General features: G+C 36.2%; 40 protein-coding genes, 2 tRNA genes, 2 pseudogenes and 1 CRISPR repeat array (2 of these 45 cut by a window edge). Of the genes and pseudogenes, 8 read left to right on the top strand and 36 right to left on the bottom strand.

Annotated elements, in window-relative coordinates; all coding sequences use genetic code 11:
- Together HMPREF1135_RS13015 and HMPREF1135_RS13010 are read left to right on the top strand one after the other, a co-directional pair.
- Positions 1 to 152: the 3' end of a carbohydrate ABC transporter permease gene (locus tag HMPREF1135_RS13015; protein ID WP_007595944.1), read on the top strand. It extends 763 nt beyond the left edge of the window; the window shows 152 of its 915 coding nt (coding positions 764-915); its start codon lies off the left edge, out of view; the stop codon is at positions 150 to 152.
- Position 153: 1 nt separating this feature from the next.
- On the top strand, positions 154 to 990 hold the full coding sequence (locus HMPREF1135_RS13010; RefSeq protein WP_007595942.1) for a carbohydrate ABC transporter permease: 837 nt from the start codon (positions 154 to 156) through the stop codon (positions 988 to 990).
- A 41-nt stretch (positions 991 to 1,031) separates the two neighbouring features.
- On the opposite strand, the gene HMPREF1135_RS13005 is transcribed toward HMPREF1135_RS13010, so the two are convergent.
- The 15 genes from HMPREF1135_RS13005 to cas6 form a co-directional block, all read right to left on the bottom strand.
- Positions 1,032 to 2,741 (bottom strand): alpha-amylase family glycosyl hydrolase, encoded by a 1,710-nt coding sequence (locus HMPREF1135_RS13005; RefSeq protein WP_007595940.1) that lies wholly within the window; start codon positions 2,739 to 2,741, stop codon positions 1,032 to 1,034.
- A 9-nt stretch (positions 2,742 to 2,750) separates the two neighbouring features.
- Complete coding sequence (locus HMPREF1135_RS13000) at positions 2,751 to 3,674, bottom strand: hypothetical protein (protein ID WP_007595938.1); 924 nt, start codon at positions 3,672 to 3,674, stop codon at positions 2,751 to 2,753.
- A gap of 137 nt (positions 3,675 to 3,811) precedes the next feature.
- Positions 3,812 to 4,711, bottom strand: coding sequence for an Rpn family recombination-promoting nuclease/putative transposase (locus HMPREF1135_RS12995; RefSeq protein ID WP_007595936.1), 900 nt, complete (start codon positions 4,709 to 4,711; stop codon positions 3,812 to 3,814).
- A gap of 145 nt (positions 4,712 to 4,856) precedes the next feature.
- Positions 4,857 to 6,242: a CRISPR direct-repeat array (repeat unit 36 nt; unit sequence GTTTCCGTCCCCTTATCGGGGTTAGTTTCTGTAAAC).
- A 288-nt stretch (positions 6,243 to 6,530) separates the two neighbouring features.
- Positions 6,531 to 8,687 carry an anaerobic ribonucleoside-triphosphate reductase gene (gene nrdD, locus HMPREF1135_RS12990; RefSeq protein WP_007595934.1) on the bottom strand — a complete coding sequence of 719 codons (2,157 nt, stop codon included), beginning with the start codon at positions 8,685 to 8,687 and terminating at the stop codon, positions 6,531 to 6,533.
- Between the two features lie 35 nt (positions 8,688 to 8,722).
- Positions 8,723 to 9,013 carry a CRISPR-associated endonuclease Cas2 gene (cas2, locus tag HMPREF1135_RS12985; RefSeq protein ID WP_156804112.1) on the bottom strand — a complete coding sequence of 97 codons (291 nt, stop codon included), beginning with the start codon at positions 9,011 to 9,013 and terminating at the stop codon, positions 8,723 to 8,725.
- A 5-nt stretch (positions 9,014 to 9,018) separates the two neighbouring features.
- Complete coding sequence (gene cas1 / locus HMPREF1135_RS12980) at positions 9,019 to 10,023, bottom strand: CRISPR-associated endonuclease Cas1 (protein ID WP_007595930.1); 1,005 nt, start codon at positions 10,021 to 10,023, stop codon at positions 9,019 to 9,021.
- Positions 10,024 to 10,040: 17 nt separating this feature from the next.
- Positions 10,041 to 11,384 carry a TIGR02221 family CRISPR-associated protein gene (csx2, locus tag HMPREF1135_RS12975; protein ID WP_007595929.1) on the bottom strand — a complete coding sequence of 448 codons (1,344 nt, stop codon included), beginning with the start codon at positions 11,382 to 11,384 and terminating at the stop codon, positions 10,041 to 10,043.
- Between the two features lies 1 nt (position 11,385).
- Positions 11,386 to 13,416: a TIGR03986 family type III CRISPR-associated RAMP protein gene (locus HMPREF1135_RS12970; protein WP_007595928.1), complete on the bottom strand. Its 2,031-nt coding sequence runs from the start codon at positions 13,414 to 13,416 to the stop codon at positions 11,386 to 11,388.
- A 1-nt stretch (position 13,417) separates the two neighbouring features.
- Complete coding sequence (gene csx19 / locus HMPREF1135_RS12965; RefSeq protein ID WP_007595927.1) at positions 13,418 to 13,933, bottom strand: type III-D CRISPR-associated protein Csx19; 516 nt, start codon at positions 13,931 to 13,933, stop codon at positions 13,418 to 13,420.
- 2 nt (positions 13,934 to 13,935) lie between these two features.
- Positions 13,936 to 15,159 carry an RAMP superfamily CRISPR-associated protein gene (locus tag HMPREF1135_RS12960; protein WP_007595926.1) on the bottom strand — a complete coding sequence of 408 codons (1,224 nt, stop codon included), beginning with the start codon at positions 15,157 to 15,159 and terminating at the stop codon, positions 13,936 to 13,938.
- Positions 15,156 to 17,165 (bottom strand): RAMP superfamily CRISPR-associated protein, encoded by a 2,010-nt coding sequence (locus tag HMPREF1135_RS12955; RefSeq protein ID WP_007595925.1) that lies wholly within the window; start codon positions 17,163 to 17,165, stop codon positions 15,156 to 15,158. Before HMPREF1135_RS12955 ends, HMPREF1135_RS12960 begins: the two co-directional genes overlap by 4 nt.
- Positions 17,158 to 18,738, bottom strand: a complete 1,581-nt coding sequence (locus HMPREF1135_RS12950; RefSeq protein ID WP_007595923.1) for a Cas10/Cmr2 second palm domain-containing protein — start codon at positions 18,736 to 18,738, stop codon at positions 17,158 to 17,160. Before HMPREF1135_RS12950 ends, HMPREF1135_RS12955 begins: the two co-directional genes overlap by 8 nt.
- Before the next feature lie 11 nt (positions 18,739 to 18,749).
- The gene (locus HMPREF1135_RS12945) at positions 18,750 to 20,048 is read right to left on the bottom strand and encodes a hypothetical protein (RefSeq protein ID WP_007595921.1); all 1,299 of its coding nucleotides are present in this window, start codon (positions 20,046 to 20,048) and stop codon (positions 18,750 to 18,752) included.
- Between the two features lie 17 nt (positions 20,049 to 20,065).
- The gene (locus tag HMPREF1135_RS12940; RefSeq protein ID WP_007595919.1) at positions 20,066 to 20,710 is read right to left on the bottom strand and encodes a TM1812 family CRISPR-associated protein; all 645 of its coding nucleotides are present in this window, start codon (positions 20,708 to 20,710) and stop codon (positions 20,066 to 20,068) included.
- A 423-nt stretch (positions 20,711 to 21,133) separates the two neighbouring features.
- On the bottom strand, positions 21,134 to 21,868 hold the full coding sequence (gene cas6, locus HMPREF1135_RS12935; protein ID WP_007595914.1) for a CRISPR-associated endoribonuclease Cas6: 735 nt from the start codon (positions 21,866 to 21,868) through the stop codon (positions 21,134 to 21,136).
- A 923-nt stretch (positions 21,869 to 22,791) separates the two neighbouring features.
- Here cas6 and HMPREF1135_RS14575 point away from each other — a divergent pair.
- A complete protein-coding gene (locus HMPREF1135_RS14575; protein ID WP_156804126.1) occupies positions 22,792 to 23,022 on the top strand; it encodes a WYL domain-containing protein in 231 nt (76 codons plus the stop codon).
- Between the two features lie 381 nt (positions 23,023 to 23,403).
- On the opposite strand, the pseudogene HMPREF1135_RS14570 reads toward HMPREF1135_RS14575, so the two are convergent.
- The 8 genes and pseudogenes from HMPREF1135_RS14570 to adhE form a co-directional block, all read right to left on the bottom strand.
- Positions 23,404 to 23,567, bottom strand: a pseudogene (locus HMPREF1135_RS14570) (transposase); the annotation flags it as partial.
- 167 nt (positions 23,568 to 23,734) lie between these two features.
- Positions 23,735 to 24,655: an Rpn family recombination-promoting nuclease/putative transposase gene (locus HMPREF1135_RS12930; protein WP_007595913.1), complete on the bottom strand. Its 921-nt coding sequence runs from the start codon at positions 24,653 to 24,655 to the stop codon at positions 23,735 to 23,737.
- Between the two features lie 218 nt (positions 24,656 to 24,873).
- Positions 24,874 to 28,614, bottom strand: a complete 3,741-nt coding sequence (gene rpoC / locus HMPREF1135_RS12925) for a DNA-directed RNA polymerase subunit beta' (protein WP_007595911.1) — start codon at positions 28,612 to 28,614, stop codon at positions 24,874 to 24,876.
- A gap of 102 nt (positions 28,615 to 28,716) precedes the next feature.
- Positions 28,717 to 32,619, bottom strand: coding sequence for a DNA-directed RNA polymerase subunit beta (gene rpoB / locus HMPREF1135_RS12920; protein ID WP_034243225.1), 3,903 nt, complete (start codon positions 32,617 to 32,619; stop codon positions 28,717 to 28,719).
- A gap of 329 nt (positions 32,620 to 32,948) precedes the next feature.
- Positions 32,949 to 37,397, bottom strand: a complete 4,449-nt coding sequence (locus HMPREF1135_RS12915; protein ID WP_007595909.1) for a hemoblobin-interacting domain-containing protein — start codon at positions 37,395 to 37,397, stop codon at positions 32,949 to 32,951.
- 346 nt (positions 37,398 to 37,743) lie between these two features.
- On the bottom strand, positions 37,744 to 38,910 hold the full coding sequence (locus HMPREF1135_RS12910; protein WP_007595908.1) for a cation diffusion facilitator family transporter: 1,167 nt from the start codon (positions 38,908 to 38,910) through the stop codon (positions 37,744 to 37,746).
- A 139-nt stretch (positions 38,911 to 39,049) separates the two neighbouring features.
- Positions 39,050 to 39,805, bottom strand: coding sequence for an aminoglycoside phosphotransferase family protein (locus tag HMPREF1135_RS12905; protein WP_007595907.1), 756 nt, complete (start codon positions 39,803 to 39,805; stop codon positions 39,050 to 39,052).
- A 73-nt stretch (positions 39,806 to 39,878) separates the two neighbouring features.
- The gene (adhE, locus tag HMPREF1135_RS12900; RefSeq protein ID WP_007595906.1) at positions 39,879 to 42,479 is read right to left on the bottom strand and encodes a bifunctional acetaldehyde-CoA/alcohol dehydrogenase; all 2,601 of its coding nucleotides are present in this window, start codon (positions 42,477 to 42,479) and stop codon (positions 39,879 to 39,881) included.
- Positions 42,480 to 42,641: 162 nt separating this feature from the next.
- Between adhE and HMPREF1135_RS12895 the strand changes: the two genes are divergently transcribed.
- Both HMPREF1135_RS12895 and HMPREF1135_RS12890 read left to right on the top strand, forming a co-directional pair.
- A complete protein-coding gene (locus HMPREF1135_RS12895; protein WP_007595904.1) occupies positions 42,642 to 42,914 on the top strand; it encodes a type II toxin-antitoxin system prevent-host-death family antitoxin in 273 nt (90 codons plus the stop codon).
- The gene (locus tag HMPREF1135_RS12890; RefSeq protein ID WP_007595902.1) at positions 42,898 to 43,215 is read left to right on the top strand and encodes a type II toxin-antitoxin system RelE/ParE family toxin; all 318 of its coding nucleotides are present in this window, start codon (positions 42,898 to 42,900) and stop codon (positions 43,213 to 43,215) included. The genes HMPREF1135_RS12895 and HMPREF1135_RS12890 overlap by 17 nt, the downstream gene beginning before the upstream one ends.
- 85 nt (positions 43,216 to 43,300) lie before the next feature.
- Here HMPREF1135_RS12890 and HMPREF1135_RS12885 read toward each other — a convergent pair whose 3' ends face one another.
- From HMPREF1135_RS12885 to tnpA, 7 genes and pseudogenes are all read right to left on the bottom strand, one after another.
- Positions 43,301 to 43,843 carry a ClbS/DfsB family four-helix bundle protein gene (locus HMPREF1135_RS12885; RefSeq protein ID WP_007595900.1) on the bottom strand — a complete coding sequence of 181 codons (543 nt, stop codon included), beginning with the start codon at positions 43,841 to 43,843 and terminating at the stop codon, positions 43,301 to 43,303.
- Between the two features lie 12 nt (positions 43,844 to 43,855).
- Positions 43,856 to 44,470: a GyrI-like domain-containing protein gene (locus HMPREF1135_RS12880; RefSeq protein WP_007595898.1), complete on the bottom strand. Its 615-nt coding sequence runs from the start codon at positions 44,468 to 44,470 to the stop codon at positions 43,856 to 43,858.
- Positions 44,471 to 44,533: 63 nt separating this feature from the next.
- The gene (locus HMPREF1135_RS12875) at positions 44,534 to 45,433 is read right to left on the bottom strand and encodes a helix-turn-helix transcriptional regulator (RefSeq protein ID WP_007595891.1); all 900 of its coding nucleotides are present in this window, start codon (positions 45,431 to 45,433) and stop codon (positions 44,534 to 44,536) included.
- 271 nt (positions 45,434 to 45,704) lie between these two features.
- Complete coding sequence (locus HMPREF1135_RS12870; RefSeq protein ID WP_007595890.1) at positions 45,705 to 46,736, bottom strand: sugar kinase; 1,032 nt, start codon at positions 46,734 to 46,736, stop codon at positions 45,705 to 45,707.
- A gap of 24 nt (positions 46,737 to 46,760) precedes the next feature.
- The gene (locus HMPREF1135_RS12865) at positions 46,761 to 47,411 is read right to left on the bottom strand and encodes a bifunctional 2-keto-4-hydroxyglutarate aldolase/2-keto-3-deoxy-6-phosphogluconate aldolase (protein WP_007595889.1); all 651 of its coding nucleotides are present in this window, start codon (positions 47,409 to 47,411) and stop codon (positions 46,761 to 46,763) included.
- 93 nt (positions 47,412 to 47,504) lie between these two features.
- Complete coding sequence (locus HMPREF1135_RS12860; RefSeq protein WP_007595888.1) at positions 47,505 to 48,260, bottom strand: IclR family transcriptional regulator; 756 nt, start codon at positions 48,258 to 48,260, stop codon at positions 47,505 to 47,507.
- 79 nt (positions 48,261 to 48,339) lie between these two features.
- Positions 48,340 to 48,743, bottom strand: a pseudogene (gene tnpA / locus HMPREF1135_RS14490) (IS200/IS605 family transposase).
- A gap of 78 nt (positions 48,744 to 48,821) precedes the next feature.
- Between tnpA and HMPREF1135_RS12850 the strand changes: the two are divergent.
- Complete coding sequence (locus HMPREF1135_RS12850; protein ID WP_007595887.1) at positions 48,822 to 49,961, top strand: RNA-guided endonuclease TnpB family protein; 1,140 nt, start codon at positions 48,822 to 48,824, stop codon at positions 49,959 to 49,961.
- A 149-nt stretch (positions 49,962 to 50,110) separates the two neighbouring features.
- Here HMPREF1135_RS12850 and HMPREF1135_RS12845 read toward each other — a convergent pair whose 3' ends face one another.
- A complete protein-coding gene (locus tag HMPREF1135_RS12845; protein ID WP_007595885.1) occupies positions 50,111 to 51,589 on the bottom strand; it encodes a UxaA family hydrolase in 1,479 nt (492 codons plus the stop codon).
- A gap of 158 nt (positions 51,590 to 51,747) precedes the next feature.
- Here HMPREF1135_RS12845 and HMPREF1135_RS12840 point away from each other — a divergent pair, with 158 nt between their 5' ends.
- Together HMPREF1135_RS12840 and uxaC are read left to right on the top strand one after the other, a co-directional pair.
- Entirely contained in the window at positions 51,748 to 52,755 is a 1,008-nt protein-coding gene (locus tag HMPREF1135_RS12840) for a LacI family DNA-binding transcriptional regulator (RefSeq protein WP_007595883.1), read from the top strand.
- An 89-nt stretch (positions 52,756 to 52,844) separates the two neighbouring features.
- A complete protein-coding gene (gene uxaC, locus HMPREF1135_RS12835; RefSeq protein WP_007595882.1) occupies positions 52,845 to 54,248 on the top strand; it encodes a glucuronate isomerase in 1,404 nt (467 codons plus the stop codon).
- 139 nt (positions 54,249 to 54,387) lie between these two features.
- Here the strand turns inward: uxaC and HMPREF1135_RS12830 are convergent.
- From HMPREF1135_RS12830 to HMPREF1135_RS12810, 5 genes are all read right to left on the bottom strand, one after another.
- A tRNA-Met gene (locus HMPREF1135_RS12830) sits at positions 54,388 to 54,461 on the bottom strand.
- A 31-nt stretch (positions 54,462 to 54,492) separates the two neighbouring features.
- A tRNA-Val gene (locus HMPREF1135_RS12825) sits at positions 54,493 to 54,565 on the bottom strand.
- Between the two features lie 122 nt (positions 54,566 to 54,687).
- Complete coding sequence (locus HMPREF1135_RS12820) at positions 54,688 to 55,707, bottom strand: glycosyltransferase family 2 protein (RefSeq protein ID WP_007595881.1); 1,020 nt, start codon at positions 55,705 to 55,707, stop codon at positions 54,688 to 54,690.
- Positions 55,704 to 56,495, bottom strand: a complete 792-nt coding sequence (locus tag HMPREF1135_RS12815; RefSeq protein ID WP_007595872.1) for a CPBP family intramembrane glutamic endopeptidase — start codon at positions 56,493 to 56,495, stop codon at positions 55,704 to 55,706. The genes HMPREF1135_RS12820 and HMPREF1135_RS12815 overlap by 4 nt, the downstream gene beginning before the upstream one ends.
- A gap of 105 nt (positions 56,496 to 56,600) precedes the next feature.
- Positions 56,601 to 57,671, bottom strand: the 3' portion of a protein-coding gene (locus HMPREF1135_RS12810) for an ABC transporter permease (protein ID WP_007595870.1). It continues 108 nt past the right edge of the window; the window shows 1,071 of its 1,179 coding nt (coding positions 109-1,179); its start codon lies off the right edge, out of view; its stop codon occupies positions 56,601 to 56,603.

Here is a 57,671-nt window from a genome sequence, read left to right as displayed (position 1 = left end):
TGAGAAGTACTGAAACTCTAATGCTGAAAATATATGAGCAGGCTTTCTCAAAGTTTAATCTTGGAGCTGCATATGCACTCTCCTCTGTAGTAGTTATAATACTATTTATCTTTACAATGCTTTATTATAAGCTTGAAGTGGAGGAGGATTGATATGATTTTAAGAAGAAAAATATTCAAAGCCATAAGAACATTATTTTACTCTGTGTTTGTTTTTATATTTATCAGTCCCATATTTATTATGTTAAATACCTCTTTGAAAAAATATGAGGATATAACAAAATGGCCACCTACATGGTTTAGGGCTCCACTTGAATGGGTTAATTATAAGACTGTTTTAATAGGTGAAAAAAGCATATTGCCTGCACTTTTGACAAGCTTCTATGTTTCCACAGCTTCGGCAATCATTTGTCTTTTGATAGGAATTTTAGCCGCATATGCTGTGGCAAGGTATAAATTTAAACTTAGAAAAACCGTGCTTTTGATTATAATACTGACTCAGATGTTTTCAGAGGTAATACTTGCCTCACCGATATATATTGTATTTAAAAATCTTGGACTGCTTGATACCAAACTTGCACTTATTATTGCAAATGTAGCTGTATGCCTACCTATGAGTCTCTGGCTTTTGTACTCTTATATAAAGGATATACCTATAACTCTTGAGGAAGCCGCATGGATGGACGGTGCTACAAGGCTTGAAGGTGTAAGATTTATTCTTGCCCCTTTGATACTTCCGGGTCTGCTTACAACAGGGCTTTTTGCCTTTATCAGAGCTTATGGAGATCTGCTTTTTGCCCGAACATTTATATTGTCACCGGAAAACAGAACTGTAGCTATGGCACTTACAGACTATCAGTCACTTTATAAGACCACATGGGAAACTCAGATGGCTGCAAGTGTCATCACAATGATTCCAACACTTATAATATTTATTTTCATTCAAAAATTTCTTATAAAAGGGCTGCTTGGAGACAGTATCAAGGGCTAAAAAAGAGTAAAACCTTAATATGGGGTTTTACTCTTTTTATATTATTTATATTGATAAATTTTCTCACCGTTTTTTTCCGCAAGAATATCAAAATTAAAGTCTGAGAGATCGGCTTTTAGTACCGCTCTTTCCTCTTTATTCTTCCATTCCATAAAAATCTTACTTTCGCTGCATTTCATAGTAAATTCACTCTCATTTGAAAATACAGGGAATGTATGGCGGAATCTAAGCATTTCAAGCTGCTTCAAAACGATATCCCTTTGCAATCCGGCTTCCATCTCCTTAGCAGTCAGATTTGTACGATTAATTTCCTTATGTCCTCCGGCTCCTGCTCTCTTTACCGCTTCGTGATCATTCTTTCCTGCAAAAAGATCCAAATACCACACTTGTGGCTTTCCGGGCATAAAGATTTGAATAGCTCTGGCAAGAAGCATTCTCTTATCCTCTTCACCCAATGCACTGTAGTAAGTTGCATTTACCTGATAATATACATTCTTTTGGCCGTGCAGATCCTTTACATATCCGCCTCGCTTTACCACAGTATCTATGACGGATTGAATCCTTTCCTCACTGATAAGTCCCTTTAAATCAAGTAGAGGTATACCGTCATGGCAGCCGAGCATATTTACGACTTGTATCTTCTTTTCCACAAGTTCATCAGCCCATTTTTTTAAGACTTCGCCTGATTGCTGTTCAAAGGCATCTATAATAAGTCCCGGAAGGAAGAAATCATAAGTCATATAACCCTTATTTGCTATCTTCTCATAGATTTTTTCCTCATAGCTTGCGTGAATCTCAGGTAGTAGTCTCACATTGTATTTATCAGCCAATTCTCTCACCTTTGTAAGTACATCCCAGGTGGCAGGCTCATTTAAGAAATTCTTCTCACCTACCTCTTTCGGAGCATAGGCAAAAGCATCCAGTCTGACTATCTTGGCACCGTAATCTGCCAATGTCTTTAAAGTATTATCATAAAACTCCCAAACAAGAGGTGATTTGATATTCAGATCCATCTGTCCAAGATATTTTCTCTCTGACTCCAGCTTATCACAAAGTTTTTTCTTTTGATCATCACTAAGTTTATTGCTGTAGATATTTGACTCGTTTAAAATCTTTTCAGGTGATTTACCCTCTATCAGACTCTCATTTAATAAACTTGCCAGCCCCTCTGCAATACTGTACTGTACTCCTGTAATATTTCTGATATCCACAGCATCCAAAGAAGGATATCTTACTTCCTGATAAAATGTATTCCAATAAGGAACTTCCTTTCCGTCAGGAAATCTAACCATCAGTATAGGCAGACCCGGCTTTCTAAAAAACATATCCTTTATAAGCTCAGGTTTTGGCTGTATATAGCCTTCCTCAGTCATCTCGCCACATCCGGCCCAAAATTTATTCCAATCAATAAAAAAATCTCTGTACTTTGACTTCTCACCGTTTTTTATAATATCCTGAAACTGCTTTGAAAGCACCGAAGCATGATTCAGTATGAAATCAAGCTTTAAATCAATTCCAAGCTCATCAAGCTTTTTCAAATCCTCTTTTTTTGCAAAAAGCTCATTTAAAGAATAATCAATTACTGAAAAGCCTCTGTCGAGATCTGTATGGAAGAGACTTGGGAGTATGTAAAATGATGAAAATACATCCTTTAACTCGTTTTTACTGAGGAAATTTGCAATATCACTTAAGTTCCCACCAAGACTGTCAGGATAGGCATTTAGCATCGGACCGTTATTATTTTTATTCACACTACCCACCTACATTCCTATATATTTACAATATTCTTCATAGCTTAGTCTGTCACCGCTTGGAGTAATAATTATCTTTGCCTTATGTGCCTGATTTATCAGTGATTCCTGCTCTATATCAAGTACCATGGTTGTAAACGGACTGTCAATTCCGCAGTCACGATTTCTTAAAAGTCTGTATTTCAAAGTTTCTGCCGGAGTATTGTGTATAAGTATCGGTATATCGACTCCATTGAAGCAATCACTGTTTCCATGTGTCCATTCAATTAAAAGAACTCCTACATCCTTAAAATCCACATCATCATACCATATCTGTGTATTGCTTCTTCCCATTCTCTTTAACCAGATTTTTTCCGCTCCTGATTTAAATTGGTCAACAACATCCTCAACTTCCTTAAATGCAAGCTCATTGCCTGTACCGAGATACTCCTTAAGTGCATTACGTCCACCGTTTATATATGACTTGTACCATGGATATTTTTTTATATTTTCAGGGTCTGCATCATTACCCTCTTCTTGCAGCTTATGAACTGTTTGAAAACGTTCTTTATTGTACTCTCCGTCCTTTACCAGACCTTTTAATCCACCTTCTCTAAAAATATGTAAGCGCTCTGCATCATTGTACTCAGGGATTCTTCGTGGATAATTGTCTCCACCCAAAATATAGCTTCCTATTCCTATATCATTTAAATAATACGAAAGCACTGCGGCTATTCCTGATTTTCCCACACCTGAACAACCTGATACGGATACGACAACCTTTCCGTTACCGTTTTTACTCTTAACTTTTTCAATCTCCTCAAGCAAATCAGGGAAAATCCTGCCTGCTCTGTCAATATGATACTCTGTTATAACAACCTTGCTTCCAGGTACATCAGCCTGCTCTATCTCCTTAGGCAGTACCGGCGGCTTCCAATTTTTAAATTCTTGCATAAGTATTCACCTCATATAAATAACCGTACTTATTTTTGATTTTTATACTAATCTTTTCCCAAAAACAAGCACTCCATATGAAAACTGTTTCATATGGAGTGTAACATAATATTGAGTTATTTTCTATGTATTTATTTTTACATGTTTGTATACTTTTTAAATTCTGCAACGCTCATACCTGCTCTTTTTGCCGCATCCGAAATACTTAGAATTCCGTCCTTAACAAGAGAAATAAGCACATTTACAGTTCCTTCTTTAATGCCTTCTTCTCTTCCTTTTGCTATCCCCTTTTCCATTCCTTTTGCTATTCCCCTTGCTTCTACTCTGTCAAGTACCTCACACATAGTTAAATTCTCCTTTCCTTTCACCTCGTTTATAGTCTCTTCAAATCTGTAATCATTCGTCATCGCAGACATCAGCATTAAAAGTTCATCCACATGTTCAATTACTGTATCACCGGCCACATAGTTTTTATTTACACGCATCTGATACAAATAGTCCGCCAGTATATGAAAATCACTTTTGAACATATCTATCTTTTCTCTGTCAAGATATGCTATTTCAAAGAGATTAATTTTGAAATCATTAACATATGGTTTGATCATTTCATCTATCTCCAACAGTTCAAATAAGCTCTTTGGCTGATTCCATCTACTATTATACCCGAAATATAGTACTAATGTAATCACAGGATAAATTACTTCTTTACTGTTCTCCTTTTTGGCCTGCTTGACATACTCCTCTCCGTCATATCCAAATACCCTCAGCGGCATTCTCTTTTCCGGCTTTGTCTGATTCTCCAATCCGAACATTGATAATTTTATCTTACTGTTATGCCAATATTTTGCTATATCCCTATACTGTGTCCTTATCCTGCCATCCATCTTTAAAGTACTTCCCGTCAGTGCATCTGTCAAGCTGTCTTCCTTTACTATTTTCTCGCCGTTAAACAGTAAAACATTTATAATATCTGCGAATACATCATTATACCTTTCAAGTGTCTTTTGTGTAATATCTTTTTCTTTGTTGCCCTTCATACGACCTCCCTTAATGCGACTGATTAGATTTAAAAGAAATTGTTTTAAGAAATAATATTTGTAAATGAAAATAGAAATAAAATAAGTACCATTCACTTGGCTTTATTTTATGATGAATATAAATATTTTTCAATAACAATATTCTTAGATCGTCCCCTTATCGGGGTTAATTTCTGTAAACTGTTTTAGTAGCAGTGCGACTTGATATATTTATGCAGACAACGTTTCCGTCCCCTTATCGGGGTTGATTTCTGTAAACGAGATATGCTCATAGCTGTATACCTTGCAGCGTTTGGCAGTTTCCGTCCCCTTATCGGGGTTAGTTTCTGTAAACTTTATTCTACCCCATTTACCCTTTTCATCTAACTTGGTTTCCGTCCACTTATCGGGGTTAGTTTCTGTAAACAATTTTTCATGACAGCTGTAAACGAGTACCTTAGTGTGTTTCCGTCCCCTTATCGGGGTTAGTTTCTGTAAACAAGAACTTCTCTTATTGATTGGATAAGGTTTGTATTACAACCGTTTCCGTCCCCTTATCGGGGTTAGTTTCTGTAAACTCACTATATTGACGGTGAAACAGAGTTTATAAGAGAAAAAGTTTCCGTCCCCTTATCAGGGTTAGTTTCTGTAAACAAAACCCTACCTTATCTTTCGAATTATCTATCTGTGTTTCCGTCCCCTTATCGGGGTTAGTTTCTGTAAACTAGAATTTATCTGTAGTTCGATGGAACAGGGTAAAAGTTTCCGTCCCCTTATCGGGGTTAGTTTCTGTAAACTAATGTATCAGGTAAGTGGTATTTTCTAAGAGCTGATGGTTCTATGTTTCCGTCCCCTTATCGGGGTTAGTTTCTGTAAACACCGCTGTAGCAGGATCCGGAAAAACAACAACGATTGTCGGCAGGTTTCCGTCCCCTTATCGGGGTTAGTTTCTGTAAACTCGGCTTTGACGAAGGATGGATAACTAGTATTCAGAGTTTCCGTCCCCTTATCGGGGTTAGTTTCTGTAAACGATAATCAAAAATTCGATGACTATAACCCTTTCAGTGGTTTCCGTCCCCTTATCGGGGTTAGTTTCTGTAAACGGTATACGTTTAAAGAAGCTTTTGGTATATTTAATCAATGGTTTCCGTCCCCTTATCGGGGTTAGTTTCTGTAAACTCGGCTTTGACGAAGGATGGATAACTAGTATTCAGAGTTTCCGTCCCCTTATCGGGGTTAGTTTCTGTAAACGGTGATACCATAGAGTATGAAGCAGGCTTTATGACAGGTTTCCGTCCCCTTATCGGGGTTAGTTTCTGTAAACCAGGAACCGGTGTATCATATAGCAAAAATGTACCGGTTTCCGTCCCCTTATCGGGGTTAGTTTCTGTAAACCATTATTACTTTCTTGAATTGTACTGTATATATCAATTAGAGTTTCCGTCCCCTTATCGGGGTTAGTTTCTGTAAACTAAGAGCGAAAAGGAAAGAGTATACAGAACTATTCAGCTGGCAAGTTTCCGTCCCCTTATCGGGGTTAGTTTCTGTAAACCCTACCCCCTCCAATCCCTTATAAATAAAGGCCTCTGAGGGGCTTTAGCGTGCCTAAAATTTAACAAGCGATTTTAGCCAAAATTTTCGTAATTTATGTTACTCGAAGTGCTACAAACCCTTATTTTATGCGGGCCGTCTAAAAATCACTATATTTAAAAGAATTATACAACAAAATGTATGAATATATGGCACATCATAAAGTGTCTACAAACTGTCTTAAAAATTCAAGACTATATCATTCTAACACATATCATAACTTTATCCAAGCAATATCTAATTAAATGTTCTACATCGAAATGCGATCATGTACCTCTGCCATCTTAGCATCATTCAGTCTGGACTTACCATGGATTTTTGTAAAAGCTATATATCCGCACATTCTGTCTATCATGGTCATTTCCTTTTTGCCACATTTGGGGCAAGTATCCGGTCTCTCAAAGCCTATATTGTTCCATTGATATCCACAATTATCACAATAAGCCAGAGAAATATTTATTCCCTCATACAGTCCAAGCTTCATGGCGTGAGTTACATAAGCTTCCAAACCCTCTATATTGTAAGGTACATCCACACGCACATATTGGATTTTTCCACCATTAAAAAGATCCCAAAACCTGGCTTCATAGTTTTGCTTTTCTATCTGAGTAATATCCTCAGATACATGACAATGAAATGAATTTGAAAAATAATCTCTATCACTTACATTTTCTATAATTCCAAACTTGTCCCTGAATGACTTCACCTGCTTACCACAAAGACTTTCTGCCGGTGTACCATATACAGAATACTGAATATGATCCAAACCTTGAAATTCAAGCACTTTATTATTTATATACTTAGATACTTCAAGTGCAAACTCACCGTCTTCTACAATAGACTTTCCATTGTAGAGATACTGTAACTCATTCATTGCAGTAATACCATACGAAGCTGTCGCACTTTTTAGCAAAGGTTCTATCTTATCATCCCTATTTAGATGTCCACCATACAAACCTCCCTGCATAAATGCTAAAGGATTGGTATATGCTTTTTTCTGTGCCAAAAACTTATAGGTGCTCTTATGTATCTTTCTAATGATTTCAAGATAATAATCAAGCACCTCATAGAAATCCTTGTTTTCTTCTCTTGATTTAGCCAGAATCATAGGCAAATTTAAAGATACTACACCTATGTTAAACCTGCCTATAAATACAGGAAAATCACTCTCATCAGCTGGATTTTCTCCACCCCTTTCAAACCACTTTGTAAGGAATGCCCTACAGCACATAGGACTTATTACTTTTCCGTACTTTTTATATACCTCGGAAACAATACCGCTATCTCCTGTAAGACTAAGATATTCCGGATACATCACCTTGCTTGAGCATTCTATGGATTCTTTAAAAAGATGATATAGCTCCATTCCTTTTCCATGAAGATTTTTATCATACAAAAATACAAGCTTTGGAAATAATACCGGTCTTTTAAAACCGTCCTTTCCATGCCCTTCTTTTCTCACCTTTAATGCGGCTACTGTTGCCACCTGAGAATATTTATCCCTGCCGATTCCAAATGTTACAGTGATAAAAGGATAATCACCTCTTGGCGAAATCTGCGAATTAAACTTAGCCTCAAGTGAGAAAAAACCGTTTTCAAAGTCCTTTTTTACCTTGGCATTTGCAAGACTGTCAGCCTTTAATTCATCCACTCCAACATCTATATACTCCTGAAAATATATATCATAACTTTTCTTGGCGTATTTTGAAAGCAATTCATCTATCTGTGGAATTGTAAATCCGCCATAAATCTGTGCCACTGCATTCATTGATATACTTGCAATTACGTCAAATGCTTCATTTAGTGTTGACGGTTCATCATACCACATTTCACCCATCTCAAAACCGTCGTCAAGTACCGCCTCAATATCAAAAAGACAGCAATTTATAGTATCTCTTCTAAAACCCATATCATGAATATAGATATATCCGTCATTTAAAGCTTCTCTTTCATCCGGAGCCAGATGATAATTACTGTAAGTTATCTTTTCTACCGCATCCACTATCAATGCACGCTTGCTTGAAACCAGACTACTGTCCATACTTCCGTTACTTCTGTCACAGTCATAGGTGATTTTGCTCATCTGCTTACATATCTGCTCATATATACCGGCATTAACTTCCTTTGTAGCATATAAAAAAACATCCGCCACTTCAGGATATTCATGTAAAGCCTCTTTTATACAGCTATGCCACTCTTTACTCTGAAATTCTCTTCTTCCAAGCTTTTTACTTAAATCTACAAGTGCTTTATAAAAGTCATCATTTATCTTTTCAATAGCGGAATCATCAATAGGTGCAAGAGCAGTTTCTCCATCTGTTCGTATCAGCCCTTTTATCCAAATATCATCCCTTCCATAAGACAATCCTTTTCCGTCTCGTCTAAACAATATAAATTTATCTTCCATAATCCGCTCACAATCTCTATGTCCCATTTCGGGGATTATACTATGATAACATCATCAAATTTAGCCACATCTACCTTACCATATGTTATCACTTCGCTATCTTCATATAACTTATACACCCTTATGCTGTCTTCTCTACCTACATACCTGTCCAACTCAAATACAAGTTTTTCATATTGCTTCTTATTCAGGCTGGCCTCAAAGGCTGACTTTTGCACCCTGATACCATATGATGATAGCAACTTTGACAGCTTAATTCTAGGCTTGTCCTCTGTTATATCATATATTATAAGTACTTTGTACTTAAGTTCTTCACTGTTTCCCATACTCATTACTTTATTTTTAAAGGTTGATAACTTTCAAAACTACCACTGTCAATACAGCTTGCTAATGACTTTACCTGCCACCATATAGCATGTCTGAAACTTACAGGAGCATCCAAATATTCCAGATAATTGATTTCCTTTCTCATCTTATCCTCAAGCTTTTTTACACATACTCTCACTGCATTATCGGATAAGTAGACTGCACCGCTTTCCTCATCATATTTAAACTCATCTATACCTATCTCATTACCCTGTACCAAACTAAGTATAGTAGAATCTACAAGTAGTGCCCTCCACTCTTCAAGCATATCGCTTGCCAGTGCCGGATGGTTTCTCTTTATCTTGTGTATAAAACCGATATAAGGACTTAAATCTCTACTCTCAAGTTCAGCATATATTTCATAATATATTATCGTGTAGCAAAAGCTGATCATTGAATTAAAAGGGTCAAGGGGCGGCTGCCTGCTCCTTCCATTAAAAGAGAATTCTTCTTTTATAAGCTTTGACAACGCCTTAAAATACTCTCTGGCAGCCATTCCTTCATATCCTAATACCTCATCTAAAGTATTACATTTAGATATTTCATTCTCATATATACTAATCCTACATAGTTCTTCACTGATATCCTTCTCTGAATGCTTTTCATATCTCTTTAAGATAATACGCTGATTATGTATCTTAGCCGACTGGATTTTCTTTGAAAACTCCAAACAGCTGCTGTCACAGTCACTAAGATACACTTGTTTTTTCAGTCTTTCGGCGTTGAAATGAGCTGTACTATGTAGCCTGCCGAAATATTTGCCTTTTGTAGAGAGATAAATTACCTTTATACCTTTTTCAAGGCAAAATTTCTGCACAGGTAAAGTCATAGAAATATTTCCAAAGATCATTATAGATTCCAGCGTTTCCTTAGGGAAACTACGCTTTGATCCATCATTGCAATCCACAATTATCTTACCGTTTTCTGTGGATACCTTCGCTCCTTGCTCTGTAATATAAAGGCAGGACATATATTCTCCTTTAAAAGCTATTTTTCTGAAAAACTATTAACGGTCACACGTAAATCATTCTGTATATCTTTTTTATTAGCATACTTTTTCTTATATAATTCAAAGAAATCCTCTATACATTTCTTTAGTTTCTTTAAATCCGCATCCCTATTCCAATCTCCTGCATGGCATAGCTTGTTTCTAAGCACTCTAAGCTCATTATAATACTTTATAAAATCCTCATGCTCCCCGGAATATCTCTTTATCGCAGTATTACTCCTTAGTTTTGCTCTGACAGTATCGGTATTACCTGAATTTTCATTAGAACAAAGCTTTATCATTGTTTCAATCATTGTAATAGCCGCTGCAATATATCTGTTCTTTTCAATATGCCAATATGCAAACTCTACATACAATGCAATATTGTTTTCATCCTGGTCCAAATACTTACCGAATCTATCATAAATCTCATCAAATATAAAATCTATAACATGATTTCCTGTTGAACCCTTCTCTTTAACTTTTTTACAATTAGCTACCATATTTCTTAGTTCAGATAAATTATTGGTATCTACAGCGCTACATAGTCTTTCCAATGCATTCTTTACATCCTTTATTACCGCACGTGAAATATTACTGTCATCAATCTCACCCTCTTTTCGAAGTTGATCCAGTAAATGTGTTGTCCCAAACCTTTTGAACTCATCAGCCGCCTTTGTCCAATCCAATAATTTTAACAGAGGTTCCTGGTTTACAATAGGAGTAATACCATCTTCTCCCTGCCCTTCAAACATACCGTAGGATACAAAGTCTAATCTATCTCCTTCACGCATTGACAGTTTAAAGAAATTTACCGCCAATAATTCATAGAATGCAAGTGATCTGAATGAATGTGTGATATCAAAGGATAAAACATCATCCTTTCCTATGTATTTTTTCGCCTTTGCAAGTCTATCAAAGTTTTCATTCATTTCTTCTATGCTTAAGCCATAGTGTAATATAATTATATCCGAGCAAACACCTCCCATTGTATCAACCAATGTTTGTAATTTTTCTCTACACTTATCCAAGTCTTTTTCTTTACTCTCTTTAAGTTCATATAACTCAAGTGCATAATCTTCACTTCTTGGCTTTAATGGAGTTATCCTGCTGTTTTCATAGAACAGATGCTCATACAAGGCATGCCAATCACTTCCTGTTGTTCCGATAAAAATTATTTTATCTATTTTTTTCAACTCAATCATAGCATCATAAATGTATGCACTTTCTACCACATTAGCTCTATCCTCATTTACAGCATATCGTGTATTAGAATACCCAATTTCTTTCGTTTTTGCATCATACTTTCCTGTACCGATTGATGTTAATAATATATTGCTCATATTATATTAAGTCCTTTCCTTTGTTTTTAGAATTTTTCAATAAGCACTTATCTTTATCTTTAATATCCGGTAAGCATTGATCAATTTTAGGTGCCTGTACATTTCCCCTGTTATTGGCAAACCACTTAAATATCTCTTTACCATCTGCCGGTGTCGGATACCCTACAAGTTCTTCTTCACCTTCTGCCAGCGGAACGCTGTATAACTCAATATACCTTTTATTTTCTTCCCATAGATTTTTCATTTTATAGTTTTCGGGATCAGCTTCATTTTCTGTAATTGATAATTTCCCCTCATCAAAGCTATAATTTCTTAAATTCAGTTTTTCTACATTTACCTTTACTGCACCCATACCGTAGGGCTTGCCTCTACCAATTCTATGATTACAGTCATTCCCCAAAGTCAATGAATACAATAATGCTGCAAGTTCTTCTTCACTAATATCTTCAAAGTAGACTTTGAATCTTGTTTTAGCTCCCGGCATCAAAGCTCTGCCTGCTGAACGAATCTTTATATTATTCTCACCGGTTTTACTTTGATTATCTTTCTCGAACAGTTTTTGTGCATCTAAGCTTCTTTCATTTTTCAGCTTATCACTACCCTGCCAATATACCTTTCTTCCTTTTAGTTTTGCTTTATATGTAGCCAGTTTTTTAATTCCTTTATCACCTTCTTTATTTACAGTGTAGTAATCATAATTCCACATAGCCGCTTGACTATCTTTAGGCTTTTTAAGATAGAACTCTGTGGATGAATATTTCGGAGTACCCAGTACCGGTATAAGCCTCGGCACATCAAATTCTGCATTTTCAAAAACTTCTGTATCTGTAAAGCGAAGTCTTGATGCCAATGACTTTTTATCTGCAATAGTTCCAAACAGTCTACAAGCCGGACAAAATCCTGTATTACTGTTACATGCATGATGTTTAAAATGATTATGTTCTAATATTTCTGAAATAGTATTTTCAAAAACTTCCTTTGTCATCATAGCCGGAGCTAAATACAGTTTATCTTCCACCTTTTCATAAAATACAGGCAAGTATCTGATATCTGAATTGTAGTATGCGTTTTTATAATCATCATATTCATTACCATCTTTAGTCTTTTTATCATATCTATCTAATACAGCTTGAAATCTGTCCTTGTCCTGCTGTGTTAATTTGTCTTTTACTATATCCTCTTTTTCAGGAAATATTAAAACCGACTCATTTTTTTTATTAGTAAACTTTTCTCCTTTAATTACAATACCTTTTGTGGCACCTTTTAAGAATTTAAAATCTACATCTATCACATAATCATCTTCATTGCAAGTTATATATATCTCACTTCCTGTAATATAGTTCTTACCTTTTTCATACCCCAATTCTTTAAGTTTATAAAAGCTGATCTTTTTTCTTTTAGCTTTATAGAGTATATCATTCTCTCTATCCCATATTCCGGCTTCTTTTGGCTTCGCACTTCTCTTTACAGCAAGGTTCTTATCATCAATTACCGATAAACAAGAGTCTGTAAGTTGTTCATATATATTTCTTATCATACCCCTTATTTCACTTCCGGGAATTCTGGGATACTTAGGATTTTCCTTAGGAATATCTTTTTTATTCCTACCTGATAGATCATCATATGAGAAAAACTCATTAAAACCATATTCAAAGGTTCTTGTGGTATTCGGTACAAAAACCGAACTCTTAGTTTCTAAAGTACATTCTATACAGCCATCCAGCTTATCGCTAATATCCAAGTCCAAGTCTTCAAACTTTATCCTTTGAGGTTCTTTATCTGAAATCGGAACAAATGTATATGGATTAATAAACTTTTGCTTACTGACATTTTTACTTCCGGTATTCTTACTTTCATTTTTATTTCCCTTTGTACAATCATTTGAAGGCTTACTTTTCTTAGGTTCCGGTTTTTCTATACCTTTGCTTGGTTCCATACCTGCAGCTACTAACTGATCAAACATGCTACTTCCAGATGATTTTTTCTTAACTTTATCTTCCCCTGATGCACCCTTTTTATAGTTTTTTGCCATATCAGCTCACCTCCTTAAATATTCTCTCATCTTTTTCTTCAAATCCAACCAAACGCCAGTCCAGATTTTTCAGTTCTCCCTTTGCACTGAAATAATGCCTTACCTTTGCAAACAGAAGTTTCCCCTTTTCCATCTCAAATGGCAGCATGATTCTTATTCCTCTATCCTCCGAGAGTATGGTTTTATCATTTGAGTTTAACTGTCCCCAAACTTTATACAAATCATCAATAATCTCATAGCCCTCACCTGTGTTATCCTCAATAATTCTACCTATATATTTTAAGCCTTTTTTTAACAGATGTAATTCTCCCAAAGCATTAAATGCTCTAATTTCCAGTACTGAAGAGTCAAGTACAAAATCTTCTTTCTTTTTTATCTGCACTCCGTCCCTGTAATAAATCAGCTTATAATCATAGCTTTTAATCTTATCCGCCATTTCTTCTAATGAATCTTCATTTATAGGAGTAAGCACTGTTCTTGATGCAAGTATATTTTTAAATTCTCTGTATTGCTCCATAACTATTCCCTCCATGATGTAAATATTCCTGCACCTATTGAAGTATTACCTCCTGTTGCAAGATAACCGTTTTTCAGATCTTCAAAACAACCAAGCACAAGACTTTTTGCAAGTTCCAATTCTTCAAAGTCTTTTTTGATCTGGACTTTTAAATAAATAGCTGTATTGCTTTCCTCTTTCTTATATGCCACACGGCCTGTAAATAATGCACCTGTCTGTAGTGCCGAACCGCTGAATCTATCTACGGCAGTCCTGGTTCTGTTAAGTAAGGTTATATTATCCTTGCTGATTGTTATTTCAGGGAAAAATATTTTTGATTTACTTTTTATTGCATCCTTACCGTCTCCATCTTTTGTCTGATATCCGAATAGAGCATCTAAAAATTCTACTTTATTCCTATACTTAACCTTATCTAAAATCCTCTCAATATGATGCCTGAATACACCTGCCCATGCAGTTCCCGGTATTACAACATCACCATGCTTGTTTGTCAATGTCTTGGCATCTACAAATTTACTGTCAGTATCAGGTTCTACTCTGTCCAATGTTGCATAATCTCTTATAAATATAAAACTGTCTAATGCAAGTTTGTCTTCTAATGATATATAAAGTTCACTTTCATTATCTTGAAATGTAAAATCCTCTTTAAGATCTTCCCAAGTGAAATTTATATACCTTTCCATATCTTTTTTATCATTTAAGTTTAGATATAGATGTTTTACATTATCAATATCAAATAACCCAAATCCTCTTGTGGTTTTTGCCCCTATTCTTATGCTTTCTTTCTTAAAACCTGATACTATATCCTCGCAAATTTTTCTTTCTATATCCGGATCATGATAATTTATTTCCATTCTAAAATCAAAATCAGATTTTGATTCGGCAATTTCAAAGTCAAATTTACATCCTGTTTTAGAAACTTTTCTCTCAAGCCTTACAGCATCTCTGACAGATGTATATACATTACCTATTGAAAAGGCATCATAAAATATTATGCTGCTCTCTTTTTCATCACTGCTTTCTTTAGTGGCTCCATATCCGAATACATATTTTGTCTCTGTACCAATATCTTCAAGATAATCCCTGCAAACACCGGCAAGTGAAGTCCCGGGTATAAACACCTCTCCTGATTTATTTCTTAAAATATCCACATCACTGCCTTCACTCTCGCCACTGCCGATCATAAAGGGAGTCTTTGCCGTCAATACACCCCTAAGTGCAATCATACTGCCTCCATTTCTCTAAAATACATTTTTGTAGCAAAAATATACTTTCTGATATAAGCTTTAAATATCATATCTACACAATTATCCAATATATCTTTATAGGAATTCTGATCTCTAAACTCTTCAAAGCTCTTATTCACATCTTCTGCAAATTCAAATATTGCCATATTGCTCTGACCTTTAAAATTCTCTTTTCTATACTCATTGAATTTAGCATAAATTTTTTCATCCATTTCACATGCCTTATATGCTACATTGAGCCTCATGGCATTTGAAGATGTCATATTTTTATGATTTTTCAGGTAATCCTCCGCCGACTTTATTGCTGCATTTTCCGCCTCTTTTATAATATTTTCACGAAGTACTCTGTATACCAAACCATTCTCTTTTATAGCTATATTTTGACTTCTTTCTTCGGCATCGCTCTCACTTACTACTAAAAATTCGCTTCCGTCAATTTGTACATCCCTTACTCTGTACTTTCCATATCCTTCATTATTTAAAATACCCATAAAGCCTTCCGACAACTTTGCCCCTTCAGTCTCTATAACAAGCTGTGTTCCCATTGAGAAGGCTGTATAGCTCGGTCTTGGCATCCCCCATTTGCTGTTATATCCTGCTATTTCCAGTGTATCCGTATATATTTCCTTTATATCATCAATATTGCAATTTAGTATTTTTGAAACTTCCGCCTTTAATTCAGCAATATCTCCTGTATTGCAGGCAAAATCATCAACTATTATAGTATCGGATAAAAGTTCAAATATCACTTTGTTGGCTGAAGATTTTTTTTCTACAACATCTTTTTTCCTAAATGATTTAATGTTTATTCTGCACTTACCATGCTCTGCATTTATTGCTGCACCTAAATGAAATATTCCCTTATTAATATTTATAATATCAGTCAATATTTTTATATATTTCTTAGGCGCATGAATATGTCCTAAAAAGTAATATCCCTCACTCATACATTTTACTGTATATAAAAGTTTTTGCTTCTTTAAAAAATGATAGTTAATCACCGTATCCGCAGTTATGTTTGATATACTATTATTTCCTGAATTTCTGTAGTAACCTGAGTTTCTTACATACTGAACACCCTTTTGAATCTTATATCCGTCTGCAAAACTTAGCATCAGTTCAGGCTTTCCTTTTTGTGACATCATTCCAAGCGGCATTGGATACGACTCTTCATCCTTTACGTCTGTAGGATATGCCATGCTGAACATGACATTTTCTAAAAACTCATCTACCTTTATACCATAGTCAGTATTTGCTATGCACCCGGCAAAATATCCCTGTAAAACCGTACCTGAGATATAGGGTTTTTTCAAAATAATATTGTCTTCATTTTCAATAATGTAAGACAAATTATCTATATCTTCATCAGGCACACAAATATCTTTATACTCTTCATATCTATTATATTCTGATAATGTACATACAATCTCTCCATATCCTCGGTTTCTACCCAGTCCCATATTTCTTAGTAGCTTAACGGCATTTTCAATCACAATAAATTCCTGCGAGTCTTTATTACAATTCATCTCGAGTACAGCATTAAATATCAGACCTTTGGGGAATGTACCTACTATACGTAATGAATGTTTCTTTGCAACCCCATCTTCAATGGCGGTGGAGTGACGGTCGGTAGTGTATATCTCTTCTATTGCAGTCGGATTTATCAGTTTTTTCTGCTCATCATTTAATCCTCTTAATTCTGCTTTTAATTCATCCACATCACTTAGTACCGCATTCCCAACCCTTAATATTCCGGCAATATATCCGCTTCCGAATATTTTTTCAACCATATCTGAAGAGATATATCCATTTTTTTGCATAAATTCCACTTTATCACGTAACAATCCCTTTAATCTTCTGCCATATATAATCGGGAACCCGTTTTTATCATAGGTTGAACTTACATCCTGCCTTATTCCATCGCCCTCACCGGCACCGCAACACATATCAGATAACAGTTTTATTTCTAAAATATATCTAAGCATTATTCTCCTCCATAAGATCAATCACATCTAATGCATCAAAATATATTGCTATATTATCAGCACTGAATACCTCTTTACTTTTATCACCGCTAATACCCTCCTTATTTCTGCTTAAAATTCGCCTGTGACAATTTTTTGCTTCATCCATGCCCAATGAATAGCTGTTTCTTAATTCTTTCAGCTTATTCCTTGCAATATCACCGGAAAGTATTTTATTTACTATCTCCTTAAAATCATTATATCTATGCTGCAAAATACTCGCATCCTCTGTAAAAAAGTAAGGTCTGGCATTAAGTTTATATTCCTCTTCATTATGGGAAAATGTATACTTTTCTTTTCTGTATTTAGCTATTTCAGAAGTCATTCCGCTGCGAATTATCTGAAAATCCATGCAAGATGTATCTTCATGTATACTTCTTTTTTCACTCAACTCCCTTAATTCTGTCTTTGCCGACTTACATAATTGTTCCGCATAATCATAAGCCATATCAAAAGGAAATTTATTGTGTACAAATGTTAATCCTGCTCCTGCCGAAACATTTATTCTGCTTCCACAAATCTCCGGATACAGTTCCTTATTTTTTTCAACTTCCTCTCCTAACTTTTGCATGTATACATCTACAAATTTAAAAGCCCTTCCTGCATCCATAACTATAGTTAAGTCATCACCGTCTCTGATGACCACTCTAAAAGGCAGAGGATCTTTATCCATTGTATTATTTATTTCATACTCATATACTTGATCCAATGTCTCAATAAGTGCATTCTCATATATACTGTCTATTTCCATGGACAGTAACTTCATATGCTTTAAACTCTCTCTTATTGTGTTTTCCGGCCTGTCATCTATGGACTTTATAAAACCTTGTATCTTCTTACCCATACTGTTTCCGTCAATATGAATAATAGCAAGAAAACTTTTTTTGTCATCAGATTTAAAATATTCATCAAATTGGTCTGCAAAATTATACTTTTCCAATTTACCCATATTTCTGTACTTATGTTGTTTTTTCTGAAATATGCTTGCTGCACATGCCAACTCTTTTTTATTTTTAAAATCGTAGTTCACTATTATAGGTTCAAATGTGTTTACATCCTGCGCATTTATGGAAAATCCTCTTACAGTGCTTACAGCGGTATGCTCTCTTTTAAATATCGCCATTTTAGACATCAACTCTTCATATACTTTTCCATACCCCTCTCCCTTAATATCCAAGCTTTCAATTTCTACAGCTGCATAACATAAACGTATATTTCCGGCAGTAAGTTTATACACTTCCTTTTGCATATCTCTGTTTGTTTTTTCCATAGTTTCGGCATCTTTAAAAAGTGCCATTGCATTACCGCCACCGATATACACTACATTTCCCTTTATTTTATGTTCAAACTTATCAGGTCTATAATCTTTATCTTTCCATGCATCATACTCTTTGACCTCTCGCCCAAGCACTTTCGGTAAACATTCATACATAATCTTATGTATGATATTTGAGCCACCCATCTGTTCCTTCAGCTTACCCGTAGCAAAAATAAATTTTTGTATACCGCTTATGTCATACATCACTAAATACATTTTTCTCTCCTTTATAATCCAAGTTCTTTTACCAAACTTTTAAATTCTTCAATATATTTTCCAACCGTCTGTCTGGATATAGGCTTGCCTTTCCCACTTGCAATATTGTTTCGGTAAAAATAATCCTGTAAGTTTTTTTGCATTTGATTCAAGCTTATTCCTTCTCTTATACTTGCCATAATAATGCAATATAGATCATAAAAATCTTCCGGCTCACCCTCTTTTAGAAAAGCTACAAGAGTTTTCCTTATAATAGAATATATCCTTTGTTCATTATTCAAATATATATCCATACTTTCATTATTCTTGATATCACCTACCCCCTTTTTATCTTCAATATCATTTATAATATTATAGCTAAGTATGGATTGGTAAATGCTCACCTTCTTATTAAGGCTATTTTCTATATTTATAATATCCTCTCTACATTTTGCCTCTCCGGTCACATGTAGCGGTAAAACTTTGAATAATGCTTCAAAAACCCTGTATCCGCTTTCACTGTCTATAATTTCAGCTTCCACACCTTGAACTGTACCTATAACATCACTTATCTCTTCTGTTATACTTTCATAATTTACTACAGTAAACTTAGTTTTTTTGCCCTTGCAATCCAATTCAATATTATTACAATTTTCAGCTTTATTTATAGAAGATATTTTATACCCCAGCATCATTTTTATATATGCATTAAAAGAATCATTTTTTTCAAAATCATAGCATTTTTCACTTTTAAAACATAAAGCTTCACCCAATACTTCATTCAATGCATCTAACTCAATTTCTCTGCTCTCTTTAATATCCCTGATACCCCCATCGTCAGTATATAGATTAAGTTTATATTCTCCTATAACTTTCTCACATATCTGATAGGCTAATTTTTCTATATCGCTTTGTATCTCCTGATTACCCATATCTTTCATATACTTTTTTTGTAATTCAGACCATCTACATGCAAGAATATCTATATTCTTCATTTTTATTATACAAAAAACAACAAAATCAGCAAACTTTCTGCCACTTTTGTTATTTTTATACAATATATTTCCTTTTTTATCTCTTTTTAACATGTTATCTAATTTAGTCTTATACAAAACATAGTGAAATCTTTCAGGTACTCCGGCATTATCAAAGTGAATGAATTCACAAACTTCCTCACCGTTTTCATCTGTAAACGGACCTTTAATAAACTCATCACCTAAAAGTATACTCTTGATTTCATCCTTTAAAGCTTCCTCTTCTCCCGATTTAGCATTTATAAGTCTATTAACCTTATCCTCAATAATATTTACTAAATCTGCATATTCCATCATAAAGTATCTCCTTTAGTCTACTCAAAAAACTTTTTTCTGATTTCTTTTAATTTACCTACCGGATCACTTTCACCTGCATCGGCCAACTCTAATAAAAGGGCATTTGTATAAAATAAAGCAGTTAAATCATAAATAAGAGCCTCACGTGTACCTGAATAAAAGCTGCCATATATTATAGCTCCAATCTCTACATTCATCTTTACTTTATAGGCATAGTTAAGTGCCATAAATAACATCATCGGCATTGGTTTAGTTCCAAATGTAATGCATGTATACAATGTTTCATTATCATCTATCGCATTAAGAATATCCTCAAACAAGTTCACGTTTGAATTCATAGTTTGATCACTTACCGCATTTACTATTTGTATATTATTGATATCAAGGTTATTAAGTCCGTTAGATTTTTTAATATCTTCCAACTCCGATTTAAAAATTGTTTCAAAGTTGTATTTTGCAGACTCACTCTCTGTATTCATAATTGCAATTATTTTGATATTATCCCCCGGCTTTGCATAAGCATTTATTGCATTTATAATCGGAAAGCTGACTTCCTTTCCATAGTACAGTTCCTTTGATTCAGGGGCATTGTATATAGATTTTTTGAGTAAACCCTTAGCCTGCTCGGCTATAACCGTAACAAAAGTTTTTACATTGCTCATAAATATTCTCCTTCTAAAATAACCAAAATTTTTACTATCAATATATCCTTACAAATATTCTTTCAACTTTATATGTTTTTTAACTTATCCTTTGCAAAATCCACTACTACTATGATAACTCTCTTTAATAAATCTTTTTGCCAATCTTTCATACTCTTACTCCTTACTGTTAAAATAAAAAATTATCAACTACCAAACATCTCTCTTTATTTATGTTGTTTTTTATTTGTTTTTCATTACCCCCTTCACAAAATCTAATACTACTATTGCAACCTGTTTTGCCAACTCTTTTTTCCAATCATTGTCTTTAGAATTTTTCATACTCATAACCTCTTTTCATATATTTTGTACTTCTATATTTATAATAATCCCTGTTTTATCCCATGTTAACTTTTAGTCCAAATTATATTTATAAATTTATTTCTAATGAGTTACTTTAATGCCACCCATACCCATGGACGTTTTAATACCAACACCTGAGTATGTCCCGAATTCCGCCAACATATGTACCATATTGATAATATGTTGAGGTGCATTTATAAAATATTCCAATTCACCACAAAATGACGGTACTCTTATTCCCTCCAATGAAAATGTATTGCTCCTTAGATTATAATTTTTTAATATAAGAACTTCCTCTAATAATGGCAAAAACTCATCACAGGAAACTCCTATATCTTTTGAAAAATCATTAAATTTATTCATCAAACTTTGAAATATAAGTCTTACAGTAGGATAAATCATATACTCCCCCTTACACTTAAATGATGTAGGTGTAATAAATTTAAATTTAATACTTTTAGCCTGTCTCTTTATATAAAACTTTTCAAACAGTTGATCATAAGTAATACTCTTGATTTCTTTTTTTTCTATAATGATGTTTTCTTCTCTATGCTTTAGACTAACACTGTCCAATGTACAAATACCGGTTATTATCTCATTCTTGGCATCAGAGTCTAATGTATTGATTGTCCATATAAGCTGTTCTCCATATTTTATAATGTATTGGCTATAAGAGTGTAGTTGATTCCTATGCATCTCTTTAGAAAACTCTTTACTTATATTTTCCATAAGAAATCCATGCAATATAGAACCCATATTTGCATCATATGTATTTTTATTGTTCATATTTAAACTTATATCAAGTCTGGTAAGCATAATTTATATTCTCCTGAAACTGTCATATATTATGTAGTAAGTCTAAGCTAATTCTACTGCTTATTCAAGATATTATTAACTTTATTTAAATTTTTTATTAATCTATTTTTATGCTCTTTGGTTTTTTGGCATCTGTTAAGTACTTTTACCAAGGCTATCATAATATAAACCAATCTTTAACAACTTTTTTTCCAATCTTTCATAACTTCTCCTCCAAAATATATTGCATTCCATCTATAATAACTTTCCCCTTGCGATTAAATTTAAACTATTTTTTTATTATCCTCTTTACAGCCTCCTTGACCAAAATATTTATTACTACTTCTTTTACAACAGCTTTAACTATTTCATTCATATTTAAATCTCCTAACTATTTATATGCTAAATTTTATCTTTCACTTATATAATGTGTTCCAAAATTCATGATGTTAACTTTAAGCTATTTTTTATTATTTTTTTACAACCTCATTGACTAAAACATTTATTACTACCTCTTTTGCCCCCGCTATAAATACTTCTCTCATACAAATACCTCCTGAATATACAATAAATCTTTGTTTCACTTATATAATGTATGAAACATTTTATGATGTTAACTTTTAGAATGAAATTTTTATAAAACTTTGAATAAAAATGAGCAAAGTAATTTTCTTAACAAGATTTCAGATATGTTAAGTGAGTATATTATAGATAAAATTGACTTGCAGAATATTTCACAACATATTACAAGAAACTTTATGTTTTGTGACGGTAATCAAAACAGGGAAAAAAAGATAAAACATTACTCCTTTAAGCCAAAAAAAAGATGAAGTTTTGAACTTATTATGGATATAGATTCCAACCCTGTCGGTGAAAAGCAATCGGAATTTATAGGTAAAATGTTAATTTACTACTTTAGAAAAGCCTTATTTGAAAAATAAAGAATTTTATTCAAGAGCACTTTTGATAAACTTATTATTTGCTGCAAAAATCCGGAATTTATAAATTTAACTTATTCACCTGACAATGAAAGGTATACAGTTATCCCTTATGGTATTATAGTCTCAAAAGAACAGATGTTTAATTATTTATTTTGTTATAACTATGATGAAAATATGGTTATAAAATATTATACTTATAGACTAAATAGAATTAAGGCTGTATCAAATAGTTGACAAAGAATTGAGCATCCAAATGAAATTAAAGAGAATTTTCTGCTTACTCAAAAGCTTGGTACTTTATATCCCATAAATACTCAAGTTGAAGAAAGTTGTGTGTTCCTAAGTGCTAAAGGTATATATTCTTTTAATCATCTTTATTTTGGTAGGCCACAAGTGGAACGTAAAGAGCAAACTGCGGAAGGAAATTTCAGATACTATTTCAGTTGTTCTACTGAACAACTTTATCGCTATTTTCACAGATTCAATCCCAGAGATGCAATAGTAGAATATTATCTTTCTCTAAGAAAAGAATAATAAACTTTTATAGAAAAACATTAGAAAGTTATAAGTCTGGAAATTTAGAATATATCAAAAAGGGTTGTACCTTGTTCTTCACTTTGACGAACAATTGGCTAACAGTCCAGAAAACTCTAAATCCTCCATAACTTTTTTAGGGTGTAGACTGGATTGTCATCGGGTAAACTCAATTCGTAGAAGCTAAAGTTGATTTTCTGTTGACCTATTTCAAAAAAGTAATTATAACAATTAACTGTAAGCATAGTTGCATTATAATATGTAACGGAGAAAGATGGTTATCGTTAGCCATCTTTTTTTATGTAAAAACTTAGGGAGGAGTAACTCGTTTTGAGTTACTCCTCCCTCTTTTATGGCTTCCATTTCCCGACAGCCCTTGTACATTTTGATCCTATGGTCCCTTTGATAAAACTCACTTTATATATCCTCTAAAGGATTCTTCACTCATACCGGCTCTTCTTGCTGCATCCGAAATGCTTAAAATTCCATCCTTTACCAGAGAAATAAGGACTTGTACAGTTCCTTCTTTAATTCCCTTTTTAATACCCTCTTTAATGCCTTCTTCTCTTCCTTTTGCTATTCCCTTTTCCATTCCTTTTTCTATTCCCCTTGCTTCTACTCTGTCAAGTACCTCACACATAGTTACATTCTCCTTTCCCTTCACCTCGTTTATAGTTTCTTCAAACCTGTAATCATTCGTCATCGCAGACATCAGCATTAAAAGTTCATCCACATGTTCAATTACTGTATCACCGGCGACATAGTTTTTATTTACACGCATCTGATACAAATAGTCCGCCAGTATACGAAAATCACTTTTGAACATATCTATCTTTTCTCTGTCAAGATATGCTATTTCAAATAGATTCATTTTGAAATCATTCACATATGGTTTGATCATTTCATCTATCTCCAACAGTTCAAATAAGCTCTTTGGTTGATTCCATCTACTATTATACCCGAAATATAGTACTAATGTAATCACAGGATAAATTACTTCTTTACTGTTCTCCTTTTTGGCCTGCTTGACATACTCCGCTCCGTCATATCCAAATACCCTCAACGGCATTCTCTTTTCCGGTTTTGTCTGATTCTCCAATCCGAACATTGATAATTTTATCTTACTGTTATGCCAATATTTTGCTATATCCCTATACTGTGTCCTTATCCTGCCATCCAGCTTTAAAATGCTTCCCGGCAGTACATCTGTCAGGCTGTCTTCCGTCACCACTCTGTCTCCATTAAATAATAACACATTTATAATATCTGCGAATACATCATTATACCTTTCAAGTGTCTTTTGTGTAATATCTTTTTCTTTGTTGCCCTTCATACGACCTCCATATAATATTACTGATTTGATTTTATAGAAATTGATTAGATAAAACATAAGATAAAATGAACATAGAAATAAAATAAAAGTCGTTCACTTGGCTTTATTTTATGATGAATATAAATATTTTGCAATAGCAATATTCTTAAATGTCCTTACAGAACTTAAAATATAACAACCAAAAAGAGACCGCCACACCGGCAGTCTCCATTTTATCTTTATTCTTCATCGCTCTTAGCATCTGCTTCTTCATTATCAGAACTATCTTCAACTTCTGAAACCTCTTCAGCATTCTCCGGCTCAAGAGCCTTTTCTTCCGACTCCAAAGCTTCCTTTGCATCAGCTATCAGCTCTTCTTTGATATCAAGAAGTGCAGGATCGTCCTCACTTAGGATGATTTCATCGTCATCTCCGATGAATTCGTCTGTATTCAGAGTTACGCTTCTGTATCTCTTCATACCTGTACCTGCAGGTATCAACTTACCTATAAGTACATTCTCCTTAAGTCCTATAAGGTGATCCACCTTACCGTTGATAGCGGCTTCTGTAAGAACCTTTGTAGTCTCCTGGAATGATGCCGCTGAAAGGAATGAATCTGTTGCAAGAGATGCCTTTGTAATACCGAGCATTACCTGCTTACCATCTGCAGGAGTCTTTCCTTCTGCAATAAGCTTTTCATTCATATCATTGTAATCCAGAACATCCATTGAATTTCCCGGAAGTACATCTGCATCATTGTTTTCTTCTATTCTTACCTTCTTAAGCATCTGACGAACGATAACCTCTATATGCTTATCGTTAATCTCAACACCCTGAAGTCTGTAAACTCTTTGAACTTCACGAAGCATGTAATCCTGAACCGCACGAACACCTTTTATCTTAAGGATATCATGTGGGTTTACACTACCTTCTGTAAGTTCGTCACCGGCCTCCAATACATCTCCGTTTAGAACCTTTATTCTTGAGCCGTATGGAATCAAATATGTCTTTGACTCACCTGTTTCATTGTTTGTAACAATAATCTCACGCTTTTTCTTGGTATCCTTAAGTTCTACAACACCGCCGAACTCTGTGATGATTGCAAGTCCCTTAGGTTTTCTTGCCTCGAAAAGCTCCTCGACTCTAGGAAGACCCTGTGTGATATCTCCACCGGCAACACCTCCGGTATGGAAGGTACGCATAGTAAGCTGTGTTCCCGGCTCACCGATAGACTGTGCAGCTATAATACCTACTGCCTCACCTACCTGTACAGCCTGACCTGTAGCCATGTTTGCACCATAGCACTTAGCACAGATACCTGTATGTGATTTACATGAAAGAATAGTTCTTATCTTTACACTGTCTCTTCCAAGCTTCTCAAGCACCTTCATTACTGCAGCGGCTCTCTTTGGAGTACACATATGATTTGCCTTAACTACCACTTCCCCTGTATCAGGATCTGTTATAGTTTCTGCAATATATCTTCCTGTGATTCTCTCCTCGAGACTCTCAATAACTTCCTTACCGTCTGAGAAAGCTTTGATTTCCATAAACGGAATCTCTTTGCCTTCACAGCAGTCTGTTTCACGAACTATTAAGTCCTGTGAAACGTCTACAAGTCTTCTTGTAAGGTATCCTGAATCGGCTGTACGAAGAGCAGTATCTGAAAGTCCTTTTCTGGCACCGTGAGCTGAGATAAAGTACTCCAAAACGTCAAGACCCTCTCTAAAGTTTGACTTAATAGGAAGCTCGATAGTATGTCCTGTTGTATCCGCCATAAGACCACGCATACCTGCCAGCTGCTTTATCTGCTTATCCGAACCTCTCGCTCCTGAGTCAGCCATCATAAAGATATTGTTGTATGCATCAAGTCCGTCAAGCAGGTCTCTGGTAAGCTGCTTATCTGTCATATCCCAGGTCTTTATAACTTCTTTGTATCTCTCTTCTTCAGTAATAAATCCACGGGCATAGTTCTTTGCAATTCTGTCAACTGTAGCCTGCGCATTCTTTATGAGTTCAGGCTTACTCTCAGGTACTGTCATATCTGAAATAGAAACAGTCATAGATGCAATAGTTGAATACTTGTATCCGATTGCCTTTATATCATCCAGCACTTCCGCCGTTCTTGAAAGTCCGTGTACATTGATAACCTTCTCTAATATCTGCTTACACTGCTTTTTCTTTACAAGGAAATCAATCTCAGGCTTTAACTCATTTCCCGGAATACTTCTGTCTACAAATCCGAGATCCTGAGGTATTATTTCATTAAATAAAAGTCTACCCACTGTTGATTCAACAGTGTCTGATATAACTTCTCCGTTTTCAAGCTTTTTGCTTATTCTGACCTTGATCTTGGAATGTAATGTAACAATCTTGTTGTCATATGCAAGAATCGCCTCATTTACACTCTTAAAGAACTTACCTTCTCCCTTTGCTCCCGGTCTTTCCTGTGTAAGATAATAGATTCCGAGAACCATATCCTGTGAAGGAACGGCAACAGGTCCACCGTCTGAAGGCTTAAGAAGGTTATTCGGTGAAAGAAGCAAGAATCTACACTCAGCCTGAGCCTCAACTGAAAGTGGCAAATGGACAGCCATCTGGTCACCGTCAAAGTCGGCATTGAACGCTGTACATACAAGCGGATGAAGCTTGATAGCCTTACCCTCTACAAGTACAGGCTCAAATGCCTGAATACCCAGTCTATGAAGTGTAGGCGCTCTGTTAAGCATTACAGGATGCTCTTTGATTACTTCCTCAAGAATATCCCATACATCATTTTGCATTCTTTCTACCATCTTCTTGGCAGATTTTATATTATGAGCTGTTCCCTTTTCTACAAGCTCTTTCATTACGAAAGGCTTAAAGAGCTCTATAGCCATCTCCTTTGGAAGACCGCACTGATAAATCTTAAGCTCAGGTCCTACTACGATAACAGATCTTCCCGAATAGTCAACACGCTTTCCGAGAAGGTTCTGACGGAAACGTCCCTGCTTACCCTTTAGCATATCTGAAAGTGATTTAAGCGCTCTGTTTCCCGGACCTGTAACAGGTCTTCCTCTTCTACCGTTATCTATAAGAGCATCTACAGCTTCCTGTAACATTCTCTTCTCGTTTCTGATAATGATATCAGGCGCACCAAGTTCCAAGAGTCTAGTCAAACGGTTGTTTCTGTTTATAATTCTTCTGTAAAGATCGTTCAAATCACTGGTAGCGAATCTACCACCGTCAAGCTGTACCATAGGTCTGATATCAGGCGGTATAACAGGTACATTTGTGAGTATCATCCACTCAGGCTTATTTCCCGAACTTCTGAAAGCTTCTACCACATCAAGTCTTTTAATGATCTTTGCTCTCTTTTGTCCTGTAGCATCTACCAATGCTTCTTTTAATTCTACCGACTCTTTTTCAAGATCGATATTGCTTAATATTTCTAAAATGCTCTCTGCACCCATCCCTGCTCTGAATGAACCGTAGCCATAGGTGTCGATTGCATCTCTATACTCTCTTTCTGAAAGCACCTGCTTATAGTTGAGGGCAGTGTCACCACCGTCCAATACTATATATGATGCAAAATATAATACTTTCTCCAAGATACGAGGTGCAATATCCATTATAAGACCCATTCTTGAAGGAATTCCTTTAAAGTACCAGATATGAGATACAGGCGCAGCCAGTTTGATATGGCCCATGCGCTCTCTACGCACACTGGATTTTGTTACCTCTACTCCACATCTGTCACAGACAGTGCCTTTGTAGCGGATTTTCTTATATTTACCACAGTGACATTCCCAGTCCTTACTCGGTCCGAATATTCTTTCACAGAAAAGACCGTCTCTCTCAGGCTTTAATGTCCTGTAGTTGATAGTCTCAGGCTTTGTAACCTCACCATGAGACCACTGCAGTATTTTTTCAGGAGAAGCCAAACCAATCTTAATTGCATCAAAAGAAATTGGCTGATAAGCATCATTGTTTTCAGGCATAAAATTTGCTCCCTTCTATATAAAACGATAAATCGACTTCATTGATTTTTTGCAGATGCCAAAAAAGGCATCTGCTGTATAAGTATTCACTCCGCTTTCAGATTATTCTTCAAAATTATCTGTGTCATCAAATGAATCTTCGTCATAGGAGGAATCATCCCCCGAATCTATATCACCATCATAGTCAGCATCGGCATTCTGCATATCGGCCTCATCTTCCGAAACGGATACAAACTCACCGTCCTTTACTTCCTGCTCACTATAACCTGCAGACTTGAAATCTTCTCTTCCATGGTGTCTGCTCTCACCCTCTATAATAGAGTGAATGCTGAGATCTGCATATTCCGTATTCTCTTTAAGTTCCACTTCTCTTCCGTCTTCTCCAAGTACACTTATATCAAGTCCCAAAGACTGGAGCTCTTTTAAAAGTACTTTGAATGACTCAGGTATACCTGCATCAGGTATGTTCTCTCCCTTAATAACGGCCTCGTATGTCTTAACACGTCCTGTAACATCATCGGATTTTACTGTCAGGATCTCCTGCAATGTGTATGATGCACCATATGCCTCAAGAGCCCAAACCTCCATCTCTCCGAATCTCTGTCCACCGAACTGTGCTTTACCTCCAAGCGGCTGCTGAGTAACGAGTGAGTATGGTCCTGTCGATCTTGCATGAATCTTATCATCTACCATGTGGTGGAGTTTCAAATAATGCATGTGACCTATTGTAACAGGGCTGTCAAAGTACTCTCCGGTTCTACCGTCACGAAGTCTTACCTTACCGTCTCTTGAAAGAGGAACACCTTCCCAAAGTTTTCTGTTCTCAAGATGTGAACCGAGATATTCTACAACTCCCGGATCAAGTACATCTTTATATTTATTCTCGAAGTCGTCCCAATCACCGTTTACATAGTCATTTGCAACTTCAAGCATATCCATAATGTCATTCTCGTTTGCACCGTCAAAGACAGGTGTAGCCACATTAAAGCCAAGTGCCTTTGCCGCAAGTGAGAGGTGAATCTCAAGTACCTGTCCGATGTTCATACGTGAAGGCACACCCAGAGGGTTAAGCACGATATCAAGCGGTCTTCCGTTTGGAAGGAATGGCATATCTTCTACAGGCAACACTCTGGAAACAACACCCTTGTTACCGTGACGACCGGCCATCTTATCACCGACGGAGATTTTTCTCTTTTGTGCTATATAAATTCTTACATTCTGTGTAACGCCCGGAGCCAATTCATCTCCGGCTTCTCTTGTAAATACCTTCGCATCAACAACCACACCGTAAGCACCATGAGGTACCTTAAGTGAAGTATCTCTTACCTCTCTTGCCTTCTCACCGAAGATTGCACGAAGAAGTCTTTCTTCCGCTGTAAGCTCCGTCTCTCCCTTTGGAGTAACCTTTCCTACAAGTATATCACCGGCCCTTACTTCAGCACCGATTCTGATAATACCTCTCTCATCAAGATCTTTAAGAGCATCATCACCGACTCCCGGTACATCTCTTGTAATCTCTTCAGGTCCGAGCTTAGTCTCTCTTGCCGCACATTCGTATTCCTCAATATGAATAGATGTATATACATCATATTCCACAAGTCTCTCGCTAAGGAGTACGGCATCCTCGTAGTTGTATCCTTCCCATGTCATGAAACCGATAAGCGGATTCTTTCCAAGGGCTATCTCACCATTGTATGTTGAAGCACCGTCTGCAATAACCTCACCGGCATTTACATGGTTGCCCTTAAATACTATAGGCTTTTGATTATATGAGTTTGACTGGTTACTTCTTGCAAACTTAATAAGCTTGTAAGTATCAAGTACCGCATCATCATCTCTTTTAATAACAATCTTATCTGATGAACACTCAATTACAGTTCCTGAATTCTTGGCAACAACGCAAACACCAGAGTCTACTGCCGCCTTGGTCTCCATACCCGTACCAACTACAGGTGCATCGGTGATCATAAGAGGCACTGCCTGTCTCTGCATGTTTGAACCCATCAGCGCACGGTTCGCATCGTCGTTTTCAAGGAAAGGAATCATACTTGTAGCCACTGAGAATACCATTCTCGGTGATACGTCCATCAAATCTATATTTTTCTTTTTAAACTCTGAAGTCTCATCACGGTAACGTCCTGAAACATTGTTGTTTACAAAATGTCCTTCGGCATCAAGCGGCTCGTTCGCCTGTGCTACAGTAAAATTATCCTCTTCATCGGCTGTTAAGTATACTACTTCTTCTGTAACTCTCGGGTTCTCAGGGTCCTGTGACTTATCCACAACACGATAAGGTGCCTCTACAAATCCGTACTCATTTACTCTTGCAAAGCTTGCAAGCGAGTTGATAAGTCCGATATTAGGTCCTTCAGGTGTCTCGATAGGACACATTCTACCATAGTGAGTATAGTGAACGTCTCGAACCTCGAATCCGGCTCTTTCTCTTGAAAGACCTCCCGGTCCCAAAGCTGAAAGTCTTCTCTTATGTGTAAGCTCTGAAAGAGGGTTGTTTTGATCCATGAACTGGCTCAGCTGTGAACTTCCGAAGAACTCCTTAACAGCGGCAGTTACAGGCTTAATATTTATAAGTGATTGAGGTGTAATAGACTCAATGTCCTGAGTGGTCATTCTTTCTCTTACAACTCTCTCCATTCTTGTAAGACCGATGCGGTACTGGTTTTGTAACAGCTCTCCTACCGCTCTTATTCTTCTGTTTCCTAAGTGGTCGATATCATCCTTGCTTCCGATATACTCTTCTATATGCATATTGTAGTTTACCGTAGCGAAAATATCTTCCTTGGTGATATGCTTCGGAATAAGCTCATTGATATTCTTCTCAATAGCCTTTATAAGCTCTTCACCCTCATTTTCTTCCAGCAACTTCTGAAGTACGGGATAATATACCTGCTCTGTAACTCCGATAGACTTAGGGTCTGTAAGCTCAGGTACATAGCTTTCGATATCTACCATCATATTTGAGAGAACTTTTACTTCACGTTCTACTCCTTTTATCCATACGGCAGGAATAGCTGCATTCTGTATTGCTGTTGCAGTCTGAGCATCAACTACGGTATCCGCCTGTGCCAATACTTCACCTGTATTCTCATCCACTACATCTCTGGCGAGAGTATGTCCCTTTATTCTGTTCTTAAAATGGAGTTTCTTGTTGAATTTGTATCTTCCTACTTTTGCCAAATCATATCTTCTGGCATCGAAGAACATTGCTTTAAGCAAACCTTCGGCACTGTCTACTGAAAGCGGCTCACCCGGTCTGATCTTCTTGTATAATTCAAGCAAACCGTCCTGGTAATTTTCAGACGGATCTTTTGCAAAACTCGCCATAATCTTCGGCTCCTCGCCGAACATGTCTATAATCTGAGTATTTGTTCCAAGACCGAAAGCACGCAAAAGTACTGTGATAGGAACTTTTCTTGTTCTGTCCACTCTTGCATAAAAGATATCGTTAGAATCTGTTTCGTATTCAAGCCATGCACCTCTGTTAGGTATGACCTGAGACATAAATAGCTCTTTACCTATTTTATCGTGATCGATTGTATAATAAATACCCGGTGAACGAACCAACTGGCTGACTATAACTCTCTCCGCACCGTTTATTACAAATGATCCGGTATCTGTCATCAGTGGTAAATCTCCTAAAAAGATCTCATGCTCGTTTATCTCATCCTTATCCTTATTGGTAAGTCTGATTTTCACCTTTAACGGAGCTGCGTATGTTGTATCTCTATCCTTACACTCTTCTATGGAATATTTAACTTCATCTCTTGCCAATTTAAAATTGACAAAATCGAGGCTAAAATGTCCCGCAAAATCTTCTATAGGAAATATATCCCTAAAAACTTCTTTTAGGCCTGCATCCAGGAACCATTGATATGAGTCTTTTTGTATCTCTATCAGGTTAGGCATTTCCAGAACTTCTTTTTGTGTTTGGAAACTCATCCTCATGCTCTTTCCGGAAGTTATCGGATGCATCTTGCTTCTATCCATTGACGTTTCACCCCTGTATATTTTTTATTCTATGAATTTAGATTTTTCTATGTTATAATTAGAGCAATCTATTCAATTTGTTTAGCCGTTAGGCAAGTTACATTGGACATTTTTACGTCCAAACACCTCTAAAAGGGCACAAAAGTCCCTACAATAGTGCAACTTTCATCTTACAAAAATAAAGTCAACATGTCAATACGGAACATATGTTCATTTATTTTCAATTTTCCACATATCTAAAACGCCCCCTTATAAAGTAATAAGTATTTTTCACTCATTTGCTCTAAAAGGAGGCATAATCAATCAAATATAATATTTAATTTTTAATCTTATCGTATTACCGCATTTGATGATGTAGCGGTTTCTACTGCACTTAAGTCTCTTCTTGTTCTTCTGTTTCCTGAAGCAGAGGCATTTTCAGCTATCTCCACATTAAATCTGACAGTTTCAAAGTTCTCGGAACTTATTGCCACTTCATTATTTACCTGATTGAATCCGTCAAGTGAAAGATCGATAAACTGAGTGTATCCGTAAGCCATATTTGCTGTAAGCTTATATGTAGTAGCATTTCTAAGATTATATCCTTTATTGTAAGTAACACCGTTTACGGTAACTGTTGCCTTACCCGAGCTTATAAGTTCTGTAAATCTCTTAAGCCCTACTCTATCCGTATCATCAAATGTCAATCTTACAAAATTATCATAGCCCTTCTTAATCTCTGAACCTGTAATAGCCGGTGTAGCTATCTGTGAAGATGTAGTATAGACTAAATCATCCATACCCTCTCCCTTAAATACAAGTCTGTCTGAAAGTCCCTTTATCTTTCTTGATTTTATGTAGATTACATTATCGTTGTCTACTGCAAATACATCTCTTCCAAGTATTGATATTCTACCTTCTTCAACCTTTACACCGTTTACTTCGACAGCATTAAGTTTCTCTATAAACTCATTAATCTTTGCCGCATCGCCCTTTAGTGTAACGGCATATACTTCGGCATTATTATACTTTTTAAATTCGACCTTATCAACTTCCACCTCATTAACAGTAGGAACTACCGGTGCCGGTGCAACGCTTTCCGCTATGCTTCCGTCAGCATTCATTATAAATGTAAGGTCCTTATATCCATCCGCCTTTACAACAAAATCAAACTTATTATCTGTAAAGCTGCTTGCCTTTACAGATAACTGACTTATTTTGCCACCATAAGTTGAATCATTATGCGCCCTAAATTCTTTTGTATTTCCATATCCGAAACCGATAATACCTGCTTTAGTATAATCCTCACCGTTTACATTGACACTTGTAACCGCTTTAAGATATTTCTCAAGGTCAGATTCATTCATGCCCTCGAATTTCACTGTAAGCATATTGTATAATATCGAATTCGACTTTTTGCCTGTCTTTGCCTTAGGTGCATCCTTGCCCTCTTCCACTGCAGGTGGGGTTACAGGAGTAACCGGTGTTACAGGTGTTACCGGAGTCACAGGTGTAACAGGAGTTACAGGTGCTGTATTTGCTTTCTCAGTAATATTTACTTTTATAGACTTAACAGCATAGTTTCTGTCGCTTGACTGCAGATAAATAATATATTCGCCTGCATTTTTAAACAATCCGCCGCGAAGTGTAACTTTTCCGTCCGCAACAGTATAAACCGAATTTGAAGTATAACCGCCTGCAGATGCGGATATTACGTCCCTGAGTGTACCGTCAGGATTTTGAACCATTACTCTGCCAAGCTTACTGAGGAAATCTCCCTTCTTGGCATCATCATCCTTAACAGCCTTTATAACTATTTCTGAATCCGTTTCATGCTTTTCACTTACATCACTAAGTTCCACTTCTTCCAAAGTATCTGTGATGGTAAGGTCAAGTTCTATCTTCTCAAAACCTATAGAATTAAGAGCAAGTTTATGTGTTCCTACTATAGGAGCAAGATATCTGTTGAATGCACTCTTATAAAGTGTGATACTCTTATAATCCGCACTTACTTCATACTGCTTCAAATAATTGTCGCCTCTAAGAGGTGATGAACCGTCAAGTACTACGGACTCAAGATTCTTTAAGAAATCTGCGTTGTCGGTTGTTATTGTAAAGCTGTCTGCATTTGCCTGTACGAGACCTTCAAATGTAGGTGCCGCTTCTCCTACAAGATTACCGTAACGATAAATAGTTCCAAGCCTACCGTTTTCAAGTACGTTCTTTACATTTCCGACAATATTCCTTGTAGTTGCATTCTCAAACTTGATATAGTCCTCAAATGTAAGAACCTTTCCTTCAAGTCTTGCATCCTTATATGCATCTACAAAGTTGTTAAGAAGATATAATTTACTCTTATCTTCTCCAACAATCGCCTCAGGAGACTGCTCAAGCCACCAGTTCATTACGGCATCCGAATCCTTGCTTCTAAGTCCGATTTCATTTAAAATCATTGCATTTGCAAGCAGATCATAATCATACATAAGGTATGAATTTATCATCATGCTTCCGCTTGCACCGGATGTAGCATCAGCCTTACCGCCTGTCTTACCTGTAGCGCCTGATACAGAATCAGCCTTCTTTCCTGAGCCTGAAGATGCAGAACTTCCTCCACCTACAAGAACCTTTGTAATTGTTGAAGACTCTCTGTTTCCTGCATGATTTTTACCTACTGTAGGAGAAGATATAGCATCCACAGTCTTTGACTCATCACTGACAGGTGTTGTTGCTACGGATGAACCGTCACTCTTTAATACTTCAAACTTCTTTGTAAGAGTCTTATATCCCTTTGTATAGATTGTAGCTGTATAAACTCCGGCTACATCTGTATACACCTTACCTGAAGTACTGTCTGTTCCTGTAATCTGTACAATATCCGATATATTATGCCATCCTGAAATCTTCGGCAATTCAATAACACTACCGTCAGGCTTTGTAAGTGTTACTCTATACATTACAACACCAATATCATTTCCAAAGCTCTGATTGTTTTTAGGATCAACTATCCTGAATCTGATATTTTCTCCAACCTTAGGATTTGGAGTTGTACTGTCACGCATTACCTTAAAGTTTGTACTGCTTACAAGAGATATAGGAAGGCTTATTCTTTCGTTTCCGTTTGCAGAACCTACACTTACATAGTAATCACCTCTGCTTCTTGCATTATTTTGAGGAAGAGGAATATTTATAACTCCCACCTTTGCGTACTTTGTCTCTACAGACTTATTGTATACAAGGTTTGAGTTTATAATATTGTGGTCTTCATTTAAAAGTTTAATATTGTTAAGTCCTTCAAACCACTTCTCCTGCTCCTCATTTTCAAGCTGGAGCTTTATCTTTATGCTTCCGGTTCCTACATTATCTATCTCAGTTACAGGGATATAGTATTTTGAAGGAACTGCAGCTGCTGCTGAATCCACCTTCTTTGACTGTAATGTAAATGTGGTCTTTGAAGCATTCTTTCTTACCTTGCCGGCATTGTCAAATGTCTCAAGGAAATAGTCAAACTTTGTAATAGGACCGTTTGATAATACATACTTAGGTGCCTTTACATCAGTCTTTGTTATATTCTTTCTCTCCCCGCCTGCAAGCGTGATGTCCTGAGTATCATTATCAGCTTTACTTACAATCTGTAATGCTGAAGGATTTGATACACTTGAAAGCCACTTAACAACATGACCGTCATCATCAACCTTGGTCATATTTGAAGTAACATCTACTCCGTCTACCAATACTTTATAGTTGTCAATAGTTCCGTATTTGAATGTAACTACAACATACTCTCCGAAATCTGTATTTACATTTTTTGTATAGTTTACATATGCAAACTTATCATTATTTGCTTCTTCAGTATTTGAAGCTGCATTATTTTCTGTATTACCTGCATTGTTGGCTCCCTCAGCGTTTGAGGTGTTTCCTGCGTTGTTTGAAGTCTCACCGTTTGAGGTGTTTCCTGCGTTGTTTGCAACTTCACTACCTGTGTTGTTTCCTGTAGTTCCTGCGTTTTCATTGTTTGAAGTTGCGTTATTGCCTGCGTTATTTTCTGTGCCTGCCACATTATTACTTGCAGTATTGTTTTCTACTGTATTAGCACTGTGCTCTACATCACCAACAGAATATCCTCTATTTCCCGAATTTGTATCTGTACCTGCATTTTGATTTTGTGATTCGCCTCTTGAACTACTGCCTGATCCGGCTCTTCCTCTGGAGCTTCCGCCGCCTGAGCCGCCTCTTCCTCTGCTGCCGCCTCTGGAACTTCCTCCGCCTGAGCTTCCCTTAGAGCTTCCTGCGCTCTTTTTAGCCGCTCCTTGACCGGCATTACCTGCTGATGCACCTGCTGTAGAAGAAAGTCCTTTGCCCTGTGAGTATACAACTTTTCCGTCTTTTTCCCACTTACCGTCGGCATTAACTTTGTAACCGTCAGGAGTTGTGGTATTTACAAGAAGTTTACCCTGATCAGGTCCGCTTTGAGGATTGAAATAATAGCAATAGCCGTCAATCCAATTCCATCCTGTGAGCATTATACCCTCAGCAGCTCCCTTTGCTGTATTAAGGAAATACCAATGTCCGGCCGCGTCCTTCTTCCAACCTGTCTGCATAATACCTGTGTCGGTATCAAGATAATACCAGCCGCTTGGAGTCTGAGTCCAACCCAAAACCTTGCTGCCTTTATCATTTATATAATTCCTTCCGCTCTGTGTGTTCTGCCATGAACCCGCAAAAGCCGGCGTAACCTGTGTTGCAGCCATCAAAATACTCAATGCTCCAACACCTACATTTAAAATTAGCTTTCTTTTCATAAATCTCCTATTACGTACACTTTAGTTAGTAGCCACTAACTTATAGACCTAAATAAAGGGAATGTTGCACTACAAAAAAGCATCAAAATCAGAATGTAGTAATACGTTTTGACCAAATACTCTTGCAAAAACACTTCCCTTTGCATTTAAGTTCTATTATATTACATCCGTTAGCATCTGCTAACTTTTGTCAGTATACTAAAAGGTTTTATTTATTTCAAGCTGTTTTTATGTACTTTTTTTGTATTTTAAGTACTTTATTATATACAATCTGTAGAATAAAATTTCTGCTTATTCAGTTTAATATACATTTGTCGTTATCTTGCTATATTAACTGATTACTATTCTATTCTCCGGCAAATTCCGTATCTATATTTACATGTATTTTGTACTCCGGAAATTCCTCTTTCAAAATTCTGTTCACATTTTCTATAACAGTTTCCGATTTGATATCAAAGTCTCTTGTTATATCACAATAAATAGTACTGTCTTTTTCATCTATAACTATTCCATGATAGTTAATAATATGTCTTTCATTTTCCTTGTAGTTCTTCAGTATTGATTTTATCTTTATATATCTTTCATCATTTACATCTACAGAATAAAATCCGAATACAAGAAAAACATTATATTTATTGTAAATCTTTGTCTGAGCCTCATGTAAAATAGGATACATCTCACCTATACTTCTTTTATCCTCTATTTCCACATTTATAGAACCCGTATAAAAATCTGGGCCATAGTCGTTTAATATAAGGTCAAAGCAGTTTATAACACCTTCCGTATTTCTTGCTATCTCCTTTATCCCCCTTACCATTTCACCGTCCACTCTCTCTCCGAGTATTTTCTTTACTGTATCTGACAATACCTCATATGCAGTCTTTAAAATAAATATTGAAATAATAACACCGGCAATACCGTCTACAGAAATTTTTGTAAACATATATATAAATGTAGATATCAAAGTTACCAAAGACACTACAGCATCATTTTTTGCATCGGCACCTGAGGCAATCAACGCACCCGAATTGTATTTTTTACCGCTGTTTTCAGTGAAAGTACCAAGAACAATTTTAGCAACAATTGTTGCAATAATTATTATTGCAGTTACAATACTCGCATTCATCTCTTCTCTGTTAAAAATAGCCTTTATTGAACTTATAAGAGATTGAAAACCGGTGATAAATACTATACCTCCAATCAGAAGACTTGTCAGATACTCCGTTCTTCCATGTCCGAAAGGATGTTGCTTATCAGGGGCCTTACCTGCAAGCTTAGTTCCTATTATAGTGATAAGTGATGATGATGAGTCCGTAATATTATTTAAAGCATCACTCACAAGAGCAATTGAGCCTGAAAGTATTCCAAGCACCGCTTTTAATGCTCCCAGTAACAGATTTGTTACTATCCCTGTTATGGATACACCTATAATTCTTTTTCTTCTTTCATTTGCATCCATTTTGAAATTGGATGAATTTATATCTCCGCTCATTTTTCTTAGATGTTTAGACATCTTCTCCTTTCTTTATATGGATGTACATTATACATTAAAAAAAGATTGTACGCAATTGTAAATTGTATACAATCTCTTTTTATATTGAATTTGGAACATCCTGTTATTATAACAGAATGGGGTTGGTATTGATTTTTACCTAAACATAATCTACAACATCAATGTATTGCATCAAGAGTTCCTTCTCCGCCTCTATATGCTTTGATAATCTCTGTGCAGCCACTATCGAAAGCCATCTTTGTACATACTGTTTAGCCGTATCCGACTTTTCACAGTAAATATCCATGTACATATCCGCAAGATTCTTATCTGTAAGAGCAAATAAGAGATAGGTATTTGCCGCATCTCCGGCAGCATTACCCTGAGTGGCATGTGACCAGTCAATTATTGAAACTTCACCGTCTTCTCCTATAAGCACATTACTTGGGTTGAAATCTCCATGACATATTTTTGTATGCTTTTTCATTCCGTCAAGCCTTGTTAAAAGCTCATACCTGATGGTTGCATTGAGATCCTTTAACTCATTTATCTGTCTGCCGAACTTAAGGTTCATTCTGTTAAGCAACGGTGATGATTTTGAATGAATATCAAGCTGTATATCCACAAACATCTCCATATACTTTCTTGTATTTTCCTTGTCGGACTCCATAATCTCTTTTAAAGTCTTACCGTTTTTCTTAAGCATTACTATTGCCCATCCGCCGTCCATTTCCTCTACGGCGAGCACCTTCGGAACATTAAGACCTGTCTCTTCTATTCTTGCCTGATTCAGTGCCTCGTTAAATACATCAGATTTCGGATGGTCACCGCTGAACGCTTTAATAATGCAATCATCGGTTTCATATACTTTCTTATGCGGTCTCTCTAAAATAAGCTTTTTATTTGTCAAATCCATACTTTTTTACAGATGTATAAAACATCCGTCTCCTTTCTAAAATTAAGTCTAATACAATACGCTCAAATTTATATTATCTACCGTAATAAGCGTCCAAATACAGCTCTTTGATCTCGCTTATAAGCGGATATCTCGGATTTGCCGGAGTACATTGATCATTAAATGCCTGCTCGCTCATCTCATCCAATGTGTCTAAGAAGTATTTTTCCTCTACACCATAAAGTGCTATAGTCTCTTTTACTCCTATAATTTTCTTTAATTCCTCTATTTTAATTATAAAGTTTTCAAATATCTCATCATCATTTTTTCCTGTTACGCCACAGTATTTAGCAGCCTCTACATATCTTGCCTTTGCCTTAGGATACTCATACTGTGAGAATGTTCCCATTTTTGTAGGTGCATCAACGGCATTATATCTCATTACTCTTGTAAGAATAACGGCATTTGCAAGACCGTGTGCTATATGGTGGAATGCACCGAGCTTATGTGCCATTGAATGGTTGATACCAAGGAATGCATTTGCAAAAGCCATACCTGCAAGGCATGAAGCATCCGCCATCTTCTCTCTTGCAATCGGGTCTGCACTTCCGTTTTCATATGCTGAAGGAAGGTAATCAAACACAAGTTTCATCGCTCTTAATGCAAGTCCGTCCGTATAATCTGTAGCCATTATTGATACATATGCTTCAAGAGCATGTGTAAGTACGTCAATTCCTGATGCGGCTGTAAGTCCCTTCGGCTGATCCATCATATTGTCAACATCCACTATCGCCATATTCGGAAGAATCTCATAGTCTGCTATAGGCCACTTTATTCCTGTATCCTTATCTGTAATGATGGCAAAAGGAGTAACCTCACTACCTGTACCTGATGATGTAGGAACCGCAACAAAGTATGCCTTCTCACCCATCTTAGGGAACTTATATACTCTCTTTCTGATATCCATAAAGTCCATTGCCATGTCTTCAAAGTTAACTTCAGGATGCTCATACATAACCCACATTATCTTTGCGGCATCCATAGCTGAACCTCCACCGAGTGCTATAATTACATCCGGCTCAAATGAAGCCATTGCCTTTACACCCTCTCTTGCACACTGAAGTGTAGGATCCGGTGTTACATCATAAAAGCAAGTATGTCTTATACCCATCTCATCAAGTTTCTTTGTAATAACATCTGTATATCCGTTCTTATAAAGGAATGTATCTGTTACTATAAACGCTCTCTTCTTATGCATTACATTTCCAAGCTCATCAAGCGCTACAGGCAGACAACCTCTCTTAAAGTATACCTTTTCAGGAGTTCTAAGCCACAACATGTTCTCTCTCCTTTGTGCTACAGTTTTTATATTTATAAGATGCTTTACGCCTACATTCTCTGAAACAGAGTTTCCACCCCATGAACCGCAACCTAAAGTAAGTGAAGGTGCAAGCTTGAAGTTATACAAATCACCGATACCGCCATGAGCCGCAGGAGTATTTACAAGTATTCTGCAAGTCTTCATTGCTCTTTCATGAATAGCAAGTTTTTCCTTCTCATTTACATCTATATAAATAGCTGATGTATGTCCGTAACCGCCGTCTGCAACAAGTCTTTCAGCCTTAGCTATAGCCTCATCAAATGTCTTTGCCTTATACATTGCAAGTACAGGTGAAAGCTTTTCATGAGCAAACTCTTCGCTTATATCAACAGACTCCACCTCACCGATAAGTATCTTTGTACTTTCAGGTACGCTTACACCTGCCATTTCCGCAATTTTAAATGCAGACTGTCCAACGATTTTTGCATTTAGTGATCCGCCTACAATAATAGTCTTTCTTACCTTATTAAGCTCATCTTTCTTCAGAAAATAACAACCTCTGTATGCAAACTCTTTTTTTACTTCATTATATATACTCTCCATTACGGTTACAGACTGCTCTGAAGCACAAATCATTCCGTTATCAAAAGTCTTTGAATGTATTATTGAGTTTACAGCCATCTTAATGTCAGCTGTTTCATCAATGATAACCGGAGTATTTCCCGCACCTACACCTATTGCAGGCTTACCTGATGAGTAAGCTGATTTAACCATTCCCGGACCGCCTGTCGCAAGTATAATATCAGCCTCATGCATTACTTCATTTGTAAGCTCAAGTGAAGGTACATCTATCCAACCTATAATGTTCTTTGGAGCGCCCGCTTTTACAGCTGTTTCCAACAGAAATTTAGCTGTATAGTTTGTGCAGTCCTTTGCTCTTGGGTGTGGGCTTATTATAATGGCATTTCTTGTCTTAAGTGCCAAAAGGATTTTAAATATAGCTGTCGATGTAGGGTTTGTTGTTGGAATAACAGCCGCTATAACACCTATAGGCTCGGCAATTTTTCTTATACCGAAAATATTGTCCTCTTCAATCACTCCGCATGTCTTAGTGTCCTTATATGCATTGTAAATATACTCTGCAGCATAGTGGTTTTTGATAACCTTATCTTCCAAAACTCCCATTCCGGTCTCTTCTACCGCCATCTTTGCAAGCGAGAATCTCTCTTTATTGGCAGCCATAGCTACCTCATAGAATATTTTATCAACCTGTTCCTGAGAGTAGGTCGCAAATTCTCTCTGAGCTTCTCTCAGCTCTTTCATCCTGATACTTAAGTTATCGATATTATCCACAATAAAATTCTTATCTGCCATATTTCCTCCGACATAATAAAATGAATATTTCGTTATTTTTTTAACACAGTTAGATAATACTATATTGTTATTTTTTTGTCAATATGATATTTCAAATTTTATTCCTTTAATCATTGAGTTTCTAAAGAAATAATATTATAATTTCTTTAGAAAGGAGGTTTTATGCCGATAATTAAATCAAGTACAGACTTACGTAACAGCTACAATGATATATCCACATTTTGTCATAACACAAACGAACCTATATTTATTACCAAAAACGGTCGAGGTGACTTAGCCGTTATGAGCATTGACTTATATAATAAATTAACAAGTAAATATGAACTATATAGGCTTTTGGAACAAAGCGAAGATGACTTTTCAAACAGTCATACATTAAGTTTTGAGGAGTCCATGAAACGTCTTCGAGAGGGATTAAATGATGGAACATTATAAACTTATTGTTTCAGAAAATTATCACCGTGATATAAAAAATATATTACATTATATTTCTCACAACCTTGGTTCACCATCCACAGCATTAGAACTTCTTGATGAAGTAGAAAACTCTTTATCTTCATTATCAACTTTACCATACCGTTTTAATCTGTCAGATGATGCTTATTTAAATAGTAAAGGTTTTAGAAAATGTCTTGTGAAGAACTACATTATCTTTTATAAAGTTATTGAAGATAGTAAGACTATACAAATCCATAGAATTCTTCATTCACAACAGAATTGGTTGGAGATATTATAAAACTTTAAAATAGCCACCACACCAATACGGTGCAGTGGTTATAAACTATTTTATTCACATGGCAACTCTATCCAATTCTTACCTCTTATTTTTGATTTACATTTTTCTGATGCGCTTTAATCTTTTTTATTGCCCAATCATAATGACTTGCAGTTGCACTTACAAAGTATGAACCAAGCGCACTTCCTCCGACCCATTTATAAACACCTTTTGAAAAGAGTTCTTCATTTGTAAATTTTTCAGCTAACGCTAATACATCACTATGTGATTTATGAACCATTTTAATTGCGTCTTCAAGAGAAGTATTTTGATGTTTCTTCCAAAATTCTACATTCATATCTCCATAAGTTTTCCAGTTATACGGTTCAGGCAAAAATGGTTTTTCTTCTCCCTTTTGATTGGAATGTACCCAATTCAAAATAAGCTGATGCCATTCATAGAGATGGATTAAAACATCTCTTAAGTTTTTATCTCTTTTCCAATGAGCTTCTTTTTTCTTTTCATCTTTTGAAAAATCAAACGGTGTGTTTAACTCTTCCTCTGTCATCTTTGAAATAAGTAAATTTAGCTTTTCATAGTTTTCCTTAGCAGCAGTCATTAAATCATTTTTTGTCGTTGGTCTTGGCATAACAAATTCCCCCTATTTCACTGAATATCTTAATATAGTTTTTTGTTTTTCTTCTGTTGTCCTGTTTTTATTACTTAGATATATTTCTTTATGAAAATCACCTATTCTTCTAAGATTAAGTTTTCTTGCAAATTCATTCATCTGTTCAAATGATTTTGGCTCCTCATCATAACTTCCAACATGTAAAATCTGAATAGATTTACCCTCTTCTATTTCTCTAAAACTCATCTCATCATACAATGCGTTAGGCTTTTTCTTTTTTATATTCTCAAGTGCCTTTGTGAATATCTCTTGTGTAATAAAATCAGGTTGTTTAATCATCAATGTGTATTCCAGTTTATTTTTATCAAGCTCTTCTCCATTTACTTTTTTCCAAAATCCCTCTAGTGGATATACCGTAAAATCTGCAATCTCGTTATCAGTTTTATTTTTCATTGAATTTTTAAACAACATTTTAATGGCATAAGCAAGAGAATATAAAGCGGATATTCTATCTGAAAAATCTACTTCATTCGGATTTCCTTTACCTTTTACCAAAATAAATTTTTGCTTTGGCACTTCTACAATGACAGGTTTTTGCTTTACGCCATAAATATTCTTTTCTTGCTTTCTCCACTCATATTTCATTATCAGGTCCTCCCTTTACAATTGGTTAATTTTATTATACAGGAGGATACTTGACACCATTTGTCATATTATATATTTTTCTGCCATTTTATTTATCATTTCTTTAATCTGCATTCGTATCTCTTTCGGTTCTAATACTTCCGCTCCATCTCCGAAAGAAAAAATATAATTGTATAGGTTATAGTCATTCGTTATTTCTATTTCTGAATATAAATTTCCATCATTATCTTCTATGATTTCTCCGTTTATCTCATCATATACTCGAAAGGCAACTTTACGATCAAACTTAACTTTTATATGCACCGTGTTCTCGTGTGGCATTTCTTTCTTGAGAATTGTATCTTCAAAGCTGTCATCAAACTTTTCAGTATGGATTTCTAAATTCTTTGTACGGGACAATTTGAAATATCTAAAATCATTTCTAAGTAAACAGAAAGCATATAGATACCAGTCCTGACTCTTGAAAAGTAGTCTAACGGGTTTAACTCTTCTACTTGTTTCTTTTTCATTACTGCTAAAATATGTGAATGAAATAATGTTTTTACTTAAAATTGCAGATTTAATATCATTAAACGTTTGTTCATACAGCTTATTGTTTTGCCAATTATTAAAATCAACCTCTATCCAACCGGTATTTTTCATTTTGAAGAGCGCGGAAAGTTTTGTTAGAAGCTCATTCTCATGCTGTATTGCGGTATTATCCAATCCTTGAAGAGCTGACATAATTTGTTGTTTCTCTTTTTCAGACAGTAGTGATTTACTAAGAACAAAATCCTCAGCAATTTCTATTCCACCACCCTTTCCTTGCAACGCATAAACGGGAATACCTGCACTACTGATAGAGTCAATATCTCTATAAATTGTTCTGACTGATACCTCAAATTTATCAGCAAGTTCGCTTGCTGTAACTTTTCCCTTTTCCAGAATATAATATAGTATCCTAAACAGCCTATTATCTTTCATCGTCTTAACATCTCCTATAATTATTATATCACAATAACCGGACATGTATTGTCATATTTTCATAAAAACTCTTAATCCTCCGAAGATATACTCTAACCACTTCTCCATTGATTACCTAATCATCATTAAGTAGTACTGAAACTGTAGGGAATATAGTTATTCAACATTAATATATGTCACAGAAGTGACACTAAAAAAGAGAAAGATCCAATAAAAACAGAGCCGGCCACTCGCCGGCTCCTTTTTATAGGAAAATACATATAAACTTTGATTATCTTTGCACTCTACCCGAGCCGTCTCCGCCTGCAAGGCTCTCAACATCTTCTCTTGTTACAAGGTTGAAATCTCCCGGGATTGTATGCTTAAGTGCTGAAGCGGCTACAGCAAACTCAAGTGCCGACTTAAAGTCTTTCTTATCGCAAAGTCCGCAGATAACTCCTGCTGCAAATGAATCACCACCGCCTACTCTGTCTACGATCGGAGTTACATGGTATTTCTTTGAGTGATAGAACTCTCTTGTGCTTCCGTCCATGATACAAGCAGACCAGTCATTATTTGAAGCTGAGAAGCTCTCACGAAGTGAGCTTATAACGTACTTAAACTTAAACTGATCACACATCTGATTGAAGATATCCACATATCCGCTAAGCTCAAGTTCTCCTGCTGTAACATCTGTATTGCCCGGCTTAAATCCGAGAACCTTCTCGGCGTCCTCTTCATTACCGATACATACATCTACATACTGCATAAGATTTGTCATTATTTTCTTTGCTTTCTCTGATGACCAGAGTTTCTTTCTGAAGTTAAGGTCTACAGATACTGTAACTCCGGCCTTCTTGGCAGCCTTAAGAGCAGCCTCTGTAAGCTCTGCCGCACTGTCTGAAACTGCAGGTGTAATACCTGTAAAATGGAACCAATCTACATCTTTGAAAATCTCATCAAAGTCAAACTCATCCACCTTAGCTGTAGAAATAGAAGAATGTGCTCTGTCATATACTACATTTGAAGCTCTCATCGCTGAACCTGTTTCAAGGAAGTAGATGCCCACTCTCTCTCCGCTTCTTGAAATATGCTTTGTGCCTACATTGTACTTACGAAGAGTTGCAATAGCCGCATCACCTATAGGATTCTTAGGTAATGCACTTACAAAATCCGCTTCATGTCCATAGTTTGCAAGTGAAACGGCAACATTAGCCTCACCGCCGCCATAATTGATATCAAACTCATCAGCCTGAATAAACTTCTCATTGTTTGGAGTTGATAATCTGAGCATTATCTCTCCCATTGTAACTATCTTTGACATATTTTCTCCATTCAAAATAAAATCTTACTTTCTTGCCGCCGCTACCGCCTCAACAAATTCCTTTGCCTTTGCTGTTATAGCTGCGAAATCACCTGTAGCCGCGCCCTTTGTAAGAGATGAACCTGTACCTACGGCACATGCTCCGGCCTTTAACCACTTATCTACATTGTCAACGTCCACACCACCGCTCGGCATGAAATCTCCCTGTGGAAGAGGTCCCTTAAATGAGCTTATTGCACCCGGTCCTACTACATTTCCCGGGAATACTTTTATGATATCGCATCCTGATTCAAGCGCTGTGATAGCCTCTGTAGGTGACATAACACCCGGAAGCATAGGAACTCTGTATCTGTTGCAAAGCTTGATTGTCTCTACATTAAGTCCCGGACTTACAACATAGTTTGCACCTGCCAAAATTACCGCTCTTGCTGTTTCAGGATCAAGTACTGTACCTGCACCGATAACTACCTTATCATTATTTCTGTACTTCTCAGACATAAACTGTATAAACTCTACAGGGTTTCCCTCATCCATAGTCATAGTGATCTCAATAAAATTTATTCCTCCTGCAACAATAGCATCTATGACCTTCTCGCCCTGCTCTTTGTTCTTTGCACGAACAACTGCAACCAGACAATCTTCTTTCATTCTTGTAAGAACCTGTTCTTTTCTCATTTGAACCTCCATAAATAATATATCAACATCCGTATATACGAATAGCAATTCATATTTGCGATATATTGATTGTAGTTAACTTTTTTATCATTGTCAAGGCATAAAACCTAAAGATTTTGATATTTCAAGTCCCCTTTTTTTTAATATCTCTCCAAGCGCATTATAATCCTCATCTTTTCTGTAAAGACTTGAAGCCGAGACAGCTCCTATACACTCTCTTTTTTCATCAAATATAGGTACTCCGACACATTCCATATGTTCTTCAAGCTCTCTCTCATCCAGTGCAAATCCTCTTTTTTTTGAGAGCTTGACATTTTCTACAAGAGCATCCGCATCTGTAAGTGTAAATCTTGTTACAGGCTTAAAATCTATTTCCCCGGCTATACTTCTTATCTTGTCTTCACTCATAGTACTGAGTATGGCTTTTCCGAGAGAAGTATTGTATACCGGATTCTTAGTACCTATAGTCGCTGTAGTTATTATAGGGTTTTCCGGCTCACACTTTGATATATATACTATTTTATTACCTTCCAGCACACCGAAAAAGCAGGTCTTTTGCAATTCCTTTGAAAGCTCCTTCAGTGCAGGCGCTATGATTTCAGAAATATTTCTGTTATTGGTATAGCTCATACCGATTCTGTAAGCATTTATGCCTATCTTATAGCTTCTTTTAATGCCGGTATTTACTTCCAGCATTCCCATATGAACCAATGTAACCAGTATGTCATAACAACTGGTTCTTGGAATGGATAGCTTCTCACAGATCTCATCCATTTCAAGACCTTCTCCGGATTTAGCTATAAGCTGCATTATTTGTATACTTCTTTCAGTGGTCCGATTTATTTTCATAAATAAAATCCTTTCGGTTGTCATAGACGGAAACCCACTACTCTTGGGTGGTGGGAGGAGTCTTGTAATTTTTTAACCATTACCCTTGGCTTTCGATGTACTTTTGAATTGTAGATGACGATACTTCCCCAATACTACAAGCAAAATAACCATCAGACCAAAAGATGTGTTTCTTCAAATACTGTTTGGAAAGAAAACTGTTATATTTAACCCATAAACAATGAGTTGTTTCTTGCTTGATGGTTTTTACGATATCACAGATCTTATCGGTAGTGTCATAACTGACCGGAAAATGTATATGGTCTTTGTCAGTTTCCATAGCAATTATTTCCCGATTATGAGATTTACAAATATCGAATATCTTTTGTTTTACATCGTCAGCAATGTTGCTTCCCAGTAGCTGTTTACGATATTTGTCACTAATAGGATATGTACTTTTAAACTGTATTTACGCCTGTTATGACGACTATATTTATTATCCATAATATTACCTCTAATTATTGATTTTCACTAATTGTCATTATATAATATTTTTAGTGAATATCAATGAAAGGAGTACATATGGAACAGATAACTGTTACAGCAAAAATTCAAATAGTTCCAAGTGATGATGATAAAACATTACTTAATACAACTATGTCTGCCTATACAGATGCTTGCAATCATGTTTCAAACTATGTATTCCGGACGCACAATCTAAAGCAGTTTGCTCTTAACAAGGTGCTGTATTCTGATTTAAGAAATAGATTCGGTTTAAAATCTCAAATAGCTCAATCTGTTTTAAAGACTGTGATTGCCAGATACAAAACCATTCTTGGAAATCAGAATGAGTGGATTAAACCTAACTTCACAAAACCACAATATGACCTTGTTTGGAATAGGGATTATTCTCTTACGAATCATTGCTTTTCCGTAAATACTTTAGATGGACGTGTAAAACTGCCATATTTTGATAAGGGTATGTCTAAATATTTTGACCATAGTATTTATAGTTTTGGTACAGCCAAACTTGTAAATAAGCACGGCAAGTATTTTTTACACATACCTGTAACTTATGAAGTGGAAGAATGTGAAGATGCTGAAATCTGCAATGTTGTTGGTATTGACAGAGGTATTAACTTTGTCGTTGCAACCTACGACAGTAAACATAAGTCAGGCTTTTTTAGTGGTAAAACCATTAAACAGAAACGTGCTCATTATTCTAAACTTCGCAAAGAATTACAGATGCGTAGGACTCCATCTGCCAGACGTAGAATAAAAGCGATTGGTTCACGAGAAAACCGTTGGATGCAGGATGTCAATCATCAGGTATCGAAGGCACTCGTGGAGTCTAATCCAAAGTATACTCTCTTCGTCTTAGAAGATTTAAGTGGAGTTCGTTCTGTTACTGAACGTGTACGAACAAAAGACCGTTATGTATCTGTATCATGGTCGTTCTATGATTTAGAGCAAAAGCTAATTTACAAAGCAAAACAGAACCGGTCTCTCGTATTAAAAGTAGACCCTCGTTATACGAGTCAATGCTGCCCTGTTTACGGACATATTGAAAAAGCCAATCGTAACAAGAAAATACATTTGTTTGCTTGTAAAAACTGTGGATATAAATCAAACGATGACCGCATTGGAGCTATGAATCTATACCGTATGGGAATCAACTATCTAACCGATAGCCAAGTACCTAGTATAGTTACAGCAGAGTAAATCTTTGTTGTAAATGGTGTTGTCAACCACCCTACGATGTAACGCCACTTTAGATAGCAATATCTATTGGGGCCTAAAGGTCGGAGACGTAAGCCGTTACTACGACTGGGCAGTTACAAGCCCATTACCTTTAGGTGATGGGTAGTTGACTAAAGAGTTACTCCCTGTTTAAAGATTGCAAAATCATGGAATCCCGCAATTTCAGACTTTACTTTCTTTCCGCTTGCCACATCCAGCACCAATTTGAAAAGCTCGTTTGCAAGCTCTTCCTTGGTTTTATCCTCAACCATTCTTCCGGCATTAAAATCTATCCAATTTCCCTTGCCTTTTGCAAGCCTTGAGTTGGTAGCAATCTTTAATGTCGGAACCGGTGAGGCAAAAGGTGTTCCCCTTCCTGTGGTAAAGAGCACTATATGAGCTCCGCTCATTGCAAGCGCCGTAGCGGCAACAAGATCATTTCCCGGTGATGAAAGCAGATTAAGTCCCTTTGTTTTTACGGTATCTCCATAATCAAGTACATCTACCACTTTAGCACTTCCGGACTTCTGTGTACAGCCCAAAGACTTATCTTCCAGTGTGGATATACCGCCTGCCTTATTTCCCGGTGAAGGATTCTCATAGATTGTCTGATTATGATTTTTAAAATACATTTTAAAATCATTGATAAGAGCTACCGTCTTTTCAAAAGTCTCCACATCTTTACATCTTTCCATCAAAAGAGTTTCCGCTCCGAACATCTCCGGTACTTCCGTAAGTATTGTGCTTCCTCCCTTTGATATAAGAATATCCGAAAACTCTCCGACTATCGGATTTGCTGTTATTCCGGAAAGTCCGTCAGAGCCTCCGCATTTCATCCCGATTATAAGTTCGCTTGCATCTATTTCTTCTCTCTTTTCATCGGCTATATTATTTATAAGCTCTTCTATAAGGGAAAGTCCGGTTTCTATCTCATCTTCAACTTCCTGAGATACCAAAAATTTCACTCTGTTTTCATCTATATCACCGAGATAGTCTTTAAGCAAAGGAATATTTGAATTCTCACAGCCAAGCCCCAGTACAAGTACACCTCCCGCATTAGGATGATTTATCATATCCGCAAGTATATTTCTGGTGTTTTCCTGATCGTCACCCATCTGTGAGCAGCCATATGGATGTACAAAAGCAATTACATCTTCCACACTTCCCTTTATAAGAGACTTCGCTCTTCTTTCAATTGCCTGTGCCACATTGTTGACACAGCCTACTGTCGGAATAATCCATATCTCATTTCTCACTCCCACCTTGCCGTTTTTTCTCTTAAATCCGAGGAAGGTTTCATGAGCGGTTTCTTTTATCTCTTTAACCTTTGGAATATATTTATATTCAAGTAAATCACCAAGTGCTGTTTTTATATTATGAGTATGTATCCAGTCACCGGCTTTTATATCCTCTTTTGCAATTCCGATTCTGTTTCCGTACTTTATAACATCCTCACCGGCTTTTATATCCTTAAGTGCCACCTTATGTCCGGCGGGAATTTCACTGTTTGTCTCTACTATCTCGTTTCCTATAGTTATTTTTTCTCCCTTTGACAATGCATTCAATGCCACACATACATTATCCAAATCATTGATTTTGATATAATCCATTTCCTTTATCTCCTTGCCAAATACTCGTATTGAGTTTATAATAAATGTAAGCGTTTACAATCGCATTATACATGGGATTTTTATTCCTTGTCAAGATAGATGTAGATTGTAACGAATGAATTTATAAAGCTTATATTTTTTTATATTACCGGTGAATTATGAATATATATGATATTGCAAACAGGGCAAATGTCTCCATAGCTACAGTATCAAGAGTTATCAATGACAGCCCGAAGGTCAGTGAAAAGACCAGAAAAAAAATTCATGATATTATGGAGGAGCTTGGCTATACTCCGAATGTATTTGCCAGAGGGCTTGGACTGAACACTATGAAGACCATAGGCATTCTATGTTCGGACCCTTCCGATATCTATGTGGCAAGAGCTCTGTCCTATTTTGAGAAAATGCTCAGGGAAAACGGCTATGACTCACTTTTATGTTGCAGCGGCTATGATACAAAGAATCTCAAAAAATATATAAATATACTTATCTCAAAAAGTGTGGATGCTGTTATTATGATAGGTTCAAAATATATATCCGCAAAGGACAATAAAAATCTGATAAAAAGTACAGCAAAATCCTTGCCGATATTTTTAATAAACGGATTTTTAGAAGGTGAGAATGTATATTGTTCTTATTATGATGATTTTAATGCTACAAAAATAAGTGCAAATATGTTATATAATAGTGGCAAAAGTAATTTGCTCTTTCTTTACAATTCCACATCTCAATCCGCCAAAAGAAAGCTGGACGGGTTTATATCAGGATGTAAAGAGCTGAAAATCAAAAGTGAAAACTATGCAACTCATTTGTGTGAGGAAAATGATATAGAAAATATTACTCTCTCGCTTGGAAAGTTTACCAAAAAGTTTTTTTTACCCGACGGTATAATCGCCTCAGATGATTTTCTTGCGATGACAGCATTAAAATTTGCAAAACAAAACAGTATTTCGGTTCCTGATGAACTTTCAATAATTGGATATGACAATTCGATTTTTTCAAAAATATCATATCCCGAGCTTACCACTGTTGACTCAAGGCTTTTTGATTTGTGCAGTCACAGTGTAAAAACTCTTTTGGAGGTGTTTGACGGACAATTCCCTGAAAACATCTGTATACTTGAGCCGTCTATTATAGAAAGAGATACTTTTAAATCGAAGAATTAATATTCTCAAACTTAATATGCATATGACTACTGTAAATGTAGTTATTTATAAATTTTACTTTATACAGCCGTTTGGCTAAGGAGGTTAACATGAAGAATTTTATGGATCAGGATTTCTTACTTGATACACAAACAGCAAAACATCTTTATCATGACTATGCGGAAAAGATGCCGATAGTTGACTATCACTGTCATATAAATCCACAGGAGATTTATGAGGATAAAAAATTTGATAATATCACTCAGGTATGGCTTGGCGGCGATCATTACAAGTGGCGTCAGATAAGATCAAACGGTGTGGATGAAAAACTTATAACAGGTAGTGAATCATCTGACAGAGAAAAGTTTGATGCATGGGCCGCTACATTGCCGAAGCTTATAGGTAATCCGCTTTATCATTGGTCACATCTTGAACTTCAGAAGTATTTCGGATTTAAAGGTCATCTAAGTCCTGAAAGCGCTGATGAGGTTTGGAATCTCACAAAAGAAAAACTTGCTACAGATGAATTAAGTGTAAGAAATATTATCAGAAATTCAAATGTTAAGGTTATATGTACTACAGACGATCCTATAGATTCTCTTGAATGGCATATCAAACTCAGAGAGATCAAAGATCTTGGATTTAAAGTGCTTCCGGCATGGAGACCTGATAAGGCTACAAATATTGAAAAGCCTGATTTTGCACAATATATTGCAAAGCTCTCCGAAGTAAGCGGTGTATCTGTAAAAGACTTTGCCTCTCTTAAGGAAGCATTGAAGAACAGATTGGAGTTTTTCCACAGCAACGGTTGCTCCGTATCAGATCACGGTGTTGACTTTGTATACTATGCTCCTGCAAGTGAGAACGAAGTTGATGCTATATTAAAGAAAAGACTTGCAGGCGAGGATGTAAGTCTTACAGAGCAGTACAAGTTTAAAACTGCACTCTTACTCTCTCTCGGAAAAGAATATCACAGATTAAACTGGGTAATGCAGCTTCACTTCGGTTGTAAGAGAAACAACAACACGGCAATGTTCAATAAGCTCGGCCCTGATACAGGATTTGATGCTATAAGCGGATATGCTCCTGCAGATCAGCTGGCAGATTTCCTTAATGCTTTAAATTTAACAAGTGAACTTCCAAAGACAATACTTTATTCCCTTAATCCGAATGATGATGCCGCTATCGGTACAATAATCGGATGCTTCCAGGATTCAAGTATCGCAGGAAAAGTTCAGCAGGGTTCTGCATGGTGGTTCAACGATCACTATGAGGGTATGAGAGCTCAGATGAAGTCTTTGGCCGCACTTGGTTGCTTAGGAAACTTTAACGGTATGCTTACAGACTCACGTTCATTCCTTTCATATACAAGACATGAGTACTTCAGAAGAATACTCTGCCAGCTTATAGGTGAATGGGTTGAAAGCGGTCAGTATCCGAATGATGAGAAAGCTTTAAAGGAACTTGTAGAGAATATTTCATATAATAATGTAATGAGATATTTTGAGTTTTAATAATTTATTTTAATATAAAACAGTCCCCAGCTCCCGGTTGTGAGTTCGGGACTGTTTTTTTCTGTGCCCTCAAAAATCAAGCCCACAACACTTGACATCAAAACAAAAAAAAGTCTGACCGAAGTCAGACATAAGTAAATAGCGACGGGGAGATTCGAACTCTCGACACTACGGGTATGAACCGTATGCTCTAGCCAACTGAGCTACGTCGCCATATGATTATATTCATGCTTTGCATGAAAAATGGGACCTACAGGGCTCGAACCTGTGACCCTCTGCTTGTAAGGCAGATGCTCTCCCAGCTGAGCTAAGATCCCGTCACGTTTAACGCCATGTAAGTATATAAAATAATGCTCCTAATGTCAAGCGTTATTTTAATTTTTTTCTAAAAAAATGCATCCGAATTTTAAATCAATAATCCGGATGCAGGTTTTTCTATTTAGTTAAATCCATACAACTTATTTGCAATCTTATATCCGGCTACGGCAATACCTTTTCCCACTTTTCCGGGGAGATTCATAGTCTGTCCGAGGACTCCGTATCTTATCCTCTTATAAAGTCTTGGATTGTGGTCCTTCAGATAATCCCAAAGTTCTTTCTTCTTTTGCATATTTTCCTCACTCTTTGAGCGAATAGCAAGTATGGAAGATATTACCATCATTATCTCAAGATAGCTTATAAGATACTTTTTAAGCTTTTTATTTGCAACATCATAAGGATTAAATGAATCAAGCATGATCTTTGTTACTCTTATCTGCTGATCTATTCTTCCGATCATCACCTGCTCATTTACAGATTGATCCTCTCTACCGATATAGTATCTGTAAAGGTTTACATCCATATAGTAAATATCCTTTACCGCCTTTAGAGGCTGATATACGAAGATATTGTCCACATAGAATGTGTGCTTTGGAAGGTCAAGTTTATTCTCTATAAGAAGCTCTCTTTTGTATATTACAGAATGCATAAGAATATACTGTCCTGTGTGGAAAGGCTTAATATCCTCCCATTCAAACTTCTTATTTATAGGCAAGTTTCTCTTATAGGTCATTACCTTTTTCTTCTTTGCACCGTCCTTATCATAGACAAAGTTGCAAAGAAGCATATCAATATTTTCCTTATCTCTTATAAACTCTTTAAGCTTATTGAGTACTTCCAAAAACGACTTTTCATCCAGATAATCATCCGAATCCACCACTTTAAAAAACTCGCCTGTAGCGGCTCTAAGTCCGAACATTACAGCATCACCATGTCCGCCGTTTTCCTTGTGGATTGCTTTGCATATAGTAGGATATTTTTTCTCATACTCATCCGCTATTTCAGCCGTATTGTCCTTGGCAGAACCGTCATTTACTATCAATATCTCTACATCTTCCTTACCTACAAGCAAAGAATCAATACACTTTCTCATATATGCCGCTGAATTAAAGCATGGCACCGCTATACTCAAAACTTTCATTGCTCAACCTTTCTGTTTATAAAATATATTGTACCTATTAAAGCAAATATTATACTGATTGCCACAGTTACCACTAAAATCCCTATATTTTCTTCATTCTCACCCAACTTAGCATAAATTGAAACAATTGTATTTCCACTCATATGTATGAATATAGGAATCAAAATACTCTTTGTTTTGTGATAGGCAAATCCGAGGAATATACCCAGAAGTGTAGCATATATACCCTGAACTATATTTCCATGGTAAATACCGAATAACAAAGATGATATAAGTAAACCTGCCACGAAATTATATTGATGTTTAATTCTGTTAAAAATCAAACCTCTGAATATTATTTCCTCAACTATCGGTATCAATATTCCGGCACATATTATTGTGACAATAAGCGGATTACTTGTAATCGTATCGCTGACTTCCACAAATGCCGTATCCTTACCTGCCATATTTGTCAATGCTATAACGATATTTAATGCAATTGAAACGCCTGCACCGCCTACAATGGCCATAACAAAATCCATTGCTTTAATTTGACCGCGCTTTTCAATTCTGCCGTTCTTAACATCAATATTGAAAAAGAGACTTAGAACTACAGAAGTAACCACTGCACATATCGCAGTAATAACAAGTGCATTTGCCTTTAAAACATCCATCATCGCATTAAAATCGCGAGCTCCCTCAAGGAAACCAAACAGTACTGCAAGAAACATTCCCAAAGAAGACTGAATGGCCGTATAAATAAGTATAGGATAAAAACTTATCCCAAATGTATAAAAAAATTTCTTCATTACCCTAGTATATCCTATATCAATTAATAATCCAATAAAAATTGTATTAAAATTAATTTATCACAAAAAATGTCCGATATTACCGGACATTTTAAAACAAAAATTTTATTCACTTCTTAGTGCATCTATCGGATTTAGGCTTGCAGCTCTCATAGCCGGCATATATCCGAATATAAGTCCAATTGCTACAGATACGCTGAATGAAATTATAACTGCATTTAAATTGGCAGGTGATGAAATATTCATAAATCTGCCTATAGTAGGGCTGGCAATACAACCCAATACAATTCCCAGCGAACCTCCCAGTGTACTCGTAACCAAAGCCTCTATGACAAACTGTTGCAGTATAACACCTCTTCTGGCTCCAAGCGCTTTTCTGATACCTATTTCTCTCGTTCTCTCAGTAACGGATACCAACATGATATTCATAACTCCCACACCTGCAACAAGAAGTGAAATACCGGCAATAGCTCCTATAATAGTACTCATAAGTGCAAGCTGTGTATTAATTTCCCCAAGCATCTGACTCATAGATTGAACAAAATATGTTTCTTTTTGAGTATAGATAGTTTTTAGAAAATCCTTTAAAAGCTCCACCGCCTGATTGCTCACCTGAGTATTTACCGTAGCAAAAATATAATAATCAGGTACTGAAGTTCCGTTTAACTGTCCTGCTGTGGAATAAGGCATAAATGCAAAGTCATCACTTCCCCTTGCCGACAACTGTGTTTTATCCTGTCTTTGTACCACACCTACGACAGTAAATGCCGAACCGTTTATCTTTACAGTCTCTCCTATTGCCGCCTTTGGCGAACCGAAAAGCTTACTTGCCACATAGTAACCTATTACAACCACCTTTTGTCTGGATACCATATCCGCATAAGATAAAAATCTTCCTTTTTCCAATTTATAATTCTTTAGTTTACCATAGTACTCACTTACACCTGTAACTGTGGTGGTGGTGGTTTTTTCACTTCCCACCTTTATAGTTCCGCTAACGCTGACCTGTGGAGTCATTTCCGAAAATACATCCCTATGCTCATTGAAAAAATCATACATCTGATCGACGGATGCCTGTCTTGAAGGCATATTTACCAAATTCACAGTGATAGTATTTGCTCCCATATCCATAAAGGATTTAATCATATTATTCATATATCCCATCATTACACTGAC

Source organism: Lachnoanaerobaculum sp. OBRC5-5 (genome assembly GCF_000296385.1).
In the GTDB taxonomy this organism is placed as follows: domain Bacteria; phylum Bacillota; class Clostridia; order Lachnospirales; family Lachnospiraceae; genus Lachnoanaerobaculum.
This window is presented reverse-complemented; position numbering and strand designations above follow the sequence as displayed.

Excerpts from the sequence above, each read along its gene's own strand:
- HMPREF1135_RS12850 (WP_007595887.1), top strand. The coding sequence starts at position 48,822 with ATGGAACAGATAACTGTTACAGCAAAAATTCAAATAGTTCCAAGTGAT.
- HMPREF1135_RS12885 (WP_007595900.1), bottom strand. The coding sequence starts at position 43,843 with ATGCCAAGACCAACGACAAAAAATGATTTAATGACTGCTGCTAAGGAA.
- cas1 (WP_007595930.1), bottom strand. The coding sequence starts at position 10,023 with ATGTCCTGCCTTTATATTACAGAGCAAGGAGCGAAGGTATCCACAGAA.
- rpoC (WP_007595911.1), bottom strand. The coding sequence starts at position 28,614 with ATGCCTGAAAACAATGATGCTTATCAGCCAATTTCTTTTGATGCAATT.
- nrdD (WP_007595934.1), bottom strand. The coding sequence starts at position 8,687 with ATGGAAGATAAATTTATATTGTTTAGACGAGACGGAAAAGGATTGTCT.
- HMPREF1135_RS12820 (WP_007595881.1), bottom strand. The coding sequence starts at position 55,707 with ATGAAAGTTTTGAGTATAGCGGTGCCATGCTTTAATTCAGCGGCATAT.
- HMPREF1135_RS12940 (WP_007595919.1), bottom strand. The coding sequence starts at position 20,710 with ATGAGCAATGTAAAAACTTTTGTTACGGTTATAGCCGAGCAGGCTAAG.
- HMPREF1135_RS12880 (WP_007595898.1), bottom strand. The coding sequence starts at position 44,470 with ATGAAATATGAGTGGAGAAAGCAAGAAAAGAATATTTATGGCGTAAAG.
- HMPREF1135_RS12890 (WP_007595902.1), top strand. The coding sequence starts at position 42,898 with ATGATGGAACATTATAAACTTATTGTTTCAGAAAATTATCACCGTGAT.
- csx19 (WP_007595927.1), bottom strand. The coding sequence starts at position 13,933 with ATGGAGCAATACAGAGAATTTAAAAATATACTTGCATCAAGAACAGTG.
- HMPREF1135_RS12950 (WP_007595923.1), bottom strand. The coding sequence starts at position 18,738 with ATGTATTTAGTGATGTATGACATAAGCGGTATACAAAAATTTATTTTT.
- adhE (WP_007595906.1), bottom strand. The coding sequence starts at position 42,479 with ATGGCAGATAAGAATTTTATTGTGGATAATATCGATAACTTAAGTATC.
- HMPREF1135_RS13000 (WP_007595938.1), bottom strand. The coding sequence starts at position 3,674 with ATGCAAGAATTTAAAAATTGGAAGCCGCCGGTACTGCCTAAGGAGATA.
- HMPREF1135_RS12945 (WP_007595921.1), bottom strand. The coding sequence starts at position 20,048 with ATGATGGAATATGCAGATTTAGTAAATATTATTGAGGATAAGGTTAAT.
- cas2 (WP_156804112.1), bottom strand. The coding sequence starts at position 9,013 with ATGGGAAACAGTGAAGAACTTAAGTACAAAGTACTTATAATATATGAT.
- cas6 (WP_007595914.1), bottom strand. The coding sequence starts at position 21,868 with ATGCTTACCAGACTTGATATAAGTTTAAATATGAACAATAAAAATACA.
- HMPREF1135_RS12915 (WP_007595909.1), bottom strand. The coding sequence starts at position 37,397 with ATGAAAAGAAAGCTAATTTTAAATGTAGGTGTTGGAGCATTGAGTATT.
- HMPREF1135_RS12895 (WP_007595904.1), top strand. The coding sequence starts at position 42,642 with ATGCCGATAATTAAATCAAGTACAGACTTACGTAACAGCTACAATGAT.
- HMPREF1135_RS12840 (WP_007595883.1), top strand. The coding sequence starts at position 51,748 with ATGAATATATATGATATTGCAAACAGGGCAAATGTCTCCATAGCTACA.
- HMPREF1135_RS12865 (WP_007595889.1), bottom strand. The coding sequence starts at position 47,411 with ATGAGAAAAGAACAGGTTCTTACAAGAATGAAAGAAGATTGTCTGGTT.
- HMPREF1135_RS12930 (WP_007595913.1), bottom strand. The coding sequence starts at position 24,655 with ATGAAGGGCAACAAAGAAAAAGATATTACACAAAAGACACTTGAAAGG.
- HMPREF1135_RS12955 (WP_007595925.1), bottom strand. The coding sequence starts at position 17,165 with ATGCTTAGATATATTTTAGAAATAAAACTGTTATCTGATATGTGTTGC.
- HMPREF1135_RS12845 (WP_007595885.1), bottom strand. The coding sequence starts at position 51,589 with ATGGATTATATCAAAATCAATGATTTGGATAATGTATGTGTGGCATTG.
- rpoB (WP_034243225.1), bottom strand. The coding sequence starts at position 32,619 with ATGGATAGAAGCAAGATGCATCCGATAACTTCCGGAAAGAGCATGAGG.
- HMPREF1135_RS12875 (WP_007595891.1), bottom strand. The coding sequence starts at position 45,433 with ATGAAAGATAATAGGCTGTTTAGGATACTATATTATATTCTGGAAAAG.
- HMPREF1135_RS12910 (WP_007595908.1), bottom strand. The coding sequence starts at position 38,910 with ATGTCTAAACATCTAAGAAAAATGAGCGGAGATATAAATTCATCCAAT.
- HMPREF1135_RS12870 (WP_007595890.1), bottom strand. The coding sequence starts at position 46,736 with ATGTCAAAGATAGTTACAATGGGAGAGATAATGCTCAGATTATCAACT.
- HMPREF1135_RS12970 (WP_007595928.1), bottom strand. The coding sequence starts at position 13,416 with ATGGCAAAAAACTATAAAAAGGGTGCATCAGGGGAAGATAAAGTTAAG.
- csx2 (WP_007595929.1), bottom strand. The coding sequence starts at position 11,384 with ATGAGCAATATATTATTAACATCAATCGGTACAGGAAAGTATGATGCA.
- HMPREF1135_RS12815 (WP_007595872.1), bottom strand. The coding sequence starts at position 56,495 with ATGAAGAAATTTTTTTATACATTTGGGATAAGTTTTTATCCTATACTT.
- uxaC (WP_007595882.1), top strand. The coding sequence starts at position 52,845 with ATGAAGAATTTTATGGATCAGGATTTCTTACTTGATACACAAACAGCA.
- HMPREF1135_RS12960 (WP_007595926.1), bottom strand. The coding sequence starts at position 15,159 with ATGATTGCACTTAGGGGTGTATTGACGGCAAAGACTCCCTTTATGATC.
- HMPREF1135_RS12905 (WP_007595907.1), bottom strand. The coding sequence starts at position 39,805 with ATGGATTTGACAAATAAAAAGCTTATTTTAGAGAGACCGCATAAGAAA.
- HMPREF1135_RS13010 (WP_007595942.1), top strand. The coding sequence starts at position 154 with ATGATTTTAAGAAGAAAAATATTCAAAGCCATAAGAACATTATTTTAC.
- HMPREF1135_RS12860 (WP_007595888.1), bottom strand. The coding sequence starts at position 48,260 with ATGAAAATAAATCGGACCACTGAAAGAAGTATACAAATAATGCAGCTT.
- HMPREF1135_RS12995 (WP_007595936.1), bottom strand. The coding sequence starts at position 4,711 with ATGAAGGGCAACAAAGAAAAAGATATTACACAAAAGACACTTGAAAGG.